This is a genomic window from Streptomyces mesophilus, assembly GCF_040300965.1.
GTDB lineage: Bacteria > Actinomycetota > Actinomycetes > Streptomycetales > Streptomycetaceae > Streptomyces > Streptomyces mesophilus_A.
Window position 1 is genome coordinate 1 of record NZ_JBEPEW010000012.1, and the last position, 54,970, is coordinate 54,970.

The window sequence follows — 54,970 nt, forward strand, 5'->3', positions numbered from 1 at the left end:
GGTTCATCGTTCGACTTGCATGTGTTAAGCACGCCGCCAGCGTTCGTCCTGAGCCAGGATCAAACTCTCCGTGAATGTTTACCCGTAATCGGGTGAGCATCCGCGTTGAGCGGAACCGGAAGCGGAATAAGCTTCCAGTTCTCAGCGTCCTCGCTGATGTGCCTTCCATTGGAAGGACTTTTCAAAGGAACCGCGTCCGACCAAAAATGGTCGAGACGGGGTTGTCAATCTGGCGTTGACTTTTGGCACGCTGTTGAGTTCTCAAGGAACGGACGCTTCCTTTGTACTCACCCTCTCGGGCTTTCCTCCGGGCTTCCCTTCGGTGTTTCCGACTCTATCAGATCCTTTCGGGCCTGATTCCCAGTCGGCGGGATTCGCCTTTCGGCTGCCTTTCGGCTGTCTATTCGGCCTTGCGGCCTTTCGACATTCACTACGTTAGCGGATTCCTTCGGCAACTCATAATCGAGTCCCGGGATCTAATTTCGGCATGCCGAAATGGACCCCGTTGAGGGAAGTCGCAGTAGTGGTTTGGCCGCTTCCGGCTGCTGTCGAAGGCAGTACCCGGTTCAAGCGGCTCGGGCTACATTACGGATCCCCCGGAGCCGCGTCAAGTCCCGTCAGGACGTCCGCCGTCGGGGCGTATGGGCCCGATAAGGGCTGACGGTCGGGTCGTTGGCGATCCAGAAGCGCCAGGGGTGCACCCCGCCCTCACCGGAGACACCGGTACGGGGACCGTTGCGTACCTGGTCGGAGGGCACGGGCGTACCCGTATAGATGGAGAGCGGGGCGTCCGGGCCGGCGCAGACGTCCGTGCCGTCGAGGGCTCGGTCGACGTCCAGGGCCGTGGCGAGGCGGGCCGGGCCTTTGGCCAGTTCCTTGTCATTGCGGGCCGATAGCCGTCGGTGCCGGGTGAGCTCGGCGCCCTCGACGATCTCGCCGGCGCGCAGCAGGACCCCGCTCGCGAAGCCCTCCGGGCCGCAGACGAAGTTGAGGCAGTGCCACATGCCGTACGTGAAGTAGACGTACGCGTGGCCGGGCGGGCCGAACATCACGCCGTTGCGGGCGGTGCGGCCGCGATAGGCGTGCGAGCCTGGGTCGGCCTCACCCGCGTACGCCTCCACCTCTGTGAGACGCAGCGCGATCGGACCGTCGGGAGTCGTGCGGACGAGGATGCGTCCCAGGAGGTCGGGGGCCACCTCCAGTACGGGGCGGTCGAAGAACGAGCGGGGCAGGGGCGTACGGTCGGGGGCCGCGATCATGGCGTACGAGCGTAGTGCAAAGGTTCTGTACGGGTGGGTGGTCAGGGGGCCCGGCGCTTGGAAGGGTGTGGGCCGGAACCAGCGCCTGCCGGTTCGCGTTTGTAGAGAGAGATCGCTGATCAATACGGGCCGTCTTCGTGCGGCACGGGGAGGACTGACATGGGGTTCAAGAGGCTGCTTGCGAGCATGGGTGCCGGTGGCGCTTCGGTGGAGACGGTGCTGACCGAGGCCAATGTGGTGCCGGGCGGCGTCGTCCAGGGCGAGGTCCGCATTCAGGGCGGGTCCGTCGATCAGCAGATCGAGGCCCTCTCGGTCGGTCTGCAGGCGCGGGTCGAGGTCGAGGGTGGTGACCAGGAGGTCAAGCAGGACATCGAGTTCACCAAGCAGCGTCTCGGTGGTGCATTCGAGCTGAAGGCCAATGCGCTGCACGCGGTGCAGTTCGGGCTCGAGATTCCGTGGGAGACGCCGATCACCACGATCGACGGGCAGCCCCTGCGCGGCATGAACATCGGGGTGACCACCGAGCTGGAGATCGCGCGTGCGGTCGACTCCGGTGATCTGGACCCGGTCAACGTGCACCCGCTGCCGGCGCAGCAGGCGATTCTCGACGCCTTCATCCAGCTGGGCTTCCGCTTCAAGAGTGCGGACATGGAGCGAGGTCACATCCGCGGTACGCGGCAGAAGCTGCCGTTCTACCAGGAGATCGAGTTCTTCCCGCCGTCGCAGTACCAGGGTCTGAGCCAGGTCGAGCTGTCCTTCGTGGCCGATGACCGTGAGATGGACGTCGTGCTCGAGATGGACAAGAAGCCGGGTCTGTTCAACACGGGTGGCGACACCTTCCGTGCCTTCAAGGTGGGTCTGAACAACTACCAGGGCACCGACTGGAACGCCTACCTGAACGAGTGGCTGTCCCAGGTCGGCGGGAAGCGCAACTGGGCCTAGGCTCGAAGGCACAGACCCGAGACTGCCGACCGGAGGTTTGACGTGACGGACAAGAGGCGCCCGCTCCCCCATGATTTCCACCCCCAGGTGCCGTCGTTCACGGTGCTGAGCGACGATGTCGCGCCGGGTGAAGTCCTGGGCGATGCCCAGGTGTTCGCGAAGGACAATGTCTCGCCGCAGCTGCGGTGGGAAGGGTTCCCCGCGGAGACCAAGAGCTTCGCGGTGACGTGTTACGACCCGGATGCCCCTACGGGCAGCGGGTTCTGGCACTGGGTGCTCTTCGACATTCCGGCCTCGGTCACCGAGTTGCCGGCCGGTGCCGGCAGCGGCAAGTTCGAGGGGCTGCCCGAGGGCGCGGTGCATGCGCGCAACGACTACGGGACGAAGGACTTCGGTGGTGCCGCTCCCCCGCCCGGAGACGGCTCGCACCGCTATGTCTTCACCGTGTACGCGGTGGACCAGGAGAAGCTGGGCCCCGACGCGGACGCGTCGCCGGCCTTCGTCGGCTTCAATCTCCGGTTCCACACGCTGGCGCGTGCGCAGCTCATCGGTGAGTACGAGGCACCTGATGAGAACTGAGCGAAACTGAGCCTTCACCGGCTGTTTGCCCGCTCCTGGTCATGGAAGTGATCAGGAGCGGGCATTTTTAATGCGTTGTCCAGATCAGCCCGCCCGGCCAGAGTTGATCCCAGTCCGCCGAGGGGGTGGGCTGGTGCGCACGGGAGGGTGGGCGAGATGCGGGACACGCTGGTGCTGAACGCGAGCTTCGAGCCGCTGTCGACGGTGACGTTGAACCGAGCTGTTGTGCTGGTTCTGACCGACAAGGCCGTCGTCGAGCAGGCCCACCCCGAACTGCGCATGCGCGCGGCCGCGGTGGAGCTGCCGGTGCCTCGGGTGATCAGGCTCTGCCGGTACGTAAGGGTGCCGTTCCGAAGACACGCTCCCTGGTCGAGGCGGGGTGTCTTGATCAGGGACCGCAACAAGTGCGCCTACTGCGGCAGCCGGGCCAACACGATCGACCACGTCGTGCCGCGTGCGCAGGGCGGTGGGGACACCTGGCTGAACACGGTGGCCTCGTGTGCGGCCGACAATCACCGCAAGGCGGACCGGACTCCGGAGCAGGCCGGGATGCCGCTGCTGTTCGAGCCGTTCGTACCGACGCCGAGCGACGCGATGCTGTTCGCCTTGGCGGCGGATGACCGCAGTGCGCTGCCGGAGTGGCTGACGCAGTCGGCGGCCGCGTAAGCGGTCATACGTTCCGTATCGGTGGGGTGGCCCGTCTCCTCGGGGAGGCGGGCCACTTCCGTATCAGCGCAGGATCAGCTGTACCAAGGCCACCGTGCCCACCGCCACGATCAGGCCGCGCAGCCAGGCCGAAGGGATGCGGCGGCCGTACGTGCCGCCGACGAAGCCGCCCACCAAGGAGCCGGCGGCGAGCAGCAGGACCACGGTCCAGTCGAAGTGGGCGGCGAAGAGGAAGAACAGGGCGGCCACCGCGTTGACCATGGCGGCCAGGATGTTCTTGACCGCGTTGGTGCGCTGCAGGGATTCGCCGAGGAACATGCCCATCAGGGCCATGTAGAGGATGCCTTGGGCGGCGGTGAAGTAGCCGCCGTAGACGCTCGCGAGGAACAGGCCGATGTGCAGCCAGGGGCCGCCGAACTCGCTGCCCGGCTGTCCCTTGCGTTCGCGGCGGCGCTGCAGGGCCTTGGTGATCCAGGGCTGGAGGGCGATCAGGACGAGCGCCAGGCCGACGAGGACCGGCACGATCATTTCGAACGCGGAGTGCGGCAGCGTCAGGAGCAGGATCGCTCCGCACAGACCGCCCGCGGTGACAACGATGCCGAAGCGCAGGACGCGAGCCCGCTGGCCGGCCAGTTCACGGCGGTAGCCGAAGACTCCGCCGGCGAAGCCCGGGAGCAGACCGAGTCCGTTGGAGACGGTGGCGGTGACGGGCGGCAGGCCGATGGCGAGCAGTACCGGGAAGGTGATGAGGGTCCCGGAGCCGACGACCGTATTGATGGCCCCTGCACCGAATCCGGCGGCAAGGACCCCGACCATTTCCCAGGCGGTCACCGCGGGTCAGTCGAGCGGAGGCTGTTCGCGGCGCTCCGTCGCGGGTGGACCGGCCTGTGGCCCTACGTTGGGGCCGAGCCCTCCGCCGCCGAAGTTGCCGAACGCGCCCGACAGGCCCTTGAGGGCGTCGCCGATCTCGCTGGGCACGATCCAGAGCTTGTTGGCGTCGCCCTCGGCGATCTTCGGCAGCATCTGGAGGTACTGGTACGAGAGCAGCTTCTGGTCGGGGTCGCCGGCGTGGATGGACTCGAAGACCGTACGGATCGCCTGTGCTTCGCCTTCCGCGCGCAGGGCGGCCGCCTTGGCCTCACCTTCGGCGCGCAGGATCGCCGACTGCTTCTCGCCTTCGGCGGTGAGGATCTGGGACTGGCGGATGCCTTCCGCGGTGAGGATCGCCGCGCGCTTGTCACGGTCGGCCCGCATCTGCTTCTCCATCGAGTCCTGGATGGAGGTGGGCGGTTCGATCGCCTTGAGCTCGACGCGGTTGACGCGGATGCCCCACTTGCCGGTGGCCTCGTCGAGGACACCGCGCAGCGCCGCGTTGATCTCCTCGCGGGAGGTCAGGGTCCGCTCCAGGTCCATGCCACCGATGATGTTGCGGAGCGTGGTGACGGTGAGCTGCTCGATCGCCTGGATGTAGGAGGCGACTTCGTACGTGGCGGCCCGGGCGTCGGTCACCTGGTAGTAGATGACGGTGTCGATGTTGACGACCAGGTTGTCCTGGGTGATCACCGGCTGGGGCGGGAACGGGACGACCTGTTCGCGCAGGTCGATCCGGTTGCGGATCGAGTCGATGAACGGGACGACGATGTTCAGTCCCGCGTTCAGCGTGCGGGTGTAGCGGCCGAAGCGCTCGACGATGGCGGCGCTGGCCTGAGGGATCACCTGGATCGTCTTGATCAGGGCGATGAAGACCAACACCACCAGGATGATGAGGACGATGATGACCGGTTGCATCGCGCTCCCCGTGCCCTTCGAGCCTGAATACGCCTGAATACGCTGCGCAGTTCGCATACGTACGGAAGATCTTGCTGACCGAGTCTGTCAGACCTGCGTGTGCCGTGACCTGTGAACTGCCAGATCACGCCACCCGTCACATCACGACGGCGGTGGCGCCGTCGATGTCCACCACGTCGACCTGTTGGCCCACGTCGTACGCCTGCGCCGCGTCGAGTGAACGGGCCGACCAGACCTCGCCGTTGAGCTTGATCCGGCCGCCACGGCCGTCGACCCGTTCCAGGACGACGGCCTGTTTGCCCTTCAACGCGTCGACTCCGGTGGCGAGTTGGGGCCGCTGCGCGCCATGGCGGGCGGCGACCGGCCGTACGACGGCGATGCCCGCGACCGAGACGGCGGCGAAGACGATCACCTGGAGGACGACGTCGCCGCCGAGACCGTAGGTCACGGCGGCGGCCACTGCACCGGCGGAGAGCATCCCGAGTTCGGGCATCGCGGTGATCACGAGCGCAATGCCCAGGACTACCGCGCCGATCAGCCACCACACCCAAGGGTCCATGGTGTTCATGGTAGGGGCGGGGGACCTGCCCGGGACAGGGTGCGCGTGCCCCTGTGCTGCTCTCCGGTGAGGGTTGTTACGGGGTCAGGAGATCGGCAGGCCCTGCGCCGTCCAGCGGTCGCCGACCTGTTCGACCACGAGCGGGAGGCCGAAGCACAACGACAGGTTGCGGGAGGTCAGTTCCAGCTCCAGGGGCCCTGCGGCCAGGACCTTGCCCTGGCGGATCATCAGGACGTGGGTGAAGCCGGGGGCGATCTCCTCGACGTGGTGCGTGACCATGATCATCGAGGGGGCGATGGGGTCGCGCGCCAGGCGGCCGAGGCGGCGGACCAGGTCCTCGCGGCCGCCGAGGTCGAGGCCGGCGGCGGGCTCGTCCAGGAGCAGGAGCTCGGGGTCGGTCATCAGGGCGCGGGCGATCATGGTGCGCTTGCGCTCACCCTCGGAGAGGGTGCCGAACTTGCGGTCCAGGAAGTCGGACATGCCGAGCCGGTCGAGGAAGGCACGGGCGCGCTGCTCGTCGACGTCCTCGTACTGCTCGTTCCAGCCGGCGGTCATGCCGTACGCGGCGGTGAGCACGGTCTGCAGGACGGTCTGGCTCTTGGGGAGCTTGTCGGCGATGGCGATACCGGCCATGCCGATGCGGGGGCGCAGCTCGAAGACATCGACCTTGCCGAGGGTGTCACCGAGGATGGTCGCGGTGCCCTTGCTCGGGAACAGGTAGCTGGAGGCGACATTGAGCAGTGTCGTCTTGCCGGCGCCGTTGGGGCCGAGGATGACCCAGCGCTCCCCCTCCTTCACCGACCAGGAGACCTGGTCCACCAGTGCGCGGCCCCCTCGGACCACGGACACGTCCTCCAGCTCGAGCACATCGCTCATGAGCGTGCTGTCTCCCATGCGTATCGGAACTTGCGAGCGTCAGTAAACGCCGCCCCCAGGGAAAACCTACGCCACCGGGGGGAGGCTCCTGTCGTCAGTACGGTCCTTAGTCTGGTGTCCATGCTCACGGAACCACGCTCGGGCCAGTTGGCCTCTTGGGGTAATGCACTGATTGCCGGACTTGTCTCGCCCGATGAGGCCGTGCTCGCCATCGTCGGCGAGGACGCCGTTCACCGCGTCGAGGGGCTGCCGGGTGAATCGGGGCCGGTCGGCCTGACGCTCGCGCTCGGCCGGCTGCGGGCGCTCGGTGCCAAGGGGCTGCGGGTCGCGCTGCCGGCGCCCGGGCATCCGCTGGGTCTCAGCGGTCCGGCGGAGTTCAACACGCGGGCCCTCGAGGCGGAGGAGGCCGTGATCTGCCAGGGGGTCGCGCTCGGGCTCGTACCCGAGGTGTACGAGGCGGGTTCCGGTCCGGATGCGGCCGACGTCCACGTGGAGGTTCTCTGGCACTGCCTGCCGGTGCGGGAGGCGCCGCCCGCCGATGTGCCCTCGCTCGGTGAGGCTGAGCGCGAGCTGGCCGAGGCGCTGCGGGAGGCGACGGCGCTGCTCACGAAGCTGGACGTCGCGGGCTCGGGGCCGGTCGCCGAGGCGGCCGTGGACGCGTACCGGGCGCGCGCGGAGCGGGGACGTGAGGTGCTCGCTCCGGGGTACCCGCCGCGTGCGGTACGGGTGTTGGAGCTGGCGCAGCGGGTCGGGCTGCTGATCTCCGTGGCGCAGGAGAACGGGCACGGCGGGGCCGTCAGCGCCTCCGAGATGGGGGCGCGGGCCGAGGCGCTGCGGCCGGTGGAGCGTACGGCGCGCAGGGCGCAGGTGGCCGCGTACAACGCGTATGTGGAGGAGCTGTTGCGGGGCTGAGGCGGCGGGGTCGCGCCGCCTCAGGGGGCGAGCCCGCGCGGGCAGCGGAAAGCCCCGCGAACCGGGAGGTGGTCGCGGGGCTCCGGGGTGCTGCGGGTCAGCTGGCGTTCGAGAGCGCGTTGCCGAACGCCGGGTTCAGCGCACCGATGACGTTGGCGGAGTTGCCGCCGACGTTCACGGGCACGTGGGCCGGCACCTGGACGCTGTTGCCGGAGCCGACGCCCGGGCTCTGAGCGGCGTTGGCGTCCGCGTCGGAGTCGGCGAACGCGGCACCGGCGGAGGCGCCCGCGGCCATCGAAGCGGCGGCGACGACCAGGGCGGCCTTCTTGGCGAAGTTCATGAGGTTGTTCCTCCATACAAGTCCCGCACAGAGTGCGGGAGTTCAGTGTTCAGCGACCCCAGCCGCGGGGTCGCACGCTGAAGAACGCATGGGCCGTCCGGATGACACGGACCGCGGCAGGATGCCCCCCGTTTGGATCAATAGGCCGAAGATCTGCGGAACGCCCTCGCGCACGCGCACCCAGGACGCACGCGCCCCGGACACGCGACCGGCCCCCCAGGCAGTGCCTGGAGGGCCGGTTGGTCAGTGCCTCGACCTTGGCGAACGTCAGCCGTTGAAGCAGTCGTTGCCGAAGGCCGGGTTCAGGGCACCGATCACGGAGACGGTGTTGCCACAGGCGTTGACCGGCACGTGGACCGGCACCTGGACGAGGTTGCCCGAGGCGACGCCCGGCGACTTGGTGGCCTTGCCGTCGGCGTGCGCACCATCCGTGGCGGACGCGAGACCGGCACCGGCGGCAACCAGGCCACCCGCCACCATCGTGACGGCTGCAGCCTTCTTCAGGTTCTTCACTTCTGTGTCCTCCTTGCGATTGCCACGGCCAGCCGCCGCGGCATGCAAGGAGAACGGCCCACGTCCGCTCGGGATGCGCCGCCCAGGGGACATCCACACGACAGTATGAATCTCAGTCCGGAACACGACGGTCCGCATCCGGGCGTTGACGAAACGGTCCTGCCCAGCGGCGATCGCCCCTGATCAGCCGTTCAGTCCATGCCGTACGGCCCACAGGGCGGCCTGGGTCCGGTCGGCGAGGTCGAGTTTCATGAGGATGTTCGATACGTGGGTCTTGACGGTCTTCTCCGACAGGACGAGCGCGCGTGCGATTTCCCGGTTGGACCGTCCGTCGGCGATCAGACCGAGCACCTCGCGCTCGCGCTCGGTGAGTGAACCGCCGCGCCCCTGCGCCCCGTTGCTCTCGTCCTGGGCGAGCAGCGCCCCCGCCACCTCGGGCTGGAGCAGGACGTGACCCGCGTGGACGGAGCGGATCGCGCCCGCGAGGGCGTCCGGGTCCACGTCCTTGTAGACGTAACCCGCCGCGCCCGCCTTGAGCGCGGGGACGACCGTGCGCTGCTCGGTGAAGCTGGTGACGATCAACACCCGGGCGGGATTGGCCAGTTCGCGCAGCTTGCGCAGCGCCTCGACGCCGTCCATGCCGGGCATCTTGACGTCCATCAGGACCACGTCGGGCTTCAACTCCTCGGCGCGCTCGACGCCTTCGGCGCCGTCCGAGGCCTCGCCGACGACCTCGATGTCCTCCTGGATCTCCAGGAAGGTGCGCAGTCCCCGCCGGACGACCTGGTGGTCGTCCACCAGCAGTACACGAATCACCTTGTCAGCCACCGGGCACCTCCATCTCGATCGTGGTGCCCTTGCCGGGCGCCGATTCCACCGTCAGCCGGCCGCCGACACCGCCTGCCCGGTCCCGCATGGAGACAAGGCCGAGGTGGCGTCCGGCCCGCCGGGTCTCGCGTGGTTCGAATCCCTGGCCGTCGTCGGCGATCCGCAGCACCGCACCCTGGCCGCGCTTCTCCAGTACGACGTCGACCCGGGCGGCGCCGGAGTGGCGCAGCGCGTTGTGCAGGGCCTCCTGCGCGACGCGGAGCATGGCCTCCTCCTGCGAGGCGGGCAGGGCCCGTACGCCCTCGCAGCGGAAGGTGACCTGTGGGGCGTGGGCGCGGTCGAGGACCTGGATATGGGTGCGCAACGTGGCGACCAGGCCGTCCTCGTCGAGGGCGGCGGGCCGCAACTCGGTGACGGCGGCGCGCAGTTCGTCGGCGGCTTCGGCCGCGAGCGCGGCCACCTGCTGGAGCTCGCCCTTCGCGCGCACCGGATCGCGGTCGATCAGCTTGGCGGCCGCCTGGGCGGTCAGGCGCAGCGAGAACAGCTTCTGGCTGACGGCGTCGTGCAGTTCATGGGCGAGGCGGGTGCGTTCCTCGGCGATCGTCAGCTCGCGGCTGCGCTCGTACAGGCGGGCGTTGGTGAGGGCGATGGCGGCGTGCTGGGCGAGTATGCCGAGCAGTTCCTCGTCCTCCTCGGTGAAGCCGCAACCGCCGTCCGGCTTGGGGCAGTTCTTGTTCGCCAGGAAGAGCGCGCCGAGGGTCTCGTCGCCGTCGCGGATGGGCAGGCCGAGGAAGTCCGACATGTCGGGGTGCGCGGAGGGCCAGCCGCCGAAGCGCGGGTCCTTGCGGACGTCCGCGAGCCGTTCGGCGTGCTCCTCGTGGAGCATCGCGGCGAGGATGCCGTGCTGGCGTGGCAGCGGTCCGATGGCCTTCCACTGCTCGTCGCTCACCCCGTCCACCACGAACTGCGCGAAGCCGCCGTGGTCGTCGGGCACGCCGAGCGCCGCGTACTGGGCGTCGAGGAGTTCACGGGCCGAGGCCACGATCGTCTTGAGGACGTCGCGTACTTCGAGATGCCTGCTCATCGCCAGGAGCGCGGTGCTCACGGCGTACAGGCCGGATCGGGGGCCGTCGGTCATGGACACACCGTACCGGCGGGTCCTGACCCCCGTATCGGGCCTTCGACCGCCCCCGACTAGGACCCGGGGCGTAGTCCGAAGGACCTTGCACGAGCGGGCCTCGCGTACGAGGTGCCGAGGAGGTCCGGGTTCCTACGTTGGGGGCAGCGACGTACAGAGGGGACGGTCATCATGCCGGTTGCGATCATCACGGGGGCTTCGAAGGGGTTCGGCAAGGCGCTCGCCGGCGCGCTCGCCGGACGGGGCTGGGATCTGGTCGTCGACGCGCGGTCCGCGGACGCGCTGACGAAGACGGCCGAGGAGCTGGGTACGTACGGCACGCGGGTGGTGGCGCTGCCGGGCACGGTCACGGACGCCTGGCACCGTTCGGCGCTCGTCGCCGCGGCGCGTGATCTGGGCGGGCTCGATCTGCTGGTGAACAACGCGAGCGTGCTGGGCGCGGAACCGCTCGTACGCCTGGAACAGCACTCGCTCGACGGACTGCGCGAGGCGCTGGAGACCAACGTGGTGGCGCCGCTGGGCCTCGTACAGGAGGCACTGCCGCTGCTGCGGGAGTCGGCGGCCGGGGCGGTGATCGCGCTGAGTTCGGACGCGGCGGCCGAGGCGTACGAGACCTGGGGCGGTTACGGGGCCTCGAAGGCGGCGCTCGACCAGCTGACCGCGGTGCTCGGTGTGGAGGAGCCGGGGCTTCGGGTGTGGGCGGTGGACCCGGGCGACATGCGGACCGCTCTCTACCAGGCCGCCGTTCCGCTGGACGACGACTCGGGGCGGCCCGGACCCGAGACGGTCGTGCCCGCGTTCCTGAGGCTGCTCGACGAGCGGCCGGCCAGCGGGCGGTACGCGGCGCCTTCGCTCCTGGAGACGCTGTGAGCGTCCTGGACGCGCTGCGGGTTCCCGAGGAGCTCTCGGCGCGCGAACCCGCGGAGCAGCGCGGCCCGGGGCGGGACCGGGACTCGGTGCGGCTGCTCGTCTCGCGCGGTACGGCGGTCTCGCACCATGCCTTCCGTGCGCTGCCCGGGCTCCTGCGCGCCGGTGATCTCCTCATCGTCAATACGTCTCCGACACTGGCGGCGGCGGTCGACGGCCTGATCGGTACGGAGCGAGTCGTCGTCCACTTCTCCACGCTCGGCGACGACGGGCGCTGGGCCGTGGAGCTGCGCGAGCCCGACGAGCGGGGCACCACGCGGGCGCGGGCGAGCGGACCGGGGGTGGTGACCCTGAAGGGCGGAGCCGCTCTCGTACTGGAGGAGCCGCTGGATCCCGCGGGGACCCGCCTGTGGTGGGCGCGGGTGCCGGGGACGGATGTGCCGGCGCTGCTCGCCCGGTACGGGCGGCCCATCCGCTACTCGTACACAAGGAAGGACCAGCCGCCGGCCGCGTATCAGACGGTCTTCGCGCTGCCGCAGCCCGGCGGGCTCGGCTCGGCGGAGATGCCGAGTGCGGGGCGGCCGTTCACCGCGCGGCTCGTGGCGGAGCTGGTAAGCCGGGGTGTGCAGTTCGCTCCGGTGACCTTGCATACGGGGGTCGCCTCGGCCGAGGCGCATGAACCGCCGTATCCCGAGCGCTTCGAGGTGCCTGCCGCCTCCGCCCGGCTGATCAACGCGGCGAAGGCCGGCGGCGGCAGGATCATCGCGGTCGGCACGACCGGCGTACGTGCCGTCGAGTCGGCTGCCGGACCCGACGGTGTGGTGCGGCCGGCCGCGGGCTGGACGGACCTCGTGGTGACTCCGGAGCGCGGAGTGCGGGTCGTGGACGGGCTTCTCACCGGGCTGCACGAGCCCGAGGCCTCGCATCTTCTGATGCTCGAAGCCATTGCGGGAAAGCCCGCGTTGGAGCGCTCTTATGCGCAGGCAGTACGCGGGCTCTACCTCTGGCATGAGTTCGGGGACAGTCACCTCATCCTTCCGAATGAGGGCTGTGACTCAATGAATTGCTCTGGCAACGTTTGGTGAGACTGTTACGTGTTCGATGTGAGCCCGCGCATAGGACGCAGGTCACTTACGAGGCCCCCTAGTAGACCCCTAGGGGGCCTCTGGTCGGCCAGAACGCCCCATTCAGGACTTAGGTCCCGGTACCTGATCCACTAAGCGCCTTCGTACGTCACACCTTTGCCACGGAATTTTGCGGCCGCTAAGAATGGCTCCCGTCGCTCGGCGCGGTGGCTCCACAGGCCACAGCGCGGGAAAGCCGGAATTCGCTTCCGGTACGGAAAGGCGAGCGACCCCGCTATTCGAAGAGGTCCATTCGTCATGCCCAAGCACCGCACCACTGGCCAGGCCACCCTGACCAAGAGCCAGAAGATCTCGATGGCCGGCGTCGCCGTCCTCGGCGCCGCTGCTCTCGCGGTCTCCGTCGTGCCGGGCAACGCCGCCGAGACCTCGCAGGCCGCCGCCGACATCTCCGCCGCGCCCGTCGCCTTCACCGTCAACAAGGACGTCCAGGCCACCGTCGCCAAGCAGCACGTCGCGGCCGCCACGGACGCCGACGACGCCGCCGCGAAGCAGGCGAAGGCCGAGGCGGACGCCAAGGCCAAGGCCGAGGCCAAGGCAAAGGCCGAGGCCGACGCCAAGGCGAAGAAGGAGCGCGAGGCGAAGGAGGCCGCGAGCCGGGCCGCCGCCCGCAAGCCGGTCTACGCCAACAACCTCGACGGCTGGATCCGCCAGGCCCTCGACATCATGAAGAAGGAAGGCATACCCGGTACGTACAACGGCATCTACAAGAACGTGATGCGCGAGTCGTCCGGCAACCCCAACGCCATCAACAACTGGGACATCAACGCCCAGAACGGCGTGCCTTCCATCGGTCTGCTGCAGGTCATCAAGCCGACCTTCGACGCGTACCACGTCGACGGAACCGAGCACAACCAGTACAACCCGGTCTCCAACATCGTCGCCGCGTCCAACTACGCGGCCGACCGGTACGGCTCGATCGACAACGTGAACAGCGCCTACTGAGCCTGTTTGCTCAGCGACAGGCTCCAACGCCGAAGGGCGGCACCCCACACGGGGTGCCGCCCTTCGGCGTCGTACGACCGCGGTTACTTCCGCATGACCTCGGGCTCGTGCCGACGCAGCAGACGCGCCACCACGAAGCCGAGCACCACGCCGATCGCGATCAGGCAGCCCATGTCGAGGAGCCACGTGGCCGTCTCGGGTTCCCACAGCGGGTCCTTCAGGGTGGGGTCGTCCTCGTTCGGGAACAGCGTGTTCAGGTCCAGCGTGCTGCCCGAGGCGGCCACCGCCCAGCGGGACGGCATAAGGAAGGAGAGCTGGTTGACGCCGACCGCTCCGTTGAGCGTGACGAGGCAGCCGGTGAAGACGACCTGGATGATCGCGAACATCACCAGGAGCGGCATGGTCTTCTCGGCGGTCTTCACCAGGGACGAGATGACCAGGCCGAACATCATCGAGGTGAATCCGAGCGCCATGATCGGCAGCGCGAGCTCCACCTTCACCGACGAGCCCAGGATCAGGCCCTCGTCGGGCACCTCGACCACGCCGAAGCCGATGGCACCGATGAGGGCGCCCTGCAGCGCGGTGATCACTCCGAGCACGATCACCTTGGACATCAGGTACGCGGAGCGGGACAGGCCCGTGGCCCGTTCCCGTTCGTAGATGACCCGCTCCTTGATCAGCTCACGCACCGAGTTGGCGGCACCGGCGAAGCAGGCGCCGACGGCGAGGATGAGCAGGACCGTGGGCGCGCCGGTGTTCGGTCCCCTCGGCCCCGGCTTGAGGCCGTGGTCGGGGTTGATCAGCGTGGAGACCACGCCGAGCACCGCCGGCAGGATCACCATCAGGGCCATGAAGCCCTTGTCCGACGCGATCACCGAGACATAGCGGCGCACCAGCGTGCCCAGCTGCGAGAACCAGCCCTGCGGCTTGGGCGGGCGCATCTGCTGCATCGGCGGCATCTGCACGGGCTGCGCGGCGACGGCGTCGATGTCGGCCGCGTACATCTGGTAGTGCTGCGAGCCCTTCCAGCGGCCCGCCCAGTCGTAGTCGCGGTAGTTCTCGAAGGCCGAGAAGACATCGGCCCAGGTGGTGTAGCCGAAGAAGTTGAGCGCCTCCTCCGGCGGGCCGAAGTAGGCCACCGAGCCGCCGGGCGCCATCACGAGCAGCTTGTCGCAGACGGCAAGCTCGGCCACGGAGTGCGTGACGACCAGGACCGTGCGGCCGTCGTCCGCGAGGCCGCGCAGCAGCTGCATGACGTCGCGGTCCATGCCCGGGTCGAGGCCCGAGGTGGGCTCGTCCAGGAAGATCAGCGACGGCTTGGTCAGGAGCTCCAGGGCCACCGAGACACGCTTGCGCTGACCACCCGAGAGCGAGGTGATCTTCTTGTCCTTGTGGATGTCGAGCTTGAGCTCGCGCAGGACCTCGTCGATCCGCGCGGCGCGCTCGGCCTGCGTGGTGTCCGCGGGGAAGCGCAGCTTGGCGGCGTACTTGAGCGCGGTACGGACGGTCAGTTCCTTGTGCAGGATGTCGTCCTGCGGAACCAGACCGATGCGCTGGCGCAGCTCGGCGAACTGCTTGTACAGGTTTCGGTTGTCGTAGAGGACATCGCCCTGGTTGGCCGGGCGGTAACCCGTGAGCGCCTTCAGGAGCGTCGACTTGCCGGAACCCGACGGGCCGATGACCGCGACGAGCGACTTCTCCGGGACGCCGAAGGAGACGTCCTTGAGGATCTGCTTGCCGCCGTCGACGGTGACCGTCAGATGGCGGGCCGAGAAGGAGACCTCACCGGTGTCGACGAACTCCTCGAGCTGGCCGCCCACGACACGGAACGTCGAGTGGCCGACACCGACGATGTCGTTGGGGCCGAGCAGGGCGGTACCGCCCTTGGCGACCGGCATACCGTTGACATACGTGCCGTTGTGCGAGCCGAGGTCGCGGATCTCCATCCGGCCGTCCGGCGTCGCGTGGAACTCGGCGTGGTGGCGCGAGACCTGGAGGTCGGAGACGACCAGTTCGTTCTCGAGCGCACGGCCGATCCGCATCACGCGGCCGAGGGCCAGCTGGTGGAACGTGGTGGGGCTGCGGTCCCCGTAGACCGGCGGCGCCCCCGCGGAGCCGCCCTGCTGCGGGACCTGCGGCGCGGGCTGCTGCTGCCAGCCCTGCTGCTGGGGCACGTTCTGCTGCGGCGTCGGCGGCTGGTGCTGCTGCGACCAGCCGGGTCCGCCCTGCTGGGGCGCGGCCTGCGGCTGGCGCGCCTGGTGCTGCGCCTGCTGTGCGGGGGCCTGCTGGGGAGCGACCGCCGCGGCGGCGCCTGCCCCGGTGAGCTTCAGGCGCGGGCCGTCGGTGGCGTTGCCCAGATGCACCGCCGAGCCCGGGCCGATCTCCATCTGATGGATCCGCTGGCCCTGGACGAACGTTCCGTTCGTCGAGCCGTGGTCCTCGATGACCCAACTCCGGCCGCCCCAGCTGATGGTGGCGTGACGCCAGGAAACCCGCGCGTCGTCGATCGCCACATCACCGCCCGGGTCGCGTCCGAGCGTGTATGACCTGGACGGATCCAGGGTCCAGGTCCGTCCGTTCAATTCCAGTACGAGTTCCGGCACTCCATGCCCCACTACGTTGTCCCCCGATTGGCCCCGTCATGGGGAGTCTAGGGATGTCGAACATCGTGGGGAACTATTTCAGGCTCAGCCCCCTGTCCGAAAGTCGGGCCTTGTGAAGAGTCCGTAGCTGCCTCATTGTTCGCCCCGTTGACTGTCCGGAAACCGCCCCGGAGAGTGGTAATCACGCATAGGTGCACGCGGATCATGCGCAACCTTCAGTAAACGCCTTAAACGGATTGTCCGGCTCAAACAGACAAAGCTCTACGGATCGGGGGACGGCCGATGAGCGCGACGCGGTCTACTGCGGCGGCCGGCCAAGTACGGCGTATCCGCTGGGGAGATGTGCTGCTCACGGCGATCGCCTGTGTGAGCTGGGCTCTCGTCGGCATGGCCGGCGTCGCGGCGCTCGGTCTCCATCTGCTCGGCGCCGACACCGCGGGTTCGCTGGGGCCGATGACGGCGGCGGCCGTGGTGCTCGGTGTGGGCGGTTCGGTGACACCGTCGGGCGATGTCTCGGCGTTCGGTCTGGAGGGTGCGGAGGCGACCACCGCGATAGAGGTGACTCCGCTGGGCGTCGGCCTGGCCGGCGCGCTCCTGCTCGCCTTCTTCTTCCTACGGTCCTTACGGGCCCTGGGAGTTGAGATCTCGCCCCGGGAGCTGGCCGCGCGGGCCGGCGCGGTGGCGGTGCTCTTCCTGGCGATGATCGCCGGGCTCGCCTGGGCCGGCCACGACGTCATCACGTTCGACGGCGCCTCGCTCGGGCTCGATCAACTCCCGGACGGCGGCCTCACGGACGATCTGCCGGGCGGTATCGGGGACCTGCTGCCGGACCGGCTCGGCGATCTCGTCGAGGCCGAGGCGGCGGTCGGCTTCTCCGTGGACACGGGTCCTTCGCTGCTCGGTGCCCTGGTGTGGGTGCTCGGGGTGCTGGTCATCGCGCTGCTCGTCTCCCGTCGTACGCCCCTTCCGGCGGCGCTGACGTTCCTGCACCGGGCCGTGCGGCCGGCCGTCTCGGCACTGGTGACCGTGCTGTTGGTGGCGGTGGCGGCGGGGCTCGCGGCCGCGGCGTACGCGGCGATCGGCGACGACCATCCCGGGCGGATCGCGGGGGCCGCGCTGCTCGGGGCGCCCAACGGGGTGTGGCTCGCGGTGCCGCTCGGCATGTTCGTGCCCTGGGACGGCAAGGTCACGGGGGCCCTGACCGAGGTGCTTCCGGCGCCGCTCGACGAGTTCTTCAGCGCTTCCGCGGACGAGCCGGCGACGGTCGGGCGGCTTGCCGAGCTCGACGGGCGGGTGTGGCTGCTCGTGGTGGCGGTCGCGGTGATGATGCTGTTCGCGGGGGTGCTCACCGCGGCGCGTACGCCGGTGGGCTCGCATTCGGCGGCGGGGTTCGCGGGGCGGTGTGCACTGCGGCTCGGTCTCGTGACCGCCCTGGTCGTCCCGCTCCTGGTATGGCTCACCACGGTGTCCGCGACCGCCTCGCTGTCCGTGCTCGGTTTCGACGCCTTCGGCGCGGGGTTGTCGCTGCAGGGGCAGGCCGGGATGGGGCTGCTGCTCGGTGCCGTCTGGGGAGCGGGGGCCGGGGGTCTCGGGGCGTTCCTGGCTTACGCGAGCGGGGCTGCGGGTGGGCGGGTGGCGAGGTTCGCCGGGGTGGGCGTGCCCGGGCCTGAGGTGGATCCGGCGGAGGGGGCCGGGGTGTCGGGGCCGTACGATCCGGCGCCGCCGTTCCGGCCGTCCAATCCGCATACGAATCCGTATCTGCAGCTGCCGGATGAGTTCCGGGATCCGCCGCCTCCGCCTCCGGATGAGTGGCCATCGGGTGGGGGCGGCCGGCGGAAGCGCTGAGTTTCCCCTCCCCGCCGCAGGCGCAACGGCCCGCACCCGACAGGACCTCCGCAACCCGCCCGTCCCACCACCCGGGACACCCCACCACCCGTTCACCCGCGCCCGCTACCGTGTTCCCCACCATGAGCGCACCGCAGCCCCCGCAGGCCACCGCCGACGTCCCCACTCTCCTCGTCAAGATCTTCGGCAAGGACCGGCCCGGTATCACCGCCGGGCTCTTCGACACCCTTGCCGCCTTCTCCGTGGACGTCGTCGACCTCGAACAGGTCGTCACCCGGGGACGGATCGTGCTCTGCGCGCTCGTCACCGAGCCCGCCGCCGGGCTCGAGGGCGAGCTGCGGTCGACCGTGCACAGCTGGGCCGATTCGCTGAAGCTGCAGGCCGAGATCATCTCGGGGGTGGGCGACAACCGCCCGCGCGGCGAGGGCCGCTCGCACGTCACCGTGCTCGGCCACCCCCTGACCGCCGAGTCCACCGCCGCGATCGCCGCGCGCATCACCGCGACCGGCGGCAACATCGACCGCATCTTCCGGCTCGCCAAGTACCCCGTCACCGCCGTGGAGTTCGCCGTCTCCGGCACCCCGACCGAGCCGCTGCGCACCGCGCTCGCCCCCGAGGCCGCGGCGCTCGGTGTCGATGTCGCGGTGGTCTCGGCGGGGCTGCACCGGCGCGCCCAGCGGCTCGTCGTGATGGATGTCGATTCGACGCTCATCCAGGACGAGGTCATCGAGCTGTTCGCCGCGCACGCCGGCTGCGAGGAGCAGGTCGCCGAGGTCACCAACGCCGCGATGCGCGGCGAGCTGGACTTCGAGCAGTCGCTGCACGCCCGCGTGGCCCTCCTCAAGGGCCTGGACGTCTCGGTCGTCGAGAAGGTGCGGGCCGAGGTACGGCTCACGCCCGGCGCGCGGACCCTGGTGCGCACGCTCAAGCGGCTCGGGTACCAAGTCGGCGTGGTCTCGGGCGGTTTCACTCAGGTCACGGACGACCTGATGGAGCGCCTGGGGCTCGACTTCGCGCACGCCAACACCCTGGAGATCGTCGACGGCAAGCTGACCGGCAAGGTCACCGGCGACATCGTGGACCGGGCCGGCAAGGCCCGGCTCCTGCGCCGCTTCGCCGCGGAGGCCGGCGTACCGCTCGCGCAGACAGTGGCGATCGGCGACGGCGCCAACGACCTCGACATGCTCAATGCGGCAGGTCTCGGCGTCGCGTTCAACGCCAAGCCTGTCGTACGGGAGGCCGCGCACACCGCGGTGAACTTCCCGTTCCTCGACACGGTGCTCTACCTCCTGGGCGTCACGCGCGAAGAGGTCGAGGCCGCGGACGCCAGGGACGCGTAGGCGGCGCGGACGCCACGGACGTGGCAACGGTGAGGGCCCCGGCACGGCGCCGGGGCCCTCGATCACGTATCGGATGAAGCGAGTTGTCGCGCTTCGGATGAAGCGAGTTGTCGCGCTACTCGTTCGGAGCCCAGTAGTCGAACAGCGTCGCCACGCCAGGCTCCAAGGACTTCCACGACCCCTTGAAGGTCAGCATCGCGAGCGCCGAGGTCGGGAAGCCACGGCGCTCCATGCGGACCCCGGAGTCGCCCTCGGCCGAGCCCGCGAGGACGTCGGCCAGGCCGTGCACGCCCGGGTTGTGGCCGATCAGGAGCAGGTCGGCGACGTCGTCCGGTGTCTCGTTGAGCACGGCGATCAGCTCGCCCGGAGAGGCCTCGTACACCCTCTCCTCGTACACGGTCTTCGGACGCTGCGGCAGCTCGCCCACGGCCAGCTTCCAGGTCTCCCGGGTGCGGGCGGCAGTGGAGCAGACGGCCAGGTCGAAGGCGATCCCGCTCTCCGCGAGCCGACGGCCCGCGACGGGGGCGTCCTTGCGGCCCCGCTCGGCCAACGGCCTTTCGTGGTCGGCGATCTGGGGCCAGTCGGCCTTGGCGTGCCTGAGGAGGACGAGCCTGCGCGGTGTATCGACACTCATGTGTCCCAGCTTCGCACGAAACGCGCCACGCGGCGCAGGGAGTTGGCGGGCTCCCCCTTGAAGGGTGACGGCCGGCTCACTGTGATCCCACGGGGCGCGGAACGACGCGCTCACCCGATACGGAACATCCTCACGGGATCAAGGTTTCCTTGAGCCGCCCGAGAAAGTCCCCGACCGCGGGGTCACCGGTCGCGGCCTGTGCCTCGGCGGGGTGCAGCACGATCATGAACAGCACGGCGAAGGCGATCACCGGCAGGACGATTCCCCACCAGGGCAGCCGGGCCTGCGCGCGGGCCTGCTGCGGGGAGCGGGTGTGCGCTGGGGCCGACATGACGCCTCCGGGTCTTCAGGTCCGTCCGCCGCGTCCTCGCGGCGGTGCCGCGGATCGATGCTGCGCGGCCTACTGAAGAACCTACGGAAGCGCGGGCCTCCAACCCATCCGGCGATCCACCCACTTGACCCTGACACCAGCCCCCTAGGGGATGGTGGAGCTAGCCCCACCATGAGGGCGGGAAGCTCGGATCGGGCGGCCCGCGACTGGGCCGGAAGCGACCGGCGTCAGGGCGAGACGATCGTGGCGATGATGCCGATGATCACGGTGATGGCCATCATGGCGCCGAACACGGCGAGCAGCTTCTTCTGGCCGTTCTTGGGGTGCGGGTCGAGCACAGGCATACGGCCAGTCTCGCACCCTTTGCGCACTCCCCCGCCGCCGGGGGTCGGCCCCTCGGGCGCTCAGCCCGCGCACTCGTCCTCGACGGTCCGCTGCCGCCCGGCCATCACACCGAAGAGGATCTGCGGCACGAGCAGCGCACCCATCAGCACGATCGGCGCCTCCCAGCCGCCGCTGTGCTGGTACAGCACACCGACGAGCAGCGGTCCCGGGATCGAGAGCAGATAGCCCGCGCTCTGCGCGAAGGCCGACAGCTGCACCACACCCGGGCCCGTACGGGCCCGCATTCCCACCATGGTCAGGGCCAGCGGGAACGAGCAGTTGGAGATGCCGAGCACCAGCGCCCACACCCAGGCGCCGCCCGCGGGTGCGAGGTAGAGGCCGGTGTAGCCGATCAGGCCGCAGACGCCGAGGGCGACGACGATCGGGCCCTGGTGGTTCATCCGGGCGGCCATCCGCGGGATCACGAACGACAGCGGCACACCCACCGCCATGGTGATCGCGAGCAGCACACCGGCCGTACCGGCCGAGACCCCCGCGTCACGGAAGATCTGCGGCATCCAGCCCATCGTGATGTACGCACCGGTGGCCTGGAGCCCGAAGAACACGGCGAGCGACCACGCCGTACGGCTGCGCGTGATCTTGAGCTTCGCCGTCGGCTGCGGGGAGGCCTTCCGCTCGGCCGTGTCCGACCGGCGCCCCCGCAGCACCGGCAGCCACGGCAGCACCGCGGCGGCGGCCAGCGCGGCCCAAACGGCAAGCCCCGTCTTCCAGTTGCCGCCGAGCGCCTCGGTCACCGGCACGGTGATCGCGGCCGCGAGCGAGGTGCCGAGCGCGAGGGCCATCGAGTAGAGCCCGGTCATCGAGCCCACGCGCTGCGGGAACCACTCCTTGATGACCACCGGCATCAGCACGTTGGAGACCGCTATGCCCGCGAGCGCCAGCGCACTGGTGGCGAGGAAGGCCGCGGTGCTGCCCGTGAAGGGGCGCACGAGGAGGCCGGTGGCTATCGCGGCCATGCCGCCGCTGACCACGGCCACCGGTCCGAAGCGCCGGGCCAGGCGCGGGGCGAGGCTGCCGAAGACGGCGAAGCACAGGGGCGGTACGGAGGTGAGGACACCGGCGACGGAGCCGCTCATGCCGAGTCCGACGCGTACCTCTTCGAGCAGGGCGCCGAGGCTGGTGATGGCCGGGCGCAGATTGAGGGCGGCCAGGACGATGCCGGCGATCACGAAGGGCACACCCCAGGTGCGCGCGGCCGAGGCGGGCCCGGGCTGTGCGCTGCTGCTCGGGGCCGCTTCGGATGCGGGCAGAACTGTCGACTTCTCACTGACCATGAGAGCCATCATAGAATCATGGGATGATTGGCTGTCCAGTCGGTCCCCGGCCACGTCCGCGGCACCGTCGGCTGTACGGTCGTCCCGTATCGCTCGCGCCGAAGGAAGAGCCCCATGCCCCTGTCGTCCCCGCGGCGCTCGGCACTCGCCGACCAGGTGATCGCCGAGCTCAGGAACCAGATCACCTCGGGCGAGTGGCCGGTCGGCTCGCGCATCCCCACCGAGCCGGAGCTGGTCGAGCAGCTGGGCGTCGCCCGCAACACCGTGCGCGAGGCGGTGCGCGCGCTCGCGCACAACGGGCTCCTTGACATCCGCCAGGGCTCGGGCACGTATGTCGTCGCCACGAGCGAGCTGGCCGGGGTGATGCAGCAGCGCTTCGCCGACGCCGATCCCCGCCATATCGCCGAGCTGCGCGCCACGCTGGAGTCGGCCGGCGCCAAGCTGGCCGCCGAGCGGCGCACCGAGCGCGACCTCAAGCAGTTGGACGCGCTGCTCGTACGGCGTGAGGAGGCCTGGGAGTCCGGTGACCGCGAGGCGTTCGTCGACGCGGACGCGACCTTCCACCTCGCGGTGGTGTCGGCCGCGCACAACGACGTCCTGACGGATCTGTACGCGGATCTGGGCGATGTGCTGCGGTCCTGGCTGCGCGACGACATCGGCGAGACGCTGCGGCCCGAGAACCACATGGACCACACGCGGCTGCTCGACGCGATCCGCGGCCAGAACGCCGAGGCTGCGGCGACGGAGGCCGCGAGCTATCCGTTCCTGTGCGGACCGGAGCGCTTCCGGGACCGCTGAGGCGTCATGGCAGGGGGTTGTGGCTGACCCAGGCCGAGCGGACTTCCTTCCAGCAGCGTCCGGTCAGACGCACGGTCAGCGCGGGTTCCGCCGCGACCGCCACCGCGTCCGAGTCGATGTCCCACCACCGGTCGCACTCGATGTGCAGACGTACGTGGTCCGTCTCGGGATACGGGTTGTGGCAGTACGCGGTGACGCGGGCGCCCTCGACGGCCGTGCGGCAGGTCGCCCCGAAGGGGCGCTCCGGCGGGGCGGGCTCGGCGGCGGCCGGCGTGGGCGCGGTGCCGGACGGCAGGAACAGCAGCAGGCTCAGCCCCGCGAGGAGGGGTCCGTACCGCCGCATCCTGCGCACCACTCGGAAGACCTCCTCGGCCGTACCGCGGCACGGCAGTCACTGCCGTCGCGGCTGCACCTCAAGGGGGGGAACTGGACTTCCAGAGTGCGGTGTTCGGGCGCGGGGCGCAGGGCGAGGGGGACCGAACGAGGGAGGCCCCGTTTCCCGGTGATCCGGGAAACGGGGCCTCCGAGGGGGTGCGGCACCGGTTGCGGCGCCCCATCCCCGTACGAGAAATCAGGCGCCCACAGCGTGCAGACCGCCGTCGACGTGGATGATCTCGCCGGTGGTCTTCGGGAACCAGTCCGACAGCAGGGCGACGATGGCGCGGCCGGTGGGCTCCGGGTCGTCCAGCTTCCACTCCAGCGGGGAGCGGTTGTCCCAGACCGAGGCCAGGTCGGAGAAGCCCGGGATGGACTTCGCGGCCATCGAGCCGAGCGGACCCGCCGAGACCAGGTTGCAGCGGATGTTCTCCGGGCCGAGGTAGCGCGCCATGTAGCGGTTGGTCGCCTCGAGGGCGGCCTTGGCCGGGCCCATCCAGTCGTACTGCGGCCAGGCGAACTGGGCGTCGAAGGTGAGACCGACGACCGAGCCGCCGTTCTCCATGAGCGGCTTGCAGGCCATCGTCAGGGACTTCAGCGAGTACGCGGAGACGTGCATGGCCGTCGACACCGACTCGAAGGGGGTGTCGAGGAAGTTGCCGCCCAGGGCGTCCTGCGGCGCGAAGCCGATGGAGTGCACGATGCCGTCGATGCCGCCCAGATCGGCGCGGACCTTGTCGGCGAGGCCGGCGAGGTGCTCGTCGTTGGTGACGTCCAGCTCGAGGACGGTCGTGGGCTTGGGCAGCTTCTTCGCGATGCGCTCGGTGAGCGTCGGCCGCGGGAAGGCGGTCAGGATGATCTCCGCGCCCTGCTCCTGCGCCAGCTTGGCGGCGTGGAAGGCGATGGAGGACTCCATCAGCACACCCGTGATGAGGATGCGCTTGCCGTCGAGAATTCCGCTCATGGTCAGTGACCCATGCCCAATCCGCCGTCAACGGGGATGACGGCACCAGTGATGTACGAAGCGTTGTCGGAGGCCAGGAACTGGACCGCGGCGGCGATCTCCTCCGGCTGCGCGTACCGGCCGAGCGGCACCTGCGAGACGATGCCCGCGCGCTGCTCGTCGGTGAGCACCTTGGTCATGTCGGTGTCGACGAAACCCGGTGCGACGACGTTGAAAGTGATGTTGCGCGAGCCCAGCTCACGGGCGAGCGAGCGCGCGAAGCCGACGAGGGCGGCCTTGGAGGCGGCGTAGTTCGCCTGGCCCGCGGAGCCGAGCAGACCGACCACCGAGGAGATCAGGACGACGCGGCCCTTCTTGGCGCGCAGCATGCCGCGGTTGGCGCGCTTGACCACACGGAAGGTGCCGGTGAGGTTGGTGTCCAGGACGGAGGTGAAGTCCTCCTCGGACATCCGCATGAGGAGCTGGTCCTTGGTGACGCCGGCATTCGCGACGAGCACCTCGACGGGACCGTGCTTCTCCTCGATCTCCTTGTAGGCCTGGTCCACCTGCTCGGTGTCGGTGATGTCGCACTTGACGGCGAGGAAGCCCCGCTTCTCCAGCTCCGCGGGTTCGCCCGAGCGGTACGTGATCGCGACCCTGTCGCCGGCCTCGGCGAACGCATGGGCGATGGCGAGGCCGATGCCCCGGTTTCCTCCGGTGACGAGAACCGAGCGGCTCAACGGATCACCCTTTCGATAGTGGTCGGATACCCGGAAACTTATCTGGCCCGCCGCGGTTACGGAGAATCGGTCACTGACAGTGGCACGGAGCAGTCCCTGTCGGGTCCCTACAGAAGTGCCCGCGCAGCAGTGCCTGCGCAGAAGTCCTGCCAGAAGGTCCCTACGGAAAGGGTGGTGCCCGAAGTGCCCACAGCCCCTCACGCCATCGATGCGACCTTTACCGCACTCCCCTTGCGCGCGCTCGCCGACGCCGCCCTCGCCCGGGCCCGTGCGCTCGGGGCCGAGCACGCGGACTTCCGCTTCGAGCGGGTGCGCAGCGCCGGCTGGCGGCTCAGGGACGCCAAGCCGTCCGGGTCGTCGGACACGACAGATCTCGGTTATGCCGTACGAGTGGTGCACGGCGGCAGCTGGGGCTTCGCCTCCGGGGTCGATCTGACGATGGACGCGGCCGCGAAGGTGGCCTCGCAGGCGGTCGCGATGGCCAAGCTCTCGGCGCAGGTGATCAAGGCGGCCGGTTCGGACGAGCGCGTCGAGCTCGCGGCCGAGCCGGTCCATGCCGACAAGGAGTGGATCTCCTCGTACGAGATCAATCCCTTCGATGTGCCGGACGCGGAGAAGACGGGGCTGCTCGCCGACTGGAGTGCGCGGCTGCTCGCGGCCGAGGGGGTCGCGCATGCGGATGCCTCGCTCCTGACCGTGCAGGAGAACAAGTTCTACGCGGACACCGCGGGCACCGTCACCACCCAGCAGCGGGTGCGGCTGCATCCGCAGCTGACCGCGACGGCCGTGGACGAGCGGACCGGCGAGTTCGACTCGATGCGGACCATCGCGCCGCCGGTGGGGCGCGGCTGGGAGTACCTCGGGCAGAGCGTGTGGGACTGGGACAAGGAGCTGGCGCAGATCCCGGAGTTCCTGGCCGAGAAGATGCGCGCGCCGAGCGTCGAGGCGGGGCGCTACGACCTGGTCGTCGATCCGTCGAATCTGTGGCTGACCATCCATGAGTCGATCGGGCACGCCACCGAGCTGGACCGGGCGCTCGGCTACGAGGCGGCGTACGCGGGCACGTCGTTCGCGACCTTCGACCAGCTGGGCAAGCTCACGTACGGCTCCGAGATCATGAACGTGACCGGCGACCGTACCGCCGAGCACGGCCTGGCGACCATCGGGTACGACGACGAGGGTGTGGCCGGCCAGTCCTGGGACCTGGTGAAGGACGGCACGCTGGTCGGCTACCAACTGGACCGCCGTATCGCGAAGTTGACCGGCTTCGAGCGGTCCAACGGCTGCGCCTACGCCGACTCCCCCGGGCATGTCCCGGTGCAGCGGATGGCCAATGTGTCGCTGCAGCCCGCCCCTGAAGGGCCCACGACCGACGAGATGATCGCGGGGGTCGAGCGCGGGATCTACGTCGTCGGCGACCGCTCCTGGTCGATCGATATGCAGCGGTACAACTTCCAGTTCACCGGCCAGCGCTTCTTCAAGATCGAGAACGGTCGACTCGCGGGCCAGCTCCGCGATGTGGCCTACCAGGCGACCACCACCGACTTCTGGGGCTCGATGGCGGCGGTCGGCGGGCCCGAGACGTATGTGCTCGGCGGCGCGTTCAACTGCGGGAAGGCGCAGCCGGGTCAGGTGGCGGCGGTGTCGCACGGATGCCCTTCGGCGCTGTTCCAGGGCGTGAACATCCTCAACACGACACAGGAGGCCGGGCGGGGCTGACCGGGATCCGGGCGGGGCTGGCCGGGATCCGGGCGGGGGCTGACCGGGATCCTGGCGGGGGCTGACCGGGATCCTGGCGGGGCTGGCCGGATTCCCCGGCAGGCGCGGACTCCGCGCCTGCCGGCCCGTCGCCGCGACCCGCATCGGCCGGCTGCAACCCGTATTGACTAATAGTCAAATACGCAGGACTCTCTGGACCACCGCCCCATCGGCCACGCTCCCGCCCTGGAGGTCCCGTGAGTACGGAAGGCACGGCGCAGTTGAGCACGGAGTTGAGGGATGCGCTTCCGGAGAGCTTCGGGCGGCTGACGCCCGAGCAGGTCGGCGTTCTCGCGGACGCCCTGCGCGCCCGGCGCGAGAGTCAGGCCTCCGGCCTGAACGAGGCCGCCGAGGACGCGCTCAAGCTCGTTCCCGCACTCGCCCGCGGCCCTGTCCGCCGCATCCTGTTCCGCTGAATCGGAGGCCCCGCCATGGATTCATCGCACAGCGCCGCCCCCGAAACACCGCACAGCCGCCCCGCCCCCGAAGTCCTGCAGAGCCGTGCCGAGATCGAGAAGATCGCCGCGCTCCTGGACGTGGACAAAGGCCGTCTCGGCTTCCTCGGAGAGCTGCCTCTTCAGGACGTACGACGCTTCCGTGAGCAGACCGTCGCCGCACTGTTCGACCGTGTGCCGGAGATGCTGGACCGGATCGCCGCCGCGACCAAGCTGGTGCCCGCCGGAGTGGCCGCCGCCATCTCGCAGAAGGCGCTCGGACCGCGGCTCGCGGCCGCGGTCGCGGGCCGGCTCGATCCGGCACGCGCGGCCGACATCATCGAGAAGCTGCCGGTCGCGTTCACGGCCGAGTCCTGTGCGCACCTCGATCCGCGGCGTATCCCCGGGATCGTGGACCGGCTCGACGAGAACCTCGTGGTCCGTATCGCCGTGGTGCTCGCCGAACGCGGCGACCACCTCACCATGGGCCGCTTCGTCGGACATCTGCGGGATGCCGCGCTCAGCCGCATCCTGCCGCACGTCCCGGACGAGACGGTCCTGCGTACCGGTTACGCCATCGACCGGCCCGAACAGCTCAGCAGGATCATCGAGTTGATGGGTCGGGAGCGGCTCGAGTCGGTCATCGCCTCGGCCGCCGACGGGCTCTGGCCCGAGGCCCTCGCGGTGGCCGGCATGGTCACCGGGGAGCAGCGCGGCCGCATCGCCTCGCTCGCGGCCGCTCAGCCGCCCGAGCGGCTCGACTCCCTGGTCGCGGTGGCGGCCGAGCAGGGCCTGTGGGAGTCGCTGCTCCCGCTGGTGGCGCTGCTCCCCGCGGGCGAGCTGCGCGCGGTCGCCGTGCTGCCGTCGCTGCGGGACGCCGAGGTGCTCGCCGGGGTCGTACGGGCCGTCGTCGCCACGGGGTTGTGGGCCGAGTTCCTGCCGCTGGTGGAACTCCTGCCGGACGCGTCCCGCCAGGTGGTGGCGGATGCCGCGGGCGCGCTCGCCGAACCGGAACTGGACGCGCTCGCCCGGGAGGTCGACAAGCAGGACCTGTGGGATGTGGTGCTGCCGCTGGTCGAGTTGATGTCGGACGAGGCCAAGACCCGGATCTTCGCGTTGCCGGCGTTCCAGGACGCGGCGGGTTAGGACGCGGCGGGTTTGGCGCCGGGTCAGGACGCGGCGGGTTTGGACGCCGGCTTAGGACGCGGCGGGTCAGGACGCACTGTGGGCGGGCCTCTCGGCCCGCCCACAGGACCTGTCACGCGCGCTCCGCGACCGCGTCCCCCGACGCCCGCCAATGCCGCTCGGGTATCCCCACCAGGCCGTACAGCCAGCGCACCGGTGAGCGGCGGTGCAGCAGCACCACACCCGCGAGCACCGCGAACAGGAGCAGTCCGAAGACCGCCCCGAGCAGCCGCACCAGGCCGCTCGCCACGAGTGCGCCCACGAACGGCAGGCCGTACACACCGGCGGCCGCGATGGCGATCGCGAGGATGCGGGGCACCTTGCGGTCCTCGTCGCCGCCGGGCAGGTCCCAGCCCTCCATCAGCCAGCTGATCTCCGTGACCAGCATCGTCCCGATCACGGCGGCCCCGAGGAGCAGCAGCGCCAGGAACGTGCCGGAGGTCAGGAAGTCCAGGACGTTGTTGACGACGCTGTCCTTGGGCCAGTCGGCGAAGTCCCGCGCCCCGGTGGAGAAGAAGCGCGCGTAGCCGCTGCCGTCCCAGCCGTGGATCAGCGTCCCGAACACCAGGAAGTACCCGCCCACGGTCTGCAGATACGCCCAGTAGCCCGCGCCCATGAGGACCAGGGCCTGGGCCGCGGTGAACCCGAGCAGCGTGGCGACGGGAACACCTCCCGCGTAGAAGAGGACGAACCCGGCCCAGATTCCCCCGTGGGCGTCCGCCACCTGCATGGTCGCCCAGGACGGGTTCTGCCAGAGCAGGAACAGTCCGGTCGGTACGAGCAGCACGGTGGCGAAGAGCAGCGTCAGGGTCAGATACGGGTTCGCGACACGGCTGCGGGTGCGGGGGCCCTCGCCGACGCTCAGCCGCTCCCAGATCTGGAGCTGGCGTCCGGCCGCGACGGCGAAGGTGGCGCCGATCGCGTATGCCCAGAACAGGGCGGCCTGGATCTGGATCATGGCGAGGCCTTCAGGGTGAGTCCGCCGGCGACGATCAAGTCCGAGGTGACCAGGGCCTGTTCGGCCTGCACCTGGGTCATGAAGACGAAGGGCGGTACGACCGGTGGGACGGGCAGACCGTCCGGCGTGAAGGTCAGACAGAGCAGGCCTTCGAGGCAGCCGCTGAACTTCGTGAGGTAGAGCGTGACGTCACCGTCGAGCTCCAAGGTGTCGGCGCCGAGGGCCAGTTCGTCGCTTCCGTCGCGGGTCTGCAGCCGGTAGTCGTCGAGGGATGCGGCCTTCATACGGAGCACCATGACCTTCAGCGTGCCGTCGGCGGTCGGGAGTTCCTCGACTCCGGCGAACAGGAAGCCCTTCGGGGCGAAGAGCGTGGTGGTGACCGTCGCGGGAGTACGCGGCGCGACGATGCCGTCGGCCGGGGCGGAGACGCCGTCGGACGGGGCGGAGACGACGTCGGCCGGAGCCGAGAGCACATCGACCGGTGCGGCCATCGCCCGGCCCACTCCCGGCCCCCACACCGCTCCGGCGAGCACCACCGGCAGGAGCACCCCGAGGGTGCGCGTCCCCTGCCCGTCCCGTATCCGCTCCCGCTTCGCCTTCTCCTTGGCGTCCGGGTCGACCGGTGTCCAGCCGAAGCCCATCGCGCTGCCGGCGATGCCCAGGAGCATGCCGACGAGGAAGCCGCCGAGGTTGGTCGCGGCGAAGGAGAGCACCGACAGGATCAGGGCGTTGACGCTCACGTAGTGCCGGGTGTGCGGCAGCAGCCACAGGAAGAGACCGGCCACGATCAGCGCGAGCCCGATGCCGATCGCCGCGATCCCGCCGAGCCCCAGGCTGACCAGGACGGTGAGCGGCGACAGCGGTACGAGGAGCAGCTCGAGACCGCCGAGGATCAGCAGCAGCCCGCCCCAGAACGGCCGTGTCCGGCGCCAGCGGCGCAGGACACGGCGCGCCTCGGGCAGCGGCAGCCGCCGGTCGAGCCATCCGCCGCCGTCGCGGTTCAGAAGCACTTCTTGCCGTCCAGGCTGACGTCCACGCGCATGCCTTTGAGACGGAAGTTGCCGCCCGTCGCCGACCATGCGTTGGACCGCACCCCGGACACCTCGATGTCCCCGGCCTGCAGACCGAACTTGCCGGCCTCGCCCTTGACCCCCTCGACGCTGTCGAGCGTGGAGGCGTCCCGGCCGATCTGAGCCGTACCGAAGCGGGCGTCGCCGACCAGGTCCTCGCCGTCGATCACCAGGTTGCTGGCCGTGACGTTTCCGGCCTCGCCGCCCGCCGTCAGCTTGAACACGACCGTGCCGACCGGGGTCTTCACCTCCGCGGCCTGGCAGATGTCGGAGAGCGTGGCATCGCCGATGCCGAGCAGGGCGACGGGATGGCCCTTCCCGTCGACCGAGCGGTCCACCTGGACGTAGGAGGCGAGGCCCTCGCTGCTGAGCTTGCCCGAGGAGACCTGGAAACTCGTACCGGAGACGGCGAAGGACGCGGCCAGTGCGCCCTGGGCCATCACCGAGGCCATCAGACCGACGCAGAGCACCGCCGGCAGGGCGACGACCGCGGTCTTCTTCCAGTTGGTTCTGCCCACTTCGGTGGGCCGCTGCTGTGAGCTCACGTTGCCTCCCGTACGTCGTCCACGTGCGTAGGGGCGGTGCGTGGCCGATGCGGGAGCGCGCCGCATGCGGCCCGTTCTCTCGCGGAGCGTCGACGCAGGTCGGCGGCTGGGCCATACTGCGGGCATTCCGCGGGCAGTTGGAGACTAGGGCGCAATTTGAATAATAGTCAACAGCGTGGCAGCACCGAGCGTTCACAGGCACGCCGCGCCGAACTCATCGCCATTGGACGGAAGTTGTTCGCCGACACGTCCTACGACGCGTTGTCGATGGACGACATCGCCCAGCGCGCGGGTGTCGCGAAGGGCTTGTTCTACTACTACTTCAAGTCGAAGCGCGGCTACTACCTGGCCATCGTCGAGGACTCGATCGCCGGGCTCGTCGCACGCGCGGGCAGCGCCAAGGATCTGCCGCGCACGGTCCGCGTGCATCGCACGATCGACGGCTATCTGCGCTACGCGGAACAGCACCGCGCGGCGTACCGCGCGATCGTGACAGGCGGCGTGGGCTTCGACGCCGAGGTGCTCGCGATCCGCGACACCGTGCGCGAGGAGCTGATCGCCACGATCGCCGAAGGAGCGTACGGCAGACGCGACATACCCCCGCTCGCACGGCTCGCCCTGATCGGCTGGCTCAGCGGCGTGGAGGGCGTGACCCTCGACTGGCTCGGCCGCACGGAGCCGGACCGCGACACGGTGCGGGAGCTCCTGGTACGGCAGCTGCGCCGGACGCTCGACACCATCGAGGAGCTCCTGCCGGACTGGCCCTCCCCCGAGCCGGACTAGCCGTCCGGGGTCAGGGCCTCCGCGCCGCGCACCTACGGAACCCTGACCACCTGTCCCGCATACGCGAGCCCGCCGCCGAAGCCGAAGAGCAGCGCGGGGGCACCGGACGGGACACTGCCCGACGCGACCAGCTTGGACAGGGCGAGCGGGACGCCGGCCGCGGAGGTGTTGCCGGACTCGGTGACATCGGTGGCCACGACGGCGTTCACGGCCCCGATCCTGGCGGCGAGCGGTTCGATGATCCGCAGGTTCGCCTGGTGCAGGACGACCGCGGCGAGCTCCTCGGGCGCGATGCCGGCACGGGCGCACACCTGCCGTGCCAGGGCGGGCAGTTCGGTGGTCGCCCAGCGGAAGACGGACTGGCCCTCCTGGGCGAAGCGGGCCGGGGTTCCTTCGATACGGACGGCGGCGCCGCGGTCCGGGAAGGAACCCCACACCACCGGGCTGATCCCGGGCTCGGCGGAGGGCTCCACGACCGCGGCGGCCGCCGCGTCGCCGACGAGGATGCACGTGGTGCGGTCGGTCCAGTCGGTGACGGAGGAGAACTTCTCGGAGGCGATCACCAGGGCGCGGCTGCCCGCTCCCGCACGCAACGACTGATCGGCGAGCGCGAGGGCGTGACTGAAGCCGGAGCAGGCCGTGTTGACGTCGAGGGCCGCCGGATGCGGGATGCCGAGGCGGGCCGCGGTGCGCGAGGCCATGTTGGGGGCGCGGTTCTCCGCCGTGCAGGTGGCGAGCAGTACGAGGTCGATGTCGCGGGCGTCGACGCCGGCATGGGCCAGGGCCTTCTCGGCCGCGGCGGCCGCCATCGAGTCCACGGTCTCGTCGTCGGCCGCGATGTGCCGGGTGTCGATGCCGACGCGCGACCGTATCCACTCGTCGTTGGTGTCGACGAGTGCGGCGAGGTCGTGGTTGGTGAGGACGCGGGCGGGCTGGTGGTGGCCGAGTGCTGTGATGCGGGTTCCGGTCGTCATACGGGTTCCTTCTCCGTCGTGGCGGCGGGCCGACCGAGCAGCGCTTCGAGCGCCGCCTCGAGTCCGGCGGGGCCGCCGTCGTCGGCCCAGGCGAGATAGCCGTCCGGGCGCACCAGGCAGGCCCCTACGGCGAGTTGGGACGCGCAGTCGGCGACGGTGACGTCGACCGGCCAGGGGGCGACGGCCTTGCGCAGATCGTTCGCGGCGCCGGGTTCGAGGACGAGCAGCCGGAGCCGGCCCGGCCGCAGGAGTTCCACGACGCCCGTGGTCCTGCCGCCCACTGTCAGCGGCAGGTTCGGCAGGAAGGTCCCGGTCCAGCGGGACTGGTGCGGACCGCGGGGCAGGGTGACGTCCTGGTCGCTGATCATGTCGCCGAGCTGTCTGCTGACGGCCGGGTTCTGCAGCAGGCCGATGAACAGGTCCCGCAGCGGATCGTGCCCGCGACCCGGCTGCATCAGGGCCAGCTGGGCCTGGGTGTTGGCGATGGTGCGGGCGGCGGGCGGACGGCGCTCGGCGGTGTAGCTGTCGAGGAGGCCCTCTCCTGCCCGGCCCCGTAGATGCAGGGCGAGCTTCCAGGACAGGTTGACGGCGTCCTGGAGACCGAGGTTGAGGCCCTGGCCGCCGACCGGGAAGTGCACGTGGGCGGAGTCGCCCGCGAGCAGCACCCGGCCGCGGCGGTAACTGTGCACCAGGCGCGCGTAGTCGCTGAAGCGGTCGAGGAACGTGGCGTGGAACATCGGGATGTCACGTCCCGCGATCCGGCTGACCGTGGCCTGGAGTTCGGCGAGCGTGAGCGCGGTGCGGCGGTCGGGGTGCGGTCCGTCGAAGTCGAAGGCCGCGACCCGGCTGGGGCCCCACGGGCTGGGGTTGATCACGGTCCAGCCGCGTTCGGTGAGGTTCCAGCCGGGCGGCGCGCTGTAGGGGTCCTCCAACTCGACCACGCCGAGCACCGCCTGGGCCCGTGGCAGGTGCTCCTCGCTGGTGAACCCGGCCTGTTCGCGGACGAGGCTGCGGGCCCCGTCCGCGCCGATCACCCAGGCGGCCCTCAGGTCCGAGCCGTCGTCGAGGGTGAGCGTGACCTCCTCCTCACCCGAGCCCAGTGCGGTGACCTTCCGGCCGCGCAGGACAACAGCGCCCCGCTGCCGTGCCGTCTTCTCGAACTGCCGCTCGAGGTCGCTCTGCGCCCGCCCCACGATGGGATCGCCCTCGACGGCCGGACCGGTGATGGTCAGACCCGGCAGGCCCGCGAAGTGGAAGGGCTGGGTGGCCTCGCGGTCGAGCAGTTCGGGAGCGGTGCGCGGCGCGGTGAGGTAGCCGCGGCGGCGCAGCACCTGGGCCGTACGGGCGTGCAGGGTGCCCGCCTTGGGGACGTCGAGGGTCTCGGTGTTCTGCTCGATCACCGTCACCCGTACACCGAAGTGGGCGAGTTCGGCCGCGAGCAGCATCCCGACGGGGCCGCCGCCGACCACGGCGACCTGCACCGAGGAGGAGGACGAGGAGGAGGTCACGCGCGGCTCACTTCCCCACCGCTGCCTCGGACCTGCCGCGGCCGAGGGCGACCACGAGCAGCCCGAGCACGACACAGACCACGGCCATCGCGCTCAGCAGGGTGTGGAACGCGTCGTCGTACGAGCTCCCCTCGCCGGTGGCCAGCGAGACGAGCGCGGAGCCGAAGACGGCGACCGCGATGGCCTCGCTGCCCAGACGCAGGGTGTTGAGGAACCCGGCCGCCATGCCCGCCTTCTCGGGCTCGACCAGACCGAGCGCCTGCCCGTCGACGAGACCGGCCGACAGGCCCATGCCCGCACCGGTGACCAGCATCGGCACCGCCATCGCGAGCAGCGAGCTGTCCGGGCCGAGCGTCAGGAGCGCGAGGTCGCCGACGACCAGGCAGACCAGAGAGGCGAAGACCACGGCGAGCGGCGAGGTCCCGCGCTCGACGAGCTTGAGACCGACGAGCGGCAGCGCAAGGACCGGGACGGTCAGGAGCAGCATCGTGGCGCCCGCGGCCGAGGCGCTGTAGCCGGCGACCGTAGCGAGGTACGAGGGCAGATACGTGAGCTGGGTGACGAACCCGAACGAGGCCGCGACCGGCACCAGGGTGTACGCGAGGAAGCGGCGGTTCCGGACCACCGACAGGTCGAGCAGCGGAGCCTCGGTGCGCTTGGACAGCGCACCGAAGAGGGCGAGCAGCACCACGGAGAGCAGCAGCAGACCGAGCGTCTCGGGTGCGGTCCAGCCCCACTCGGAGCCCTGCACGATCGCGTACGTCATGGCGGCCATGGCGACGACGAAGACCACCGCACCGCGCACGTCGAGCCGTCCACTGCGCGCCGCCCGGTCGCCGACGCGGCGGGCGATGGCCGGGACACAGGCGAGGACCACAGCGAGCAGGATGGCCTGGAGGCCGAAGATCCAGCGCCAGCCGAGCGCGTCCACGGCCGGTCCCGAGACGGTCGGGCCGAGCGCGACGCCGATACCGGCGATGGTGCCGAAGAGCGCGAACGCCTTGGCGCGGGCCGGCCCTTCGAAGGCCGAGGAGATGATGGCGCTGCCGCAGGCGAAGATCGCGGCGCCGCCGAGTCCGGCGAGCGCGCGGGCGCCGTCCAGTACGTAGATGTTGGGCGCGAGCGCGCAGGCGAGCGAGGCCACCGCGAAGATCGCGGCGCCGGCGGCGAAGGCCCGGATCCGGCCGACGAGGTCGGCGAGCGTGCCCCAGACGAGCGTGAAGCAGGCGAAGGCCACGTTGAACGCGTTGACCACCCACTGCAGGGCGGCCGATCCGGCGCCGGTGTCCGCGCCGATCTCGGGCAGGGCGACGGCCGTACCGGAGATGGAGGTGGGGACGACGAACACGGCGAGCAGCACCGCGAACAGGGTCAGGCCGCCGGCCGCCGGGGCGCTCCCGGTATCCAGGTCCGGTGCTGTGCGTGCGGGATCGGTGGTCGATGAGGCCACGGGAGAACTCCGAATCGAGAGCTGGGGACCTGGGGCAGGTCGGTGACAGGGGTTCCTGCAACGGGAGTTGGCGCCGAGCGGGCGCACCGACTCACGGAGGTACGATCAATCTCGTACCTCAGGTTGGCACAGTCCGCAGGTTTGACGCAAGTAGTACCTTGAGGGGTGGTGTCGCACGGTGCGACGCCTTGTGGGGTCGCACGGTGCGACGCCCTGCGGTGCCGCCGAGCGCGGCACCCGAGCCGCGTGAGGAGCCGCGCCATGCCGGACGCCGAGGGACACCCGAACGTCGAGGAGATGGACTTCCAGACGGTGCTCAAGGCCCTGTCCGATCCGCTGCGCTACCAGGTGATCGCAACCCTTGCGGGTCTGCCGGACAGCACCGAGCGCACCTGCACGTCCTTCGGCCTTCCGGTGTCCAAGTCCACCCGCACGCACCACTTCCGGATTCTGCGCGAGGCCGGTCTCGTACGGCAGGTGGACCGGGGCAACAGCCGCAGCGCGCAGCTGCGGCGCGCGGACATCGAGCGGCGGTTTCCGGGGCTGCTGGGACTCGTCACGGACAATGCCCAACTGCCGGAGGGTGCCGAGCTGTTGGCGACCCGGGACTGAGACATCGGGCCGGGACTGAGACATCGGGCCGCCGACGGCCCGCGAGTGGGACACCAGGCCGGCGGCGGCCCGGGGCTCAGACATCAGGCCGGCGGCGGCCCGGGACTCAGACACCAGGCCGCCGACGGCCCGGGGCGGACCCACGTCCCGGGCCGCCGCCGGCGCACTACCAGCGCACGGGCAGTGACACCGGCCGCCGCAGAATCACCCCGCTGTCCCACGGCAGCCCGGCCGGATCGGCGTCCAGTGCCAGCTCGGGGAACTCGCGCGCGAGGGCGGTGAGCAGTTCACCGATCTCCATCCGGGCGAGCGCCGCCCCCATGCAGTGGTGCATCCCGTAGCCGAACTGCAGATGCCGCGGGCCCTCGCGGTCGGGGTCGACCGTCAGCGGATCGGCGAAGACCTCGGGGTCGCGGTTGGCCTGGAAGGCGTCCGGATAGACCACCTCACCCTCCTCGACCACTCCGTCGGTGACCTCGACGCGTCGGGTCGCCAGGCGGGGGAAGGCCGAGATGTTGCCGAGCGGGATCAGCCGGATCAGCTCCTCGACGAGCTTCGGTGCGATCTCGGGCTCGGCCGCGAGGCGCCCCCAGAGCACCGGACGGCACAGCAGGACGTAGAGCACCTTGGACGCGACGGACAGGATGTTCTGGTCGGCGCCGAGCAGCGAGCCGAGCAGGATGCCCACCAACTCGGCGTCGTTCAGCGGCGGTTCGGCGGCATCCCGACCGGCCACGAACCGGTCGATCAGACCGCCCTCGATCCGCGGCCGCGCCCCGGCGACCAGCTCGCCGAGATACACGTACAGCGCGGTGAAGTCCTCGACGAGCCCCGGCACGTCGTCGTGCGAGGCGACCTGGACGGTGTGGCCGAGCGGCCGGTAGTACGCGATGTCCGCGTCGGGGATGCCGAGGAAGCGGCCGTTGATCTCGGCCGGCAGCGTGTCGAGGACGGTCGCGTACAGGTCGGGCCGCTCCTGTCCGCGCAGCAACTCCAGCTTGGCGGCGAGCAGTTCCCGTACGACGGGACGCAGGGCCTCGACGCCGGCCACGCTGTAGTCGGCGGTCACGAACCGCCGTATGCGCGCGTGGTCGGGTGCGTCCAGGTTGAGGAGCAGCTCCTTCGGCATGATCGTCGGCAGGAAGGTGGGGCCGCCGTCGACGTTGGTCTCGGTGCGCCCGAAGCTCGGGTCCGTGAGCACCTGGTGCACATCGCGGTAGCGGGTGAGGTGCACGGCGGTGTGTCCGCTGGGCAGCGTGATCTGCGGAAGTCCGCCGCGGCTGCGCTCGGCGACGGGCGTGAAGGTGGGGACCGGATCGAGGTGCGGTATGCCGTCGATACGGGCCAGGGCGGGGGCGGATGTGGTCATGTCGGGCTCCTTGGAGGCAGGAGTGGGTGGGGGCCGGGGTGGGGTGGGCCGGGGTGGGACGGGGTGGGCCGGGGTGGGACGGGGTGGGCCGGGGTGGGACGGGCGGCCGCACCTGGGTTGTCAGTGGGGGCCGATAGCCTTTGAAGGGCTCGGCCCCCGGGAGGGAGGGGTCTGTCCGGCTCACGGGGCCTCGGCCTCACAGGACCTCGGCCCCAAGAGCCTCAACCCCCCACTCACCACAGCCGAGTCAGCCGCACCCCGGTCACCGCACTCAGCTCGCGCAGCGCCTGGTCCGTGGTGCGGAAGTGGACGGCGGTCCAGCCCTCCCGCTCGGCGGCGCGGCAGTTCTCGGCGAGGTCGTCGACGAGCACACAGCTCTCGCCGCCGGCCCGCGCCTCGCGCTGCGCGAGCCGGTAGATCTCCGGTTCGGGCTTGCGTACGCCGTGCAGACAGGAATCCACGACCCGGTCGAACTCCCCCGCCGGTTCGATGATCTGGCGCCAGTACGGCTCCCATTCGCGCACGTTGTTCGAGAGCACGCCCACACCGAGGCCCTCGGCGCGCAGCGTGCGTACCGCCGCGGCGATCTCGGCGTTGACGGTGACTCCGTCGAACCACTGCCGCCCGAAGTCCCCCCAGTCCGCGCGGGATTGGTCGAGCTCGGGCCAGCGCCGGCGCAGCGCGGCGGACAGCAGCGCGGTCCACTCGGCCTGCGGCATCCGCCCCGACTCGATGGGCGCGAGCGGCGGTTCGCCGAGCTCGCGGCCCAGTTCGGCCATCGCGCCCTGCAGTTGGTCGGGGCGGATGCCGGTCTTCTTCTCGTACGTGCGGAAGAGTTCCTCCAGGGGCGGCGAGAGCACTCCCCCGAAGTCGAACCAGACGAAGGCCGTCACGCGGACACCAGCCGTTCCTCGGCGGGCGCGGACGCGGCCGGGCACAGGGTGCGGCCCAGGCGCATGGTCGCCGTGGCGATGACCCGGCCTTCCTGCACCAGTTCGGACTCCACCGTGACGCCGTCGGGTGCGACCGCACCGACCCGTGCCCGGCAGTCGGTGGGCAGTTCGAACTCGGCGACCTGCGCGAAGTCCGTACGCAGCGACTCCATGTACAGACCGCGCGGCGCGAGCCCGTGCACCTCGCTGGACGCGTAGAGCGCGGTCTGGCGGAAGGCCTCGAACATCACCGCGCCCGGTATGTGGTCGAGCGGGTGGTCGAAGAGTCCGGGGTGCGCCCGGTCCACGATCACCTGGCCGACGGCCTCGCTGCCCTCGACCACGGCATCGGCGAGCACGACGTTCTGCGCGCTGCGCCGGCCGACGAGGTAGGTGGGCAGCCTGAGGCCCGTGATGTGGGCGCGCGGGGTGAGTTCGAGGCCGGCGCGCGAACGGTCGCGCAGCGCCTGCCACGTGCGGCGCGGCATCCAGCGGCACTCCAGGCGCGCGGTCGCCGCGGGCCGTCCGTCGACCTCGGCGAGCACCTCGTAGACCGCGCCGGCCACCTTGCCGCCGCGCTTCTTGGTCTCGACGATACGGAAGTCGATGAGCAGTTCGGCCGGACGGGGGCCGATCCGCAGCGCCCCGGTGTCGACGATGGTCAGTTCCGCGCGGTCGAAGACGAAGGCGGAGCCGTGCGGTGCGTCGAGATAGGCATGTGAGCCCAGGATCCCGCACTGCCTGAGCACTTCCATCAGGAGCAGCGGATCATAGAGCGCCGGGCTGCCCGTGTGGTCGTTGTAATAGCTGTGGGTGCGCGGCAGTTGGGCCGCGATCAGCGCGCCCTCGCCGTGCGGCCGGTGGTCGGTCAGAAAGACCTCGGTGACGGATGCGCGGTGGACCAATGCGCGCGGAACGGTGCCGGTGTAGTCAAGACCGTCAACTGCCATGGCATTCTCCCCTTCTGCCCAGGCGTTAGGTACGACGGAGACAATACCTAGGTTCGATGATCTTGATGCGGCCGAATTCCGGCCGGTCTGGCTGGAACACATGAGGTGCGGTCCGAAAAAGACCAGGTCAGCGCTCGCACACCAGTACCCACTATGGAGTGCGTCACAACTCGTGCACGCATCTGGCGCCATGTCCGACCGATGTATACGCGTTGGCCGACTGGTATATGGAGAGGACACCCGCACGGGTGGACCACAGCGACTTCAGCACATAGGAGGCGGATCGATGAGTTCTCGTACGACCCCACCGCACGAGATCGTCGAGCGGGCCCTCGACCTGTCCACCGCCGACGGGTGTGTGGTGATCGCCGACGAGGAGTCCAGCGCCAACCTGCGCTGGGCGGGCAACGCGCTGACCACCAACGGGGTCACGCGCGGCCGCACCCTCACCGTGATCGCCACCGTCGACGGCAAGGAGGGCACCGCCTCGGGGGTCGTCTCACGGTCGGCCGTCACCGCCGATGAGCTCGCGGATCTCGTACGGGCCGCCGAGAAGGCCGCGCGGGACGGCGAACCGGCCGAGGACGCGCAGGAGTTGGTGACCGGCACGCCCGCATCACCGGACTTCCTCGACGCCCCCGCCGAAACCTCATCGGCCGTCTTCGCCGCGTTCGCACCCGCACTGGGCGAGGCCTTCGCCCGCGCCCGCTCCGGCGGACGCGAGCTGTACGGGTTCGCCCACCACGAGATGACCTCGAGCTATGTCGGTACGTCGACAGGGCTGCGACTGCGGCACGACCAGCCCAACGGCACCCTCGAGCTGAACGCCAAGTCCCCGGACCGTACGCGCTCGGCCTGGGCCGGACGCTCGACGCGGGACTTCAAGGACGTGGACCCGGGGGCTCTCGACACCGAGCTCGCGCAGCGCCTCGGCTGGGCCGAGCGGCGCATCGAGCTGCCGGCCGGGCGCTACGAGACGCTCCTTCCGCCGACCGCCGTCGCGGATCTGCTGATCTACCAGTACTGGTCGGCCGCGGGCCGCGACGCCGTCGAGGGCCGCACCGTCTTCTCCAAGCCCGGCGGCGGTACGCGGATCGGCGAGCGGCTCAGCGAGCTGCCGCTGACCCTGCGCAGCGATCCCGCGGAGCCGGGCCTCGAGTCCGCGCCGTTCGTGATCGCGCACGCTTCGGGCGACACCGCCTCGGTCTTCGACAACGGACTGCCGCTCGCGCCGACGGAGTGGATCCGCGAGGGCGAGCTGGCCCATCTGCTCACCACCCGGCACAGCGCGGGCCTCACCGGGCTTCCGCTCGCGCCCGACATCGACAACCTGGTCCTGGAGGGCGGCGGCGACCGCTCCCTGGACGAGATGGTCGCGGCCACGGAGCGCGGGCTGCTGCTCACCTGCCTCTGGTACATCCGCGAGGTCGACCCGGCGACCCTGCTGCTCACCGGGCTCACCCGGGACGGGGTGTATCTCGTCGAGGACGGTGAGGTGGTCGGCGAGGTGAACAACTTCCGGTTCAACGAGTCGCCGGTCGATCTGCTCGGCCGGGCGACCGAGGCGGGCCGCACCGAGAAGACGCTGCCGCGCGAATGGGGCGACTACTTCACCCGGGCCGCGATGCCTCCGCTGCGCGTGCCGGACTTCAACATGAGTTCGGTGAGCCAGGGGGTGTGAGCCGGGACGGCCGCCGCATGTGACCGAAGGCCGCGATCTTGCGGACTGGAATCCGGTCGGCTCCGGGCCGCCGCCCCCATAGACTGGTGAAGCGCCCGTGGCTGACCGCGGGCGCTTCGACCACTCCCGAGGAGACCCACGATCGTGACGGACATCGTCGACGAGCTGAAGTGGCGCGGCCTGATCGCGCTCTCCACCGACGAAGAAGCCCTGCGCAAGGCTTTTGCGGACGGCCCCGTCACGTTCTATTGCGGCTTCGACCCGACCGCGTCCAGCCTGCACCTCGGCAACCTGGTCCAGATCCTGACCATGCGCCGGATCCAGCTCGCGGGCAACCGTCCGCTCGGTCTCGTCGGCGGCGCCACCGGCCTGATCGGCGACCCCAAGCCGACCGCCGAGCGCACGCTGAACGATCCGTCGGTCGTCGCCGACTGGGTGGGCCGCCTGCGCGGCCAGATCGAGCGCTTCCTCGACTTCGAGGGACCGTACGCGGCCACCATGGTGAACAACCTGGACTGGACGCAGGGCATGTCCGCGATCGAGTTCCTGCGCGACATCGGCAAGTACTTCCGCGTCAACAAGATGATCGCCAAGGAGGCCGTCTCGCGGCGGCTCAACTCCGACGCGGGCATCAGTTACACCGAGTTCAGCTACCAGATCCTGCAGGGCATGGACTTCCTGGAGCTGTACCGGCGCCATGGCTGCACCCTGCAGACCGGCGGCAGCGACCAGTGGGGCAACCTCACCTCGGGCACCGATCTGATCCACCGGGTCGAGCCCGAAGCGGCGGTGCACGCGCTTGCCACGCCGCTGATCACCAAGGCCGACGGCACCAAGTTCGGCAAGACGGAGTCGGGCACGGTCTGGCTGGACGCCGAGCGCACCACGCCGTACGCCTTCTACCAGTTCTGGCTGAACGCGGACGACCGTGACGTCTCCAAGTTCCTGCGCATCTTCAGCTTCAAGTCCCGCGAGGAGATCGAGGAGCTGGAGAAGCTGACTCAGGAGCGCCCGCAGGCCCGTGCGGCCCAGCGCGCGCTCGCCGAGGAGCTCACGACGCTGGTGCACGGCGCCGACCAGTGCGCCGCGGTCATCAACGCGTCCAAGGCGCTGTTCGGCCAGGGTGAGCTCGGCGATCTCGACGAGGCGACGCTGGCCGCCGCCCTGTCCGAGCTGCCGCACGCCCAGGTCACCGACCTCGGCCTGGTCACCGACCTGTTCGCCGAGGTCGGCCTGGTCGCCTCCAAGTCGGCCGCGCGTCGCACGGTCAAGGAGGGCGGCGCGTACGTAAACAACGTCAAGGTCGCCGCCGAGGACGCGGTGGCCGGCCGGGACCAGCTCCTTCACGGCCGCTGGCTGGTGCTGCGGCGCGGCAAGAAGAACCTGGCGGCGGTCGAGCTCGTCGCCGGCTGACGGCACGTACGGCCGACCGACGGCACGCACAGCCGTCTGACGGCACGCACGACGCGGAGGGGCCGGTCCATGGTGGACCGGCCCCTCCGCGTCGTATCCGTCTGCGTCAGGTGACCTGGCTGCTGCCGCCCTTGACCGCCTTGTAGATCATGTCGCCCAGGAAGACGAGCACGACCGCGGCCGCGATCTGCAGCGCATGACGGCCCCAGTCGATACCCCGGGTCTCGTCGATGCCGAAGCCGGCGGCGAGCGAGTTGCCGGCCACACCGCCGATGATGCCGAGAATGGTGGTCATCCACAGCGGCATGTGCTGCTTACCAGGCAGGATCGCCTTCGCGAGCAGGCCCAGCACGAAACCCACAATGATCGCCCACAACCAGCCCATGACCGCCTCCTCATTAGCGCACGGGTGAGCAGTACGGCCAGTCTCCGTCTCTCCGCCGTACGGCGCATGTCGGGCACACCCATACGCGGTACGGCGCAGTACATACGCCCAGGCAGGGGCCGACCCGGTCTCGAATGCGGCGCAGGCCCGGCGTAACGTGGAAGCGTGTCCGGTCCGGGGAGAGTCCGGCAGCTCGAGCGGGTGGTGGAACGTGATGCGGAAGCAGCACACAGGGGGCGGGGCCGAGGTCTTCCGGATCACCGGAGCTCGGCAGTCTCTCGCGGACGATGTGCGCGGCAGGCAGCGCCGCTACATCATCTCGATGTCGATCCGCACACTGTCGGTGATTCTGGCGGCCGTGCTGTGGAACGTGGAGCGGCATGTGGCGATCGTCGCGCTCGCCGCCGGTGTACTGCTGCCTTACATCGCGGTCGTGATTGCCAACGCCGGGCGGGAGAACGCCCCTTCACTGCCCTCGGCCTATGTGCAGGCCCCCGTGCGCCCGATGCTGCCGCCGCCCGGCGTACCGGATCCGGCGGAATCCGTCCCGGAACCCGCGGCGCACGAGGCCGGGGACGGGACGGGCGGGCGGAGCTGACCTGCACCGGTCTGCAAAGCTCAAGAAAAGCTCAGATCAATCATGTAGTTCCGGTGCACCGCACGGGGTCCCCCGTGACATACTTCGTACGCGCTCCGCATCCCCCGTCGGAGCGACGGACCGACGCCGGGCAGCTCCCCCCGTGGCTGCTCGGCGTCGCCTTTTCCGGAGCGTTCCCGAGGCCGGTCGCGGCCCGGTTAGGGTTGAGGCGTGATCTTCCCCGAACCCTCCATCGACACCCCGCAGTGCTCGGCCAAGGGCTGCCGCGCCGACGCCCAGTGGGTGCTCGCCTGGAACAACCCGAAGCTGCACACCCCGGACCGGCGCAAGACCTGGCTCGCGTGCGAGGAGCACCGCGAGCAGCTGTCCCAATTCCTGGGTGTACGAGGGTTCTTGAAGGATGTCGTGCGGCTCGCCGACTGGGAGGCCACGCAGCAGTAGGCGGACATACGCGCAGGGCGGCCCCGCGTTCGGGGCCGCCCTGCGCGTAGGAGCGGAGGAGCTCAGCCGCCGATCGCCGACATGGGGCGGCTGGGCTGCAGGAAGGTGGGGTCGTCGAGGCCGGAGCCGGCCTTCTTGCCCCACATCGCCAGCTTCCACAGACGGGCCACCTCGGCGTCCGAGGAGTCCTCGGCGCGCAGGGCCGCCCGCAGGTCGGTCTCCTCGGTGGCGAACAGGCACGTGCGGACCTGGCCGTCGGCCGTCAGGCGCGTACGGTCGCAGGCGCGGCAGAACGGGCGGGTCACGGAGGCGATCACGCCGACCGTGTGGTGGCCGCCGTCCACGATCCAGCGCTCGGCGGGGGCGGAGCCGCGCTCCTCCTGGCCCTCCTCGGTGAGGGTGAACCGGGTGCGCAGCGACTGCAGGATGTCACCGGCTGTGATCATGCCGTCGCGCTTCCAGCCGTGCTGGGCGTCGAGCGGCATCTGCTCGATGAACCGCAGCTCATAGTCGTTCTCGATGGCCCAGGCGAGCAGGTCGGGGGCCTCGTCGTCGTTGAGACCGGGCATCAGGACCGCATTGACCTTGACCGGGGTCAGACCGGCATCGCGGGCCGCGGCCATGCCGTCGAGGACGTCCTGGTGGCGGTCGCGGCGGGTGAGGGTCTTGAAGACGTCGGGGCGCAGGGTGTCGAGCGAGACGTTCACCCGGTCCAGGCCCGCGGCCTTCAGGGCCGTGGCGGTGCGCTTGAGTCCGATGCCGTTGGTGGTCAGGGACATCTTGGGGCGCGGCTCCAGGGCCGCGACGCGCTCCACGATGCCGACGATCCCGGGGCGGAGCAGCGGCTCGCCGCCGGTGAAGCGGACCTCTTCGATGCCGAGCTCGGTGACGGCGATACGGATCAGCCGGACGATCTCGTCGTCGGTGAGCAGATCGGGCTTGGCCAGCCACTGCAGGCCCTCTTCGGGCATGCAGTACGTGCACCGCAGATTGCACCGGTCGGTCAGTGAGACCCGCAGATCGGTGGCCACGCGGCCGAACGTGTCGATGAGCACGTGGGGCCCCTCCCTTGGCTACGCAGTTGATCCGTACTTACTCCTACGAGCCTACGCGAGGGCGGTGACAGTCATCAGGGTGTTGATCCCACAGCGACCACCACGGCCGCGTCGTAGGTCTCTACGACGCGGCCGTGAGCTGGAGGGACCTCCGTGGCTGCGGTCAGTGCGCACCGCTGCCGGTGAGCGAGCGGACCTCGAGCTCCGCGTACTTGCCGGTGTCCGGCTCCTCCTTGGACAGGACCGTGCCGAGCCAGCCCATCAGGAAGCCGAACGGGATGGAGATCAGACCCGGGTTCTTCAGCGGGAACCAGGCGAAGTCCACGTCGGGGAACATCGCCTTCGGGTCGCCGGACACGACCGGTGAGAAGAGCACAAGGCCGACGGCCACGATCAGACCGCCGTAGATCGACCACAGCGCGCCCTGGGTGGTGAAGCGCTTCCAGAACAGGCTGTAGAGGATCGTCGGCAGGTTCGCCGAGGCGGCGACCGCGAAGGCGAGGGCGACAAGACCGGCGACGTTGAGGTCGCGGGCGAGTGCGCCGAGCAGGATCGACACGGCGCCGATGCCGATGGTGGCCAGGCGTGCGGCGCGCATCTCCTCCTTCTCGGTGGCCTTGCCCCTGCGGATGACGTTCGCGTAGATGTCGTGCGCGAAGGACGACGAGGACGCCAGGGTCAGGCCCGCGACCACGGCGAGGATGGTGGCGAAGGCGACCGCGGAGATCACCGCGAGCAGGATCGCGCCCCAGGCCGAATCGACGCCGCCGATGTGCAGGGCGAGCAGCGGGGCCGCCGTGTTGCCCGACGGGTTGGACGCGATGATCTCGTCCTGCGAGATCAGGGCCGCCGCGCCGAAGCCGAGCGCGATGGTCATCAGGTAGAAGCCGCCGATGATGCCGATCGCCCAGTTCACGGACTTACGGGCGGCCTTGGCGTTGGGCACCGTGTAGAAGCGGATCAGGATGTGCGGCAGGCCCGCGGTGCCGAGCACCAGGGCGATGCCGAGCGAGATGAAGTCCAGCTTCGAGGTGGCGGTCGCGCCGTACTGCAGCCCTGGCTCCAGGAACGCCGCGCCCTTGCCGCTCTTCTCGGCGGCCTGGCCGAGCAGTTCGGAGATGTTGAAGTTGAACTTGAGCAGCACCAGGAAGGTGATCAGGAGCGTGCCGCCGATGAGCAGGACGGCCTTGACCATCTGGACCCAGGTGGTGCCCTTCATGCCGCCGATGGACACGTACACGATCATCAGGACGCCGACGAGGGCGACGATGGCGATCTTGCCGGTGTCGGTGGTGATGCCGAGGAGCAGCGAGACGAGCACGCCGGCGCCCGCCATCTGCGCGAGCAGATAGAAGATCGAGACGACGATGGTCGAGGTGCCCGCGGCCGTACGCACCGGACGCTGCCGCATGCGGTACGCGAGGACGTCGCCCATCGTGTAGCGGCCGGAGTTGCGCAGCGGCTCGGCGACGAGCAGCAGCGCCACCAGCCAGGCGACGAGGAAGCCGATGGAGTAGAGGAAGCCGTCGTAGCCGAACAGCGCGATGGCGCCCGCGATGCCGAGGAACGACGCGGCCGACATGTAGTCGCCGGAGACCGCGAGTCCGTTCTGGAACGCGCTGAACGAGCGTCCGCCCGCGTAGAAGTCGGCCGCGTCCTTGGTCTGCCGGCCCGCCCAGATCGTGATGAAGAGGGTGGCGACGACGAAGACCGCGAACAGCGAGATGATCAGCGGCCGGTGCTCGCTCGCCTCATTGGCCGCGAGCGTGATCATGGGGCTCATGCGCCGCCCTCCAGACGGGACTTGATCGCCTCGGCCTTGGGGTCGAGCTTCGCGGCGGCGTGCTTCGAGTACCACCAGGCGATGAGGAACGTGGTGACGAACTGGGCGATACCGAAGACGAACGCGACGTTGATATTGCCGAAGAGCTTGGTGCCCATGAAGCCGCCCGCGTAGTTCGAGAGCAGCACGTACAGCAGGTACCAGGTGATGAACGCGATCGTGAGCGGGAAGGCGAAGGAGCGGTGCGCACGGCGCAGTTCACCGAACTCCGCGCTTTCCTGTACTTCGCGGTACGCCTCGGTCGACGGCGTCACGGGATCTGTACCGCCCTTCGACGGCGGTGGTGCGTCGGTGGCCACGGGGACTCCTTGCGCGACGGATGCGGTGGTTGGGGACATACGACCTCGCAGTTACGGGGACCGCACGACCTGGAGGGCGACTCGGTCCTCCGTCATGTGATCCAGCAGGGGGCTGATGCTGGCTTCTCCCCCTGCCAACCGCACGGCGACGCGCGCGATGTGGTTCAACGCCCCACCCGTTCTGTCGGAAACTTTTTCGCCCGGTTCCGCCACCCCATTGCTGCGGCCTGAGCTGGGGCGCTAGCTTCGCGTTCGTTGTACGCGTCAACTGCCCGGCCATCACCACCGGTTCGGGTGGTGCGCGTGCGGCGCAAGAGCGTTCCCCTCTCAACGGATGAAGTGGAGACCCCATGTCTCATCTGCGTTCCAGACGGCGTCGCCTGGCCGCGCCGCTGGGCCTGGTCCTCGCCCTGGCCACGCTCGGCATCGCGCCGGCCGCCCAGGCCGTGACCCCGGCCGACGCACCGGCCGCTTCGACGCAGACCGGTCCGAAGCTGCCGTATGTGGTGAACACGCGGACGGACCACCGCACGATCTCCGCCGTGGAGAAGGCGATAGCCAAGGCCGGCGGCGAAATCATCGTCACGTACCGGCAGATCGGCGTGATCGTCGTCCACTCGACGAACCCCTCGTTCGGCGAGCAGATACGCAAGGTACGCGGCGTGCAGAGCGCGGGCGCCACCCGTACCGCGCCGCTCGCACCGGCCGGTATCACCCAGGAGGGCGGCACCGACCGGCTCTCGGCCGCCGAGGCGGCGCAGCTCGCCGATGCGGCGGGTCCGGAGCAGGAGCCGCTCGAGGCGGACCAGTGGGGTCTGCGGGCGATCGGCGCGGACAAGGCCGCGAAGATCAACCAGGGCAGCGCGAAGGTGACCGTCGGTGTCATCGACACCGGTGTGGACGACACCCACCCGGACCTCGCGCCCAACTTCTCGGCCGGGCAGTCGGCGAACTGTGTGGGCGGCAAGCCCGACACCACGCCCGGAGCGTGGCGTCCCTACCAGCCGTCGCACGACCACGGCACGCATGTGGCGGGTGAGATCGCCTCGGCGCGCAACGGTGTCGGTGTCGCCGGTGTGGCCCCTGGTGTGAAGGTCGCGGCGATCAAGGTCTCCGAGCCGGACACCCAGCTCTTCTTCCCGGAGAGCGTGGTCTGTGCGTTCGTCTTCGCCGCGGACAAGGGCATCGAGATCACCAACAACAGCTACTACGTGGACCCGTGGCTGTACAACTGCCTGAACGACCCGGACCAGCGGGCCATCGTCGACGCGGTCAACCGGGCCCAGCTGTACGCCAAGGGCAAGGGCACCCTGAACGTGGCGGCCGCGGGCAACTCCAACCACGACCTCGACGCCGACGCGATCGTGGACGACTCGAGCCCCGACGACTCGACCCCGGTCGAGCGCACCATCGACCCGCACGAGTGCTTCGACATCCCGACCCAGCTGCCCGGGGTCGTGACCGTGTCGGCCACGGGTCCGAAGGGCGCCAAGTCCTTCTACTCGACGTACGGGAACGGCGTCATCGACGTGGCGGCACCGGGCGGCGACAGCCGGGTCCCGGCGGACACCCCGTCGAAGAACGGCCGGATCCTCTCGACGCTGCCGGGCGGCGGCTGGGGCTTCAAGCAGGGCACGTCCATGGCCTCGCCGATGGCGTCGGGTGTCGCGGCGCTCCTGAAGAGCAAGTACCCGTGGGCGGGTCCGTCGGCGCTGCAGGCGATGCTCAAGGCGCAGGCCGACAACCCGGGCTGCCCCGCCGAGCCGTACGACCCGGACGGTGACGGTGTCGTGGACGCGGTGTGCGAGGGCGGCAAGCGCACGAACGGCTTCTACGGAACCGGGATCGTGGACGCGCTGGACGCCGTGAAGTGATCCGCGCGTAATGCTGTGTGCTGCGGGCCGCCCCGTCGGGGCGGCCCGCAGTTCCGTTCGCCCGGCCCCCGTCTCGGGGGCCTTGCTCTTTGTGGAGGCCCGGTTTGACCAGCTCGGATCCTGTCGCTCCCATCTGGCGGGCCCTGGGCGGCGATCCCGCCCTGCTGTCGCGGATCGACCACCGCGGCGCCGGTGACGTACTGCCCGCGCGTCTTCCCGTACTGACCGCCGCGCGCACCTGTGTCGCCGTGTGCGCCCTGGCCGCCGCCGAGTTCGCGGGCGAGGGCCGTACGGCGGGGGCGGTGACGGTCGACGACGGGGCCGTCGCCACGGCGTTCGTCAGCGAGCGCCATCTGCGGGTCGACGGGCGGGCGCCGGAGAACTTCGCGCCGCTGTCGCGGATGTGGCGCACGGCCGACGGCTGGGTGCGCACGCACGCCAACTACCCGTGGCACCGCGCGGCGTTGCTGTCCGCGCTCGGCACGGACGCGGACGGCCTCGAATCCGAGATCGCCGGGCGCACGGCCGTGGACGTCGAGGACACGGTGTACGCGGCGGGCGGGCTCGCGGTCGCGCTGCGCTCGCCGAAGGAGTGGGCGGCTCATGAGCAGGGGGCGGAGGTGGCGCGGCGGCCCCTGCTGAACCTGGACCGGACCGGCGATGCGCCGGCCGTACGCGAACGGGGCGGCCGGCCCCGGGTCCTGGACCTCAGCCGGGTCCTCGCGGGCCCGGTCGCCACCCGCACGCTGGGGCTGCTCGGCGCCGACGTGCTGCGGATCGACACCCCTGAGCGGCCCGAACTGCCCGATCAGCACGCGGACACCGGCTTCGGCAAGCGCTCGACGCTGCTCGATCTGGGGCGGGCCGCCGACCGCCGCACCTTCGAGGAGCTGCTCGCCGGGGCCGATGTGGTGGTCACCGGATACCGCCCCGGATCCCTCGACCGCTTCGGCCTCTCCCCCGCCGCGCTGGCCGAGCGTCGGCCCGGTGTGGTCGTGGCGCGGCTTTCGGCTTGGGGTGGATACGGGCCGTGGGTCGGCCGGCGCGGGTTCGACTCGCTGGTGCAGGTGGCCACCGGGGTCGCGGCCGTCGAGGGGACGGACGAGCGGCCGGGCGTGCTGCCGGCGCAGGCCCTCGACCACGGCACCGGGTATCTGCTCGCGGCGGGTGTGCTGCGGGCGCTGACGGAGCGTCGGGCGGTGGGCGGCAGTTGGCACGTTGAGGGTGCGCTCGCGCAGACGGCGCACTGGTTGTGCGGACTGCCGTCGGCCCCGGCTCCCGAGGGAACGTACGACAGCGAACGCCATCTGGCCGAGACGGAAGGACCGCTGGGCCGGCTGCGGTACGCCAAGTCCCCCGTGACATTCGCGGGCGGCCCGGCCGACTGGCCGGCGGGGCCTGGGCGCTGGGGCGCCGATCCGGCGCGATGGAGCGGGTGAGGACCATCCCGTACGAGTGGCTGAAGCCCCTCCTTTACGAGCGGGTCAGGCCCTTCCCGTACGAGCGGGTCAAGCCCTTCCCGTACAAGCGAGTGAAGCCTCTTCCCTCGTAAGGGAGTTGACCGACACCATCACCCGTGTCCTGCATCCCGCCGCACGCCGTGGAGGCCGCCTTGAACCCGTCCCCGCCCGCCCTCGTCATCGACCCGTTGGTCCAGGATCTCGACGGCGAGACCGACCGGCTGCGCGCGGCCGGGCCCATCGCCCGGATCGATCTGCTCGGTGTGCCCGCCTGGACGGTCACCTCGCAGCCCGTGGCGCGGCGGCTGCTCACGGACTCCCGGCTGGTCAAGGACATCAACCAGTGGGCCCTGTTCGCCTCCGGCGAGGTCACGCACGCCTGGCCGCTGATCGGCATGGTCGACGTACCGCCGTCGATGTTCACCACGGACGGCGCCGAGCACCGGCGGCTGCGGACGAAGATCGCACAGGCGCTGACGGCCCGGCGGGGCGAGGAACTGCGTCCGGTCGTCGAGCGGTACACCGCGCAACTGCTCGACGAGCTGGCCGCGCAGGCGAAGGAGGCACCAGGTGCGGCCGTGGACCTCAAGCCCGCGTTCGCCGGACCGCTGCCGATGGCCGTGGTCTGCTCCCTGATGGGGGTGGCCGAGTCGGAGATACCGCGGCAGATGAAGCTCTGGAAGGCTTTCTTCTCCATGCTCACCCCGCAGGACGAGCGGCTCGCGGTGATGGCGGAGATCTACGGGATCTTCCTCGGCATGGTCCACGAGAAGAAGGCCGCGCCCGGCGACGACCTCACCAGCGCGCTGATCCTGGCGGACGAGGGCGGTGCGCCGATGAGCCAGGAGGAGGTGGCCGGCAATCTCCAGTCGATGATCGCGGCCGGCCACGAGACCACGATCGCGCTCATCCTCAGTGCCGTACGCGGTCTGCTCACGCACCCCGATCAGCTGGCCATGGTGCTCGACGGCAGCGTCTCCTGGGAGGCGGTGATCGAGGAGGCGCTGCGCTGGGATCCGCCGGTGACGCATCTTCTGATGCGGTTCGCGACCGAGGAGATCGTGGTCGAGGAGGCCGACGGCTTCGTGATCGGGAAGGGCGAGGGCGTCGTGATGTCGTATCGGGCGATCGGCCGCGACACGGGCTTCCACGGCCCCGACGCCGATTCCTTCGACATCACCCGGGCGGACGCCGGGCGCCACCTCGCCTTCGGGCACGGTCCGCACATCTGTCCCGGTGCGGCGCTCTCGCGCCTGGAGGCGGCGATCGCGCTGCCCGCCCTGTTCACTCGCTTTCCCGGCCTGCGGCTCGCGGTGCCGTCCGAAGAGCTGCGCAAGGCGCCGGTGCTGACGCAGAACGACCTGGAGGCGCTGCCGGTGATCCTTGGCGGCTGACGCCCGGCGTCCAGGGTCCGACGGCCCACCGGTTCGGCGGTCCGACCCCCGGCATCCAGGGCCTGACGGCCCACCAGTTCAGCCGCGAACCGTTGCAATAATCAGACTGTTTCCGTCAAAATCGATCAATGACCGTATCCCGCCCCTCCGTTGCGGCCGCCGTGGCCGAGTCCGCCGAGGACACCGACGGCAGCGCGGGACCTGATGCCCCGTCGGCCGCCGAGCGAAGATCCGCCCTGCGGCGCGGCGGGGCCGTCCTGGCGCTCGTCCTGCTCGCCGCCCTCGTGTCGCTGCTCGGCCCGGATCTCGCCCTGCACGAGTCCGGCGAGGCGGCCGCGCCCGGGATCGACCTGGTCACGCTGCTTCGTACGGTCATGTTCGGCGCCCTGTGCGTGCTCGCCGGACACGCGGCGGACGGCTGGCTGACCCGCAGGGTGCCGGACGCGCCCGGGCCGCGCCCCGCGAACTGGTCGGGAACCGCGGCCTTCCTCGGCGCGCTGGCCGCGGTGGGGCTCGCGCTGATCGTGGCCAACGGGAACATCCCGCCGGACACCCTGTCCGAGCTGCGGCCGGGCCGGCTGTGGCAGACGACGGACGGACGGCTCGCGCTCCTGGAGGTCAACGCGTTCATCGCGGCCGGGTTCTGCGCCCAGTCCCGCCGCCCCGGCAGCGCGGTCCTGCCGCTCGCGGTGGTGGCCGCGGCGGAGGCGCTGCGGGCCCACCCGTCCATCGGGCCCGAGGAGGACCCGCTGGTCGGCAGCGCACTGACGCTGGTCCATCTCACCTCGGCCACGCTCTGGGCCGGCGGCCTGCTGTGGGTCCTGCGCACGATGCGCCTCTGGCGGCCCTGGCCGAGGCCCGCGGCCGCGCTGCTCGGGCTCTACGCGCGCGTCGCGGCTGTGCTGTTCGCCGCGATCACCGCCTCGGGCACCTGCTCGACGTTGCGCAAGCTGCCGCTCGACTCGGTGTTCACCACCGCGTACGGGCGGGTGCTCTTCGCCAAACTGCTGCTTGTGGTCGCGATCGCGGTCCTCGCCGTGCTGGCCAGAGCCCGCCTGAAGCGCGGCGGTGACCCGTGGTCCGCGATGGTGCCGGCCCGCGCCGAGGTGGTGGCCCTCGGTCTGGTGGTCGCCGTGTCGGCGCTGCTCACCGCGGTGCCGGCACCCATCTGGTGGGACAGGCCCTTGTGGGGCTGAAAAGCTAGAAGGCGACCAGTACCTTCAAAGCCGTGCGCGCGTCCATCGCCTTGTAACCGTCCGGCACTTCCTCGAGGCCGACCGTGAGGTCGAAGACCGGGGAGGGGTCGATCGTGCCGTCGAGTACGTCCGGGAGCAGCTCCGGGATGTACGTGCGCACGGGCGCGACGCCGCCGCGCAGGGCGATGTTGCGGTCGAACATGACGCCGAGGTCGAGGCCGGTGCCGCTGCCGTGCGGGACGCCGACGAAGCCGATCGCGCCGCCGTCGCGGGTGATGTTCACGGCCGTGCTCATCGACTGCTCGGTGCCGACCGCCTCGACGACGCAGTGCGCGCCCTGGCCCTTGGTGAGCGCCCGTACCGCCTCGACGGCCTCGTCGCCGCGCTCGGCGACCACGTCGGTGGCGCCGAACCGCAGAGCGATATCGGTACGGACCTGGTGCCGCCCGAGCGCGATGATCCGCTCGGCGCCGAGCCGCTTGGCGGCGAGCACCGCGCACAGCCCGACGGCGCCGTCACCGACGACGGCGACGGTGGAGCCCTCGCGTACACCGGCACCGAGCACCGCGTGGTGCCCAGTGCCCATGACGTCCGAGAGCGTGAGCAGCGCGGTCAGGAGGTGGTCGTCGGAGGCGGCGTCGGCGGGCAGCTTCACGAGCGTGCCGTCGGCGTGCGGCACCCGCACGGCCTCGCCCTGGCCGCCGTCGTGCCCGACCGCACCCCAGAAGCCGCCGTGCTCGCAGGACGTGGTGAGCCCTTCGGCGCAGTAGTCGCAGACGCCGTCGGACCACATGAACGGCGCCACGACGAGATCGCCCGCCTGGAAACCGCGCACGTCGGAGCCGGTCTCCTCGATGATGCCGAGGAACTCGTGCCCGATCCGCTGCCCCTTCTGGCGCGCGGCCTCACCGCGGTACGCCCACAGGTCGCTGCCGCAGATACAGGCCCGCAGCACGCGGAGCACGGCATCGGTGGGCTCCTGGATCCGCGGGTCGGGCACCTCCTCCACACGCATGTCGTACGGGGCATGGATGGTGGTGGCGCGCATGGCGGGTTTTCCTTCTGCTCTACGGGTGCTGCGGGCGCGCCCGCCCGTGGTACTCAGACGGCGGCGCGGCTCTCACGGTACGTCGTGGCCTGGTCCTTCTGCGCGTCGAGGCCGGTCAGCACGCCCTTGACGAGGAGCGCCTGGGCCGCCGCGTAGGTGAGCATGATCCAGAAGTCGGGGCGCGGCAGCTGCGGCCAGTCGGCCAGGCCGGTGGCGATCAGGGTGTCCGAGAGCAGGAACAGGGCGCCGCCGATTCCGGCGGCCGCACCGAGCCGGGCGGCGCGGAAGGCCATGGCCGTGAGCAGCAGGCTGTACGCGACGACCGGGATGCGCAGCTCGGCCGGGAGATCGGACCAGAGCATGGGGAGGGTGGCGGCGAGGACCACGCCGTACGTGGCGAGCAGGAAGTCGGCGCGCTCGCCGCGTCGTCCGTACCGGGCGAAGAGCACGAGATAGCAGACGTGCCCGACGGCGAAGCCGCCCATACCGGCGAGGAAGGCCGGGTCGGCGTCGAACATCAGGAGCACGTCGCCGCACCAGCCGAAGAAGAGCGCGGCGATCAGGAGCCTCGGCGCCCCGCGTACCACCGCGTACGCGGCGAGCAGGGGCAGCAGCAGAGGCTTGCAGAGCGTGTGCCCGAGGTCCCAGCCCGCGAGCAGGGACACGAGGTCACCGGCCACGGCGGCGGCGAAGGCCCCCGCGAAGATCCGCCTCACGCCACACGCTCCGCAGCGGGCTCGGCGGAATCGGCGGCGGGCGCGGGGACTGCGGGCCTGACGTCGGCCTCCGGTGACCAGCCGGGCCCGCGGAACAGCCGGCCGCCCCGCTCGCGCCAACTGCGCGCCGCCCTCAGGTCCTTGGCGATGGACACGTACTCATGGGTGGCGACCTTCAGCGGGTTGTACGTCTCGATGTTCTTCGTCAGACCGAAGACGCAGCGCTCGGTCTCGGGCACGAACGAGCCGAACATCCGGTCCCAGACGATCAGGATCCCGCCGAAGTTCCGGTCCAGATAGCCCCCTTGGGAGGCGTGGTGGACGCGGTGGTGCGACGGGGTGTTGAAGACGAACTCGTACCACCGCGGCATCCGGTCGATGCGCTCGGTGTGGATCC

56 protein-coding genes and 1 rRNA gene (1 of these 57 cut by a window edge) are annotated in these 54,970 nt (G+C 70.4%); 23 read left to right on the plus strand and 34 right to left on the minus strand.

The window, feature by feature from the left end; all coding sequences use genetic code 11:
• Positions 1 to 75: ribosomal RNA gene (locus ABT367_RS06860) — 16S ribosomal RNA — on the minus strand; the annotation flags it as partial.
• A gap of 542 nt (positions 76 to 617) precedes the next feature.
• On the minus strand, positions 618 to 1,259 hold the full coding sequence (locus ABT367_RS06865; protein ID WP_352250338.1) for a DNA-3-methyladenine glycosylase: 642 nt from the start codon (positions 1,257 to 1,259) through the stop codon (positions 618 to 620).
• Positions 1,260 to 1,418: 159 nt separating this feature from the next.
• On the opposite strand from ABT367_RS06865, the gene ABT367_RS06870 reads away from it, so the two are divergent.
• The 3 genes from ABT367_RS06870 to ABT367_RS06880 all read left to right on the plus strand — a co-directional run bounded on the left by ABT367_RS06870 (position 1,419) and on the right by ABT367_RS06880 (position 3,446).
• Positions 1,419 to 2,201 carry a sporulation protein gene (locus tag ABT367_RS06870; RefSeq protein ID WP_352250340.1) on the plus strand — a complete coding sequence of 261 codons (783 nt, stop codon included), beginning with the start codon at positions 1,419 to 1,421 and terminating at the stop codon, positions 2,199 to 2,201.
• Between the two features lie 42 nt (positions 2,202 to 2,243).
• A complete protein-coding gene (locus ABT367_RS06875) occupies positions 2,244 to 2,780 on the plus strand; it encodes a YbhB/YbcL family Raf kinase inhibitor-like protein (RefSeq protein ID WP_352250342.1) in 537 nt (178 codons plus the stop codon).
• A gap of 156 nt (positions 2,781 to 2,936) precedes the next feature.
• Positions 2,937 to 3,446, plus strand: coding sequence for an HNH endonuclease (locus tag ABT367_RS06880; protein WP_352250344.1), 510 nt, complete (start codon positions 2,937 to 2,939; stop codon positions 3,444 to 3,446).
• 63 nt (positions 3,447 to 3,509) lie between these two features.
• Here ABT367_RS06880 and ABT367_RS06885 read toward each other — a convergent pair whose 3' ends face one another.
• The 4 genes from ABT367_RS06885 to ABT367_RS06900 form a co-directional block, all read right to left on the minus strand.
• On the minus strand, positions 3,510 to 4,277 hold the full coding sequence (locus tag ABT367_RS06885; RefSeq protein WP_352250346.1) for a sulfite exporter TauE/SafE family protein: 768 nt from the start codon (positions 4,275 to 4,277) through the stop codon (positions 3,510 to 3,512).
• A 6-nt stretch (positions 4,278 to 4,283) separates the two neighbouring features.
• On the minus strand, positions 4,284 to 5,234 hold the full coding sequence (locus ABT367_RS06890; protein WP_352250348.1) for an SPFH domain-containing protein: 951 nt from the start codon (positions 5,232 to 5,234) through the stop codon (positions 4,284 to 4,286).
• Between the two features lie 136 nt (positions 5,235 to 5,370).
• Positions 5,371 to 5,802, minus strand: a complete 432-nt coding sequence (locus tag ABT367_RS06895) for an NfeD family protein (RefSeq protein ID WP_352250349.1) — start codon at positions 5,800 to 5,802, stop codon at positions 5,371 to 5,373.
• Positions 5,803 to 5,877: 75 nt separating this feature from the next.
• Entirely contained in the window at positions 5,878 to 6,669 is a 792-nt protein-coding gene (locus ABT367_RS06900) for an ABC transporter ATP-binding protein (RefSeq protein ID WP_352250502.1), read from the minus strand.
• A 120-nt stretch (positions 6,670 to 6,789) separates the two neighbouring features.
• Here ABT367_RS06900 and ABT367_RS06905 point away from each other — a divergent pair, with 120 nt between their 5' ends.
• Entirely contained in the window at positions 6,790 to 7,581 is a 792-nt protein-coding gene (locus ABT367_RS06905; RefSeq protein WP_352250351.1) for a hypothetical protein, read from the plus strand.
• Positions 7,582 to 7,678: 97 nt separating this feature from the next.
• Here the strand turns inward: ABT367_RS06905 and ABT367_RS06910 are convergent, their stop codons facing one another.
• The 4 genes from ABT367_RS06910 to ABT367_RS06925 form a co-directional block, all read right to left on the minus strand.
• Positions 7,679 to 7,921, minus strand: coding sequence for a chaplin (locus tag ABT367_RS06910; RefSeq protein ID WP_165335359.1), 243 nt, complete (start codon positions 7,919 to 7,921; stop codon positions 7,679 to 7,681).
• Between the two features lie 267 nt (positions 7,922 to 8,188).
• Positions 8,189 to 8,434: a chaplin gene (locus tag ABT367_RS06915; protein ID WP_352250353.1), complete on the minus strand. Its 246-nt coding sequence runs from the start codon at positions 8,432 to 8,434 to the stop codon at positions 8,189 to 8,191.
• Between the two features lie 183 nt (positions 8,435 to 8,617).
• Entirely contained in the window at positions 8,618 to 9,262 is a 645-nt protein-coding gene (locus ABT367_RS06920) for a response regulator transcription factor (RefSeq protein ID WP_352250355.1), read from the minus strand.
• Positions 9,255 to 10,400, minus strand: a complete 1,146-nt coding sequence (locus tag ABT367_RS06925; protein ID WP_352250357.1) for a GAF domain-containing sensor histidine kinase — start codon at positions 10,398 to 10,400, stop codon at positions 9,255 to 9,257. The genes ABT367_RS06920 and ABT367_RS06925 overlap by 8 nt, the downstream gene beginning before the upstream one ends.
• A gap of 171 nt (positions 10,401 to 10,571) precedes the next feature.
• Here ABT367_RS06925 and ABT367_RS06930 point away from each other — a divergent pair, with 171 nt between their 5' ends.
• The 3 genes from ABT367_RS06930 to ABT367_RS06940 all read left to right on the plus strand — a co-directional run bounded on the left by ABT367_RS06930 (position 10,572) and on the right by ABT367_RS06940 (position 13,354).
• Entirely contained in the window at positions 10,572 to 11,270 is a 699-nt protein-coding gene (locus tag ABT367_RS06930) for an SDR family NAD(P)-dependent oxidoreductase (protein WP_352250359.1), read from the plus strand.
• Positions 11,267 to 12,352: an S-adenosylmethionine:tRNA ribosyltransferase-isomerase gene (locus tag ABT367_RS06935; protein ID WP_352250361.1), complete on the plus strand. Its 1,086-nt coding sequence runs from the start codon at positions 11,267 to 11,269 to the stop codon at positions 12,350 to 12,352. The genes ABT367_RS06930 and ABT367_RS06935 overlap by 4 nt, the downstream gene beginning before the upstream one ends.
• A 297-nt stretch (positions 12,353 to 12,649) precedes the next feature.
• Positions 12,650 to 13,354 carry a transglycosylase SLT domain-containing protein gene (locus tag ABT367_RS06940; RefSeq protein WP_352250363.1) on the plus strand — a complete coding sequence of 235 codons (705 nt, stop codon included), beginning with the start codon at positions 12,650 to 12,652 and terminating at the stop codon, positions 13,352 to 13,354.
• A gap of 83 nt (positions 13,355 to 13,437) precedes the next feature.
• On the opposite strand, the gene ABT367_RS06945 is transcribed toward ABT367_RS06940, so the two are convergent.
• On the minus strand, positions 13,438 to 15,957 hold the full coding sequence (locus tag ABT367_RS06945; protein WP_352250365.1) for an ABC transporter ATP-binding protein/permease: 2,520 nt from the start codon (positions 15,955 to 15,957) through the stop codon (positions 13,438 to 13,440).
• A 282-nt stretch (positions 15,958 to 16,239) separates the two neighbouring features.
• Between ABT367_RS06945 and ABT367_RS06950 the strand changes: the two genes are divergently transcribed.
• Complete coding sequence (locus tag ABT367_RS06950; RefSeq protein ID WP_352250367.1) at positions 16,240 to 17,802, plus strand: streptophobe family protein; 1,563 nt, start codon at positions 16,240 to 16,242, stop codon at positions 17,800 to 17,802.
• Between the two features lie 122 nt (positions 17,803 to 17,924).
• Entirely contained in the window at positions 17,925 to 19,142 is a 1,218-nt protein-coding gene (gene serB / locus ABT367_RS06955; RefSeq protein ID WP_352250369.1) for a phosphoserine phosphatase SerB, read from the plus strand.
• A gap of 115 nt (positions 19,143 to 19,257) precedes the next feature.
• On the opposite strand, the gene ABT367_RS06960 is transcribed toward serB, so the two are convergent.
• The 4 genes from ABT367_RS06960 to ABT367_RS06975 form a co-directional block, all read right to left on the minus strand.
• Entirely contained in the window at positions 19,258 to 19,776 is a 519-nt protein-coding gene (locus ABT367_RS06960; RefSeq protein WP_352250371.1) for a SixA phosphatase family protein, read from the minus strand.
• 130 nt (positions 19,777 to 19,906) lie between these two features.
• Positions 19,907 to 20,107: a hypothetical protein gene (locus tag ABT367_RS06965; protein ID WP_352250373.1), complete on the minus strand. Its 201-nt coding sequence runs from the start codon at positions 20,105 to 20,107 to the stop codon at positions 19,907 to 19,909.
• 227 nt (positions 20,108 to 20,334) lie between these two features.
• The gene (locus ABT367_RS06970; RefSeq protein WP_267913067.1) at positions 20,335 to 20,451 is read right to left on the minus strand and encodes an SGM_5486 family transporter-associated protein; all 117 of its coding nucleotides are present in this window, start codon (positions 20,449 to 20,451) and stop codon (positions 20,335 to 20,337) included.
• A 60-nt stretch (positions 20,452 to 20,511) separates the two neighbouring features.
• On the minus strand, positions 20,512 to 21,786 hold the full coding sequence (locus tag ABT367_RS06975; protein ID WP_352250375.1) for a CynX/NimT family MFS transporter: 1,275 nt from the start codon (positions 21,784 to 21,786) through the stop codon (positions 20,512 to 20,514).
• A gap of 114 nt (positions 21,787 to 21,900) precedes the next feature.
• Here ABT367_RS06975 and ABT367_RS06980 point away from each other — a divergent pair, with 114 nt between their 5' ends.
• On the plus strand, positions 21,901 to 22,584 hold the full coding sequence (locus tag ABT367_RS06980; RefSeq protein ID WP_165336175.1) for a FadR/GntR family transcriptional regulator: 684 nt from the start codon (positions 21,901 to 21,903) through the stop codon (positions 22,582 to 22,584).
• A gap of 4 nt (positions 22,585 to 22,588) precedes the next feature.
• Here the strand turns inward: ABT367_RS06980 and ABT367_RS06985 are convergent, their stop codons facing one another.
• From ABT367_RS06985 to fabG, 3 genes are all read right to left on the minus strand, one after another.
• Positions 22,589 to 22,936 carry a hypothetical protein gene (locus ABT367_RS06985; protein ID WP_352250504.1) on the minus strand — a complete coding sequence of 116 codons (348 nt, stop codon included), beginning with the start codon at positions 22,934 to 22,936 and terminating at the stop codon, positions 22,589 to 22,591.
• Between the two features lie 219 nt (positions 22,937 to 23,155).
• Entirely contained in the window at positions 23,156 to 23,923 is a 768-nt protein-coding gene (gene fabI, locus ABT367_RS06990) for an enoyl-ACP reductase FabI (protein WP_352250377.1), read from the minus strand.
• 2 nt (positions 23,924 to 23,925) lie between these two features.
• Positions 23,926 to 24,642, minus strand: coding sequence for a 3-oxoacyl-[acyl-carrier-protein] reductase (fabG, locus tag ABT367_RS06995; RefSeq protein WP_352250379.1), 717 nt, complete (start codon positions 24,640 to 24,642; stop codon positions 23,926 to 23,928).
• 204 nt (positions 24,643 to 24,846) lie between these two features.
• Between fabG and ABT367_RS07000 the strand changes: the two genes are divergently transcribed.
• From ABT367_RS07000 to ABT367_RS07010, 3 genes are all read left to right on the plus strand, one after another.
• Positions 24,847 to 26,361, plus strand: coding sequence for a TldD/PmbA family protein (locus ABT367_RS07000; protein WP_434975419.1), 1,515 nt, complete (start codon positions 24,847 to 24,849; stop codon positions 26,359 to 26,361).
• Between the two features lie 236 nt (positions 26,362 to 26,597).
• A complete protein-coding gene (locus ABT367_RS07005; protein ID WP_352250383.1) occupies positions 26,598 to 26,816 on the plus strand; it encodes a hypothetical protein in 219 nt (72 codons plus the stop codon).
• Between the two features lie 15 nt (positions 26,817 to 26,831).
• Positions 26,832 to 27,980 carry a hypothetical protein gene (locus tag ABT367_RS07010; protein WP_352250385.1) on the plus strand — a complete coding sequence of 383 codons (1,149 nt, stop codon included), beginning with the start codon at positions 26,832 to 26,834 and terminating at the stop codon, positions 27,978 to 27,980.
• A gap of 112 nt (positions 27,981 to 28,092) precedes the next feature.
• Here the strand turns inward: ABT367_RS07010 and ABT367_RS07015 are convergent, their stop codons facing one another.
• Genes ABT367_RS07015 through ABT367_RS07025 form a run of 3 tightly spaced genes read right to left on the minus strand, consistent with a single transcriptional unit; the run spans position 28,093 to position 30,499 of the window.
• Positions 28,093 to 28,977, minus strand: coding sequence for a hypothetical protein (locus tag ABT367_RS07015; RefSeq protein WP_352250387.1), 885 nt, complete (start codon positions 28,975 to 28,977; stop codon positions 28,093 to 28,095).
• Positions 28,974 to 29,987, minus strand: a complete 1,014-nt coding sequence (locus ABT367_RS07020) for a DUF6114 domain-containing protein (RefSeq protein ID WP_352250389.1) — start codon at positions 29,985 to 29,987, stop codon at positions 28,974 to 28,976. Before ABT367_RS07020 ends, ABT367_RS07015 begins: the two co-directional genes overlap by 4 nt.
• Complete coding sequence (locus tag ABT367_RS07025) at positions 29,978 to 30,499, minus strand: DUF6230 family protein (RefSeq protein WP_434975420.1); 522 nt, start codon at positions 30,497 to 30,499, stop codon at positions 29,978 to 29,980. Before ABT367_RS07025 ends, ABT367_RS07020 begins: the two co-directional genes overlap by 10 nt.
• 249 nt (positions 30,500 to 30,748) lie before the next feature.
• Between ABT367_RS07025 and ABT367_RS07030 the strand changes: the two genes are divergently transcribed.
• A complete protein-coding gene (locus ABT367_RS07030) occupies positions 30,749 to 31,375 on the plus strand; it encodes a TetR/AcrR family transcriptional regulator (RefSeq protein ID WP_352250394.1) in 627 nt (208 codons plus the stop codon).
• A 32-nt stretch (positions 31,376 to 31,407) separates the two neighbouring features.
• On the opposite strand, the gene ABT367_RS07035 is transcribed toward ABT367_RS07030, so the two are convergent.
• From ABT367_RS07035 to ABT367_RS07045, 3 genes are read right to left on the minus strand one after another with little or no spacing between them, the layout of a single operon-like run.
• Positions 31,408 to 32,349, minus strand: coding sequence for a beta-ketoacyl-ACP synthase III (locus ABT367_RS07035; RefSeq protein WP_352250396.1), 942 nt, complete (start codon positions 32,347 to 32,349; stop codon positions 31,408 to 31,410).
• Complete coding sequence (locus ABT367_RS07040) at positions 32,346 to 33,857, minus strand: FAD-dependent monooxygenase (RefSeq protein ID WP_352250398.1); 1,512 nt, start codon at positions 33,855 to 33,857, stop codon at positions 32,346 to 32,348. Before ABT367_RS07040 ends, ABT367_RS07035 begins: the two co-directional genes overlap by 4 nt.
• A 7-nt stretch (positions 33,858 to 33,864) precedes the next feature.
• Positions 33,865 to 35,307, minus strand: a complete 1,443-nt coding sequence (locus ABT367_RS07045; protein ID WP_352250400.1) for an MFS transporter — start codon at positions 35,305 to 35,307, stop codon at positions 33,865 to 33,867.
• Positions 35,308 to 35,568: 261 nt separating this feature from the next.
• Here ABT367_RS07045 and ABT367_RS07050 point away from each other — a divergent pair, with 261 nt between their 5' ends.
• Positions 35,569 to 35,919: an ArsR/SmtB family transcription factor gene (locus tag ABT367_RS07050; RefSeq protein ID WP_352250403.1), complete on the plus strand. Its 351-nt coding sequence runs from the start codon at positions 35,569 to 35,571 to the stop codon at positions 35,917 to 35,919.
• 166 nt (positions 35,920 to 36,085) lie between these two features.
• On the opposite strand, the gene ABT367_RS07055 is transcribed toward ABT367_RS07050, so the two are convergent.
• The 3 genes from ABT367_RS07055 to ABT367_RS07065 form a co-directional block, all read right to left on the minus strand.
• Positions 36,086 to 37,288: a cytochrome P450 gene (locus ABT367_RS07055; protein WP_352250405.1), complete on the minus strand. Its 1,203-nt coding sequence runs from the start codon at positions 37,286 to 37,288 to the stop codon at positions 36,086 to 36,088.
• A 233-nt stretch (positions 37,289 to 37,521) separates the two neighbouring features.
• A complete protein-coding gene (locus tag ABT367_RS07060) occupies positions 37,522 to 38,181 on the minus strand; it encodes an HAD family hydrolase (RefSeq protein ID WP_352250407.1) in 660 nt (219 codons plus the stop codon).
• The gene (locus ABT367_RS07065; protein WP_352250409.1) at positions 38,178 to 39,170 is read right to left on the minus strand and encodes a ScbA/BarX family gamma-butyrolactone biosynthesis protein; all 993 of its coding nucleotides are present in this window, start codon (positions 39,168 to 39,170) and stop codon (positions 38,178 to 38,180) included. Before ABT367_RS07065 ends, ABT367_RS07060 begins: the two co-directional genes overlap by 4 nt.
• Positions 39,171 to 39,456: 286 nt before the next feature.
• Between ABT367_RS07065 and ABT367_RS07070 the strand changes: the two genes are divergently transcribed.
• Both ABT367_RS07070 and tyrS read left to right on the plus strand, forming a co-directional pair.
• On the plus strand, positions 39,457 to 40,851 hold the full coding sequence (locus ABT367_RS07070) for a TldD/PmbA family protein (RefSeq protein WP_352250411.1): 1,395 nt from the start codon (positions 39,457 to 39,459) through the stop codon (positions 40,849 to 40,851).
• 144 nt (positions 40,852 to 40,995) lie between these two features.
• Entirely contained in the window at positions 40,996 to 42,264 is a 1,269-nt protein-coding gene (gene tyrS, locus ABT367_RS07075) for a tyrosine--tRNA ligase (RefSeq protein ID WP_352250413.1), read from the plus strand.
• Positions 42,265 to 42,370: 106 nt separating this feature from the next.
• On the opposite strand, the gene ABT367_RS07080 is transcribed toward tyrS, so the two are convergent.
• Entirely contained in the window at positions 42,371 to 42,649 is a 279-nt protein-coding gene (locus ABT367_RS07080; RefSeq protein WP_352250414.1) for a GlsB/YeaQ/YmgE family stress response membrane protein, read from the minus strand.
• A gap of 214 nt (positions 42,650 to 42,863) precedes the next feature.
• Here ABT367_RS07080 and ABT367_RS07085 point away from each other — a divergent pair, with 214 nt between their 5' ends.
• Together ABT367_RS07085 and ABT367_RS07090 are read left to right on the plus strand one after the other, a co-directional pair.
• Entirely contained in the window at positions 42,864 to 43,247 is a 384-nt protein-coding gene (locus ABT367_RS07085) for a DUF3099 domain-containing protein (protein WP_352250416.1), read from the plus strand.
• 210 nt (positions 43,248 to 43,457) lie between these two features.
• Entirely contained in the window at positions 43,458 to 43,688 is a 231-nt protein-coding gene (locus ABT367_RS07090) for a hypothetical protein (RefSeq protein ID WP_352250419.1), read from the plus strand.
• A 62-nt stretch (positions 43,689 to 43,750) separates the two neighbouring features.
• On the opposite strand, the gene moaA is transcribed toward ABT367_RS07090, so the two are convergent.
• The 3 genes from moaA to ABT367_RS07105 all read right to left on the minus strand — a co-directional run bounded on the left by moaA (position 43,751) and on the right by ABT367_RS07105 (position 46,885).
• A complete protein-coding gene (gene moaA, locus ABT367_RS07095; protein WP_352250421.1) occupies positions 43,751 to 44,743 on the minus strand; it encodes a GTP 3',8-cyclase MoaA in 993 nt (330 codons plus the stop codon).
• Between the two features lie 163 nt (positions 44,744 to 44,906).
• A complete protein-coding gene (locus ABT367_RS07100) occupies positions 44,907 to 46,526 on the minus strand; it encodes a solute symporter family protein (protein ID WP_352250423.1) in 1,620 nt (539 codons plus the stop codon).
• Positions 46,523 to 46,885 carry a DUF485 domain-containing protein gene (locus tag ABT367_RS07105; RefSeq protein ID WP_352250425.1) on the minus strand — a complete coding sequence of 121 codons (363 nt, stop codon included), beginning with the start codon at positions 46,883 to 46,885 and terminating at the stop codon, positions 46,523 to 46,525. Before ABT367_RS07105 ends, ABT367_RS07100 begins: the two co-directional genes overlap by 4 nt.
• A 350-nt stretch (positions 46,886 to 47,235) precedes the next feature.
• On the opposite strand from ABT367_RS07105, the gene ABT367_RS07110 reads away from it, so the two are divergent.
• The 4 genes from ABT367_RS07110 (at position 47,236) to ABT367_RS07125 (ending at position 52,809) form a co-directional block, all read left to right on the plus strand.
• A complete protein-coding gene (locus ABT367_RS07110) occupies positions 47,236 to 48,759 on the plus strand; it encodes a S8 family peptidase (RefSeq protein ID WP_352250427.1) in 1,524 nt (507 codons plus the stop codon).
• Between the two features lie 104 nt (positions 48,760 to 48,863).
• A complete protein-coding gene (locus ABT367_RS07115) occupies positions 48,864 to 50,198 on the plus strand; it encodes a CoA transferase (RefSeq protein WP_352250429.1) in 1,335 nt (444 codons plus the stop codon).
• 137 nt (positions 50,199 to 50,335) lie between these two features.
• Positions 50,336 to 51,613 carry a cytochrome P450 family protein gene (locus ABT367_RS07120; protein WP_434975417.1) on the plus strand — a complete coding sequence of 426 codons (1,278 nt, stop codon included), beginning with the start codon at positions 50,336 to 50,338 and terminating at the stop codon, positions 51,611 to 51,613.
• A 128-nt stretch (positions 51,614 to 51,741) separates the two neighbouring features.
• Positions 51,742 to 52,809: a CopD family protein gene (locus ABT367_RS07125; RefSeq protein ID WP_352250433.1), complete on the plus strand. Its 1,068-nt coding sequence runs from the start codon at positions 51,742 to 51,744 to the stop codon at positions 52,807 to 52,809.
• A 4-nt stretch (positions 52,810 to 52,813) separates the two neighbouring features.
• Here ABT367_RS07125 and ABT367_RS07130 read toward each other — a convergent pair whose 3' ends face one another.
• The 3 genes in view from ABT367_RS07130 to ABT367_RS07140 are tightly spaced (at most 53 nt apart) and all read right to left on the minus strand, a layout consistent with a single transcriptional unit that may run on beyond the window.
• Positions 52,814 to 53,857, minus strand: a complete 1,044-nt coding sequence (locus ABT367_RS07130; protein ID WP_352250435.1) for a zinc-dependent alcohol dehydrogenase family protein — start codon at positions 53,855 to 53,857, stop codon at positions 52,814 to 52,816.
• A 53-nt stretch (positions 53,858 to 53,910) separates the two neighbouring features.
• Positions 53,911 to 54,573 carry a lysoplasmalogenase gene (locus tag ABT367_RS07135; protein WP_352250437.1) on the minus strand — a complete coding sequence of 221 codons (663 nt, stop codon included), beginning with the start codon at positions 54,571 to 54,573 and terminating at the stop codon, positions 53,911 to 53,913.
• On the minus strand, positions 54,570 to 54,970 hold the 3' end of the coding sequence (locus ABT367_RS07140) for a sterol desaturase family protein (protein ID WP_352250439.1). The gene runs 499 nt beyond the window's last position; 401 of the gene's 900 nt are visible here — the last part of the coding sequence; the start codon falls outside the window, past its right edge; it ends in the stop codon at positions 54,570 to 54,572. The genes ABT367_RS07135 and ABT367_RS07140 overlap by 4 nt, the downstream gene beginning before the upstream one ends.

What these genes read in the sequence shown, in the direction of transcription:
- ABT367_RS06865 (WP_352250338.1), bottom strand. Translation starts at nt 1,259, where the DNA reads ATGATCGCGGCCCCCGACCGTACGCCCCTGCCCCGCTCGTTCTTCGAC.
- ABT367_RS06870 (WP_352250340.1), top strand. Translation starts at nt 1,419, where the DNA reads ATGGGGTTCAAGAGGCTGCTTGCGAGCATGGGTGCCGGTGGCGCTTCG.
- ABT367_RS06880 (WP_352250344.1), top strand. Translation starts at nt 2,937, where the DNA reads ATGCGGGACACGCTGGTGCTGAACGCGAGCTTCGAGCCGCTGTCGACG.
- ABT367_RS06890 (WP_352250348.1), bottom strand. Translation starts at nt 5,234, where the DNA reads ATGCAACCGGTCATCATCGTCCTCATCATCCTGGTGGTGTTGGTCTTC.
- ABT367_RS06895 (WP_352250349.1), bottom strand. Translation starts at nt 5,802, where the DNA reads ATGAACACCATGGACCCTTGGGTGTGGTGGCTGATCGGCGCGGTAGTC.
- ABT367_RS06900 (WP_352250502.1), bottom strand. Translation starts at nt 6,669, where the DNA reads ATGAGCGATGTGCTCGAGCTGGAGGACGTGTCCGTGGTCCGAGGGGGC.
- ABT367_RS06905 (WP_352250351.1), top strand. Translation starts at nt 6,790, where the DNA reads ATGCTCACGGAACCACGCTCGGGCCAGTTGGCCTCTTGGGGTAATGCA.
- ABT367_RS06910 (WP_165335359.1), bottom strand. Translation starts at nt 7,921, where the DNA reads ATGAACTTCGCCAAGAAGGCCGCCCTGGTCGTCGCCGCCGCTTCGATG.
- ABT367_RS06925 (WP_352250357.1), bottom strand. Translation starts at nt 10,400, where the DNA reads ATGACCGACGGCCCCCGATCCGGCCTGTACGCCGTGAGCACCGCGCTC.
- ABT367_RS06930 (WP_352250359.1), top strand. Translation starts at nt 10,572, where the DNA reads ATGCCGGTTGCGATCATCACGGGGGCTTCGAAGGGGTTCGGCAAGGCG.
- ABT367_RS06940 (WP_352250363.1), top strand. Translation starts at nt 12,650, where the DNA reads ATGCCCAAGCACCGCACCACTGGCCAGGCCACCCTGACCAAGAGCCAG.
- ABT367_RS06950 (WP_352250367.1), top strand. Translation starts at nt 16,240, where the DNA reads ATGAGCGCGACGCGGTCTACTGCGGCGGCCGGCCAAGTACGGCGTATC.
- serB (WP_352250369.1), top strand. Translation starts at nt 17,925, where the DNA reads ATGAGCGCACCGCAGCCCCCGCAGGCCACCGCCGACGTCCCCACTCTC.
- ABT367_RS06960 (WP_352250371.1), bottom strand. Translation starts at nt 19,776, where the DNA reads ATGAGTGTCGATACACCGCGCAGGCTCGTCCTCCTCAGGCACGCCAAG.
- ABT367_RS06965 (WP_352250373.1), bottom strand. Translation starts at nt 20,107, where the DNA reads ATGTCGGCCCCAGCGCACACCCGCTCCCCGCAGCAGGCCCGCGCGCAG.
- ABT367_RS06970 (WP_267913067.1), bottom strand. Translation starts at nt 20,451, where the DNA reads ATGCCTGTGCTCGACCCGCACCCCAAGAACGGCCAGAAGAAGCTGCTC.
- ABT367_RS06975 (WP_352250375.1), bottom strand. Translation starts at nt 21,786, where the DNA reads ATGGTCAGTGAGAAGTCGACAGTTCTGCCCGCATCCGAAGCGGCCCCG.
- ABT367_RS06980 (WP_165336175.1), top strand. Translation starts at nt 21,901, where the DNA reads ATGCCCCTGTCGTCCCCGCGGCGCTCGGCACTCGCCGACCAGGTGATC.
- fabI (WP_352250377.1), bottom strand. Translation starts at nt 23,923, where the DNA reads ATGAGCGGAATTCTCGACGGCAAGCGCATCCTCATCACGGGTGTGCTG.
- ABT367_RS07010 (WP_352250385.1), top strand. Translation starts at nt 26,832, where the DNA reads ATGGATTCATCGCACAGCGCCGCCCCCGAAACACCGCACAGCCGCCCC.
- ABT367_RS07015 (WP_352250387.1), bottom strand. Translation starts at nt 28,977, where the DNA reads ATGATCCAGATCCAGGCCGCCCTGTTCTGGGCATACGCGATCGGCGCC.
- ABT367_RS07025 (WP_434975420.1), bottom strand. Translation starts at nt 30,499, where the DNA reads ATGGCCTCGGTGATGGCCCAGGGCGCACTGGCCGCGTCCTTCGCCGTC.
- ABT367_RS07035 (WP_352250396.1), bottom strand. Translation starts at nt 32,349, where the DNA reads ATGACGACCGGAACCCGCATCACAGCACTCGGCCACCACCAGCCCGCC.
- ABT367_RS07050 (WP_352250403.1), top strand. Translation starts at nt 35,569, where the DNA reads ATGCCGGACGCCGAGGGACACCCGAACGTCGAGGAGATGGACTTCCAG.
- ABT367_RS07055 (WP_352250405.1), bottom strand. Translation starts at nt 37,288, where the DNA reads ATGACCACATCCGCCCCCGCCCTGGCCCGTATCGACGGCATACCGCAC.
- ABT367_RS07065 (WP_352250409.1), bottom strand. Translation starts at nt 39,170, where the DNA reads ATGGCAGTTGACGGTCTTGACTACACCGGCACCGTTCCGCGCGCATTG.
- ABT367_RS07070 (WP_352250411.1), top strand. Translation starts at nt 39,457, where the DNA reads ATGAGTTCTCGTACGACCCCACCGCACGAGATCGTCGAGCGGGCCCTC.
- ABT367_RS07080 (WP_352250414.1), bottom strand. Translation starts at nt 42,649, where the DNA reads ATGGGCTGGTTGTGGGCGATCATTGTGGGTTTCGTGCTGGGCCTGCTC.
- ABT367_RS07085 (WP_352250416.1), top strand. Translation starts at nt 42,864, where the DNA reads ATGCGGAAGCAGCACACAGGGGGCGGGGCCGAGGTCTTCCGGATCACC.
- ABT367_RS07100 (WP_352250423.1), bottom strand. Translation starts at nt 46,526, where the DNA reads ATGAGCCCCATGATCACGCTCGCGGCCAATGAGGCGAGCGAGCACCGG.
- ABT367_RS07110 (WP_352250427.1), top strand. Translation starts at nt 47,236, where the DNA reads ATGTCTCATCTGCGTTCCAGACGGCGTCGCCTGGCCGCGCCGCTGGGC.
- ABT367_RS07125 (WP_352250433.1), top strand. Translation starts at nt 51,742, where the DNA reads ATGACCGTATCCCGCCCCTCCGTTGCGGCCGCCGTGGCCGAGTCCGCC.
- ABT367_RS07130 (WP_352250435.1), bottom strand. Translation starts at nt 53,857, where the DNA reads ATGCGCGCCACCACCATCCATGCCCCGTACGACATGCGTGTGGAGGAG.